General features: G+C 54.5%; 48 protein-coding genes (1 of these 48 running past the window's edge). 16 read left to right on the top strand and 32 right to left on the bottom strand.

Annotation, left to right across the window (positions count from 1 at the left end; translation table 11 throughout):
- The first annotated feature begins 793 nt into the window (after nucleotides 1-793).
- The gene (locus BM022_RS11030) at nucleotides 794-2632 is read left to right on the top strand and encodes an ABCB family ABC transporter ATP-binding protein/permease (protein ID WP_091139292.1); all 1839 of its coding nucleotides are present in this window, start codon (nucleotides 794-796) and stop codon (nucleotides 2630-2632) included.
- Here the strand turns inward: BM022_RS11030 and BM022_RS11035 are convergent.
- A complete protein-coding gene (locus tag BM022_RS11035; RefSeq protein ID WP_091139293.1) occupies nucleotides 2590-6747 on the bottom strand; it encodes a chemotaxis protein CheB in 4158 nt (1385 codons plus the stop codon). The two genes, BM022_RS11030 and BM022_RS11035, sit on opposite strands and share 43 nt — an antisense overlap.
- A gap of 237 nt (nucleotides 6748-6984) precedes the next feature.
- Here BM022_RS11035 and asd point away from each other — a divergent pair, with 237 nt between their 5' ends.
- Complete coding sequence (gene asd / locus BM022_RS11040; protein WP_256209130.1) at nucleotides 6985-7863, top strand: archaetidylserine decarboxylase; 879 nt, start codon at nucleotides 6985-6987, stop codon at nucleotides 7861-7863.
- Between the two features lie 115 nt (nucleotides 7864-7978).
- Here asd and galU (BM022_RS11045) read toward each other — a convergent pair whose 3' ends face one another.
- The 7 genes from galU (BM022_RS11045) to BM022_RS11080 all read right to left on the bottom strand — a co-directional run bounded on the left by galU (BM022_RS11045) (nucleotide 7979) and on the right by BM022_RS11080 (nucleotide 15273).
- On the bottom strand, nucleotides 7979-9013 hold the full coding sequence (gene galU, locus BM022_RS11045; protein WP_091139297.1) for a UTP--glucose-1-phosphate uridylyltransferase GalU: 1035 nt from the start codon (nucleotides 9011-9013) through the stop codon (nucleotides 7979-7981).
- A 102-nt stretch (nucleotides 9014-9115) separates the two neighbouring features.
- Complete coding sequence (locus BM022_RS11050) at nucleotides 9116-10666, bottom strand: cytochrome B6 (RefSeq protein WP_091139299.1); 1551 nt, start codon at nucleotides 10664-10666, stop codon at nucleotides 9116-9118.
- A gap of 392 nt (nucleotides 10667-11058) precedes the next feature.
- The gene (locus BM022_RS11060) at nucleotides 11059-11466 is read right to left on the bottom strand and encodes a DUF4870 family protein (protein WP_091139302.1); all 408 of its coding nucleotides are present in this window, start codon (nucleotides 11464-11466) and stop codon (nucleotides 11059-11061) included.
- A 159-nt stretch (nucleotides 11467-11625) separates the two neighbouring features.
- Nucleotides 11626-12429 (bottom strand): MlaA family lipoprotein, encoded by an 804-nt coding sequence (locus BM022_RS11065; RefSeq protein WP_256209131.1) that lies wholly within the window; start codon nucleotides 12427-12429, stop codon nucleotides 11626-11628.
- 161 nt (nucleotides 12430-12590) lie between these two features.
- Nucleotides 12591-13757, bottom strand: coding sequence for a cysteine desulfurase family protein (locus BM022_RS11070; protein ID WP_371264328.1), 1167 nt, complete (start codon nucleotides 13755-13757; stop codon nucleotides 12591-12593).
- Between the two features lie 82 nt (nucleotides 13758-13839).
- Nucleotides 13840-14310 carry a Fe-S cluster assembly transcriptional regulator IscR gene (gene iscR, locus BM022_RS11075; RefSeq protein WP_091139303.1) on the bottom strand — a complete coding sequence of 157 codons (471 nt, stop codon included), beginning with the start codon at nucleotides 14308-14310 and terminating at the stop codon, nucleotides 13840-13842.
- A 231-nt stretch (nucleotides 14311-14541) separates the two neighbouring features.
- The gene (locus BM022_RS11080; RefSeq protein WP_091139305.1) at nucleotides 14542-15273 is read right to left on the bottom strand and encodes an RNA methyltransferase; all 732 of its coding nucleotides are present in this window, start codon (nucleotides 15271-15273) and stop codon (nucleotides 14542-14544) included.
- 38 nt (nucleotides 15274-15311) lie between these two features.
- Between BM022_RS11080 and BM022_RS11085 the strand changes: the two genes are divergently transcribed.
- The 3 genes from BM022_RS11085 (at nucleotide 15312) to mutS (ending at nucleotide 22103) form a co-directional block, all read left to right on the top strand.
- Nucleotides 15312-16136 carry an inositol monophosphatase family protein gene (locus BM022_RS11085; RefSeq protein WP_091139307.1) on the top strand — a complete coding sequence of 275 codons (825 nt, stop codon included), beginning with the start codon at nucleotides 15312-15314 and terminating at the stop codon, nucleotides 16134-16136.
- A 151-nt stretch (nucleotides 16137-16287) separates the two neighbouring features.
- Entirely contained in the window at nucleotides 16288-18999 is a 2712-nt protein-coding gene (locus tag BM022_RS11090) for an MGH1-like glycoside hydrolase domain-containing protein (protein ID WP_091139309.1), read from the top strand.
- A gap of 464 nt (nucleotides 19000-19463) precedes the next feature.
- On the top strand, nucleotides 19464-22103 hold the full coding sequence (gene mutS / locus BM022_RS11095) for a DNA mismatch repair protein MutS (RefSeq protein ID WP_091139310.1): 2640 nt from the start codon (nucleotides 19464-19466) through the stop codon (nucleotides 22101-22103).
- A gap of 95 nt (nucleotides 22104-22198) precedes the next feature.
- Here the strand turns inward: mutS and BM022_RS11100 are convergent, their stop codons facing one another.
- The 6 genes from BM022_RS11100 to rseP form a co-directional block, all read right to left on the bottom strand.
- Entirely contained in the window at nucleotides 22199-22678 is a 480-nt protein-coding gene (locus BM022_RS11100; RefSeq protein ID WP_091139312.1) for an FKBP-type peptidyl-prolyl cis-trans isomerase, read from the bottom strand.
- Nucleotides 22679-23002: 324 nt separating this feature from the next.
- The gene (gene rnhB / locus BM022_RS11105; protein ID WP_091139313.1) at nucleotides 23003-23605 is read right to left on the bottom strand and encodes a ribonuclease HII; all 603 of its coding nucleotides are present in this window, start codon (nucleotides 23603-23605) and stop codon (nucleotides 23003-23005) included.
- Nucleotides 23606-23654: 49 nt separating this feature from the next.
- Nucleotides 23655-24098, bottom strand: a complete 444-nt coding sequence (gene fabZ / locus BM022_RS11110; RefSeq protein ID WP_091139315.1) for a 3-hydroxyacyl-ACP dehydratase FabZ — start codon at nucleotides 24096-24098, stop codon at nucleotides 23655-23657.
- A gap of 105 nt (nucleotides 24099-24203) precedes the next feature.
- Entirely contained in the window at nucleotides 24204-24731 is a 528-nt protein-coding gene (locus BM022_RS11115; protein ID WP_256209132.1) for an OmpH/Skp family outer membrane protein, read from the bottom strand.
- A gap of 22 nt (nucleotides 24732-24753) precedes the next feature.
- Nucleotides 24754-27036, bottom strand: coding sequence for an outer membrane protein assembly factor BamA (bamA, locus tag BM022_RS11120; protein WP_091139318.1), 2283 nt, complete (start codon nucleotides 27034-27036; stop codon nucleotides 24754-24756).
- A 2-nt stretch (nucleotides 27037-27038) separates the two neighbouring features.
- On the bottom strand, nucleotides 27039-28406 hold the full coding sequence (gene rseP / locus BM022_RS11125; protein WP_091139320.1) for an RIP metalloprotease RseP: 1368 nt from the start codon (nucleotides 28404-28406) through the stop codon (nucleotides 27039-27041).
- Between rseP and BM022_RS15560 the strand changes: the two genes are divergently transcribed.
- On the top strand, nucleotides 28406-28576 hold the full coding sequence (locus BM022_RS15560; protein WP_177191701.1) for a hypothetical protein: 171 nt from the start codon (nucleotides 28406-28408) through the stop codon (nucleotides 28574-28576). The genes rseP and BM022_RS15560 overlap by 1 nt on opposite strands.
- 45 nt (nucleotides 28577-28621) lie before the next feature.
- Here BM022_RS15560 and ispC read toward each other — a convergent pair whose 3' ends face one another.
- The 7 genes from ispC to rpsB form a co-directional block, all read right to left on the bottom strand.
- Entirely contained in the window at nucleotides 28622-29809 is a 1188-nt protein-coding gene (gene ispC / locus BM022_RS11130; protein WP_091139321.1) for a 1-deoxy-D-xylulose-5-phosphate reductoisomerase, read from the bottom strand.
- Nucleotides 29806-30627: a phosphatidate cytidylyltransferase gene (locus BM022_RS11135; protein ID WP_091139323.1), complete on the bottom strand. Its 822-nt coding sequence runs from the start codon at nucleotides 30625-30627 to the stop codon at nucleotides 29806-29808. The genes ispC and BM022_RS11135 overlap by 4 nt, the downstream gene beginning before the upstream one ends.
- A gap of 48 nt (nucleotides 30628-30675) precedes the next feature.
- Complete coding sequence (uppS, locus tag BM022_RS11140) at nucleotides 30676-31473, bottom strand: polyprenyl diphosphate synthase (protein WP_091139324.1); 798 nt, start codon at nucleotides 31471-31473, stop codon at nucleotides 30676-30678.
- A 123-nt stretch (nucleotides 31474-31596) separates the two neighbouring features.
- The gene (gene frr, locus BM022_RS11145) at nucleotides 31597-32154 is read right to left on the bottom strand and encodes a ribosome recycling factor (protein ID WP_091139326.1); all 558 of its coding nucleotides are present in this window, start codon (nucleotides 32152-32154) and stop codon (nucleotides 31597-31599) included.
- A 90-nt stretch (nucleotides 32155-32244) separates the two neighbouring features.
- Nucleotides 32245-32961 carry a UMP kinase gene (gene pyrH / locus BM022_RS11150; protein WP_091139404.1) on the bottom strand — a complete coding sequence of 239 codons (717 nt, stop codon included), beginning with the start codon at nucleotides 32959-32961 and terminating at the stop codon, nucleotides 32245-32247.
- 7 nt (nucleotides 32962-32968) lie between these two features.
- The gene (gene tsf, locus BM022_RS11155; RefSeq protein ID WP_091139328.1) at nucleotides 32969-33877 is read right to left on the bottom strand and encodes a translation elongation factor Ts; all 909 of its coding nucleotides are present in this window, start codon (nucleotides 33875-33877) and stop codon (nucleotides 32969-32971) included.
- 107 nt (nucleotides 33878-33984) lie between these two features.
- Nucleotides 33985-34719 (bottom strand): 30S ribosomal protein S2, encoded by a 735-nt coding sequence (rpsB, locus tag BM022_RS11160; RefSeq protein ID WP_091139329.1) that lies wholly within the window; start codon nucleotides 34717-34719, stop codon nucleotides 33985-33987.
- Between the two features lie 425 nt (nucleotides 34720-35144).
- On the opposite strand from rpsB, the gene BM022_RS11165 reads away from it, so the two are divergent.
- The 5 genes from BM022_RS11165 (at nucleotide 35145) to BM022_RS11185 (ending at nucleotide 37554) form a co-directional block, all read left to right on the top strand.
- A complete protein-coding gene (locus BM022_RS11165; protein ID WP_091139331.1) occupies nucleotides 35145-35558 on the top strand; it encodes an ElaB/YgaM/YqjD family protein in 414 nt (137 codons plus the stop codon).
- A 40-nt stretch (nucleotides 35559-35598) separates the two neighbouring features.
- On the top strand, nucleotides 35599-35967 hold the full coding sequence (locus tag BM022_RS11170) for a phage holin family protein (RefSeq protein WP_091139333.1): 369 nt from the start codon (nucleotides 35599-35601) through the stop codon (nucleotides 35965-35967).
- Nucleotides 35964-36314, top strand: a complete 351-nt coding sequence (locus BM022_RS11175) for a hypothetical protein (protein WP_091139335.1) — start codon at nucleotides 35964-35966, stop codon at nucleotides 36312-36314. Before BM022_RS11170 ends, BM022_RS11175 begins: the two co-directional genes overlap by 4 nt.
- A 182-nt stretch (nucleotides 36315-36496) precedes the next feature.
- Nucleotides 36497-36799 (top strand): EF-hand domain-containing protein, encoded by a 303-nt coding sequence (locus tag BM022_RS11180; protein WP_091139336.1) that lies wholly within the window; start codon nucleotides 36497-36499, stop codon nucleotides 36797-36799.
- An 86-nt stretch (nucleotides 36800-36885) separates the two neighbouring features.
- Complete coding sequence (locus BM022_RS11185; RefSeq protein WP_371264329.1) at nucleotides 36886-37554, top strand: shikimate kinase; 669 nt, start codon at nucleotides 36886-36888, stop codon at nucleotides 37552-37554.
- Between the two features lie 153 nt (nucleotides 37555-37707).
- On the opposite strand, the gene def is transcribed toward BM022_RS11185, so the two are convergent.
- The 7 genes from def to smc all read right to left on the bottom strand — a co-directional run bounded on the left by def (nucleotide 37708) and on the right by smc (nucleotide 47525).
- Nucleotides 37708-38241, bottom strand: a complete 534-nt coding sequence (def, locus tag BM022_RS11190) for a peptide deformylase (RefSeq protein ID WP_091139337.1) — start codon at nucleotides 38239-38241, stop codon at nucleotides 37708-37710.
- Nucleotides 38231-38977, bottom strand: a complete 747-nt coding sequence (locus tag BM022_RS11195; protein ID WP_091139407.1) for an S-methyl-5'-thioinosine phosphorylase — start codon at nucleotides 38975-38977, stop codon at nucleotides 38231-38233. The genes def and BM022_RS11195 overlap by 11 nt, the downstream gene beginning before the upstream one ends.
- A gap of 143 nt (nucleotides 38978-39120) precedes the next feature.
- Nucleotides 39121-39669 (bottom strand): hypoxanthine-guanine phosphoribosyltransferase, encoded by a 549-nt coding sequence (locus tag BM022_RS11200; RefSeq protein ID WP_091139339.1) that lies wholly within the window; start codon nucleotides 39667-39669, stop codon nucleotides 39121-39123.
- 11 nt (nucleotides 39670-39680) lie between these two features.
- Nucleotides 39681-40577 carry a UTP--glucose-1-phosphate uridylyltransferase GalU gene (galU, locus tag BM022_RS11205; RefSeq protein ID WP_091139341.1) on the bottom strand — a complete coding sequence of 299 codons (897 nt, stop codon included), beginning with the start codon at nucleotides 40575-40577 and terminating at the stop codon, nucleotides 39681-39683.
- 27 nt (nucleotides 40578-40604) lie between these two features.
- Nucleotides 40605-42689, bottom strand: a complete 2085-nt coding sequence (ligA, locus tag BM022_RS11210; protein ID WP_091139342.1) for an NAD-dependent DNA ligase LigA — start codon at nucleotides 42687-42689, stop codon at nucleotides 40605-40607.
- Entirely contained in the window at nucleotides 42686-43942 is a 1257-nt protein-coding gene (locus tag BM022_RS11215; RefSeq protein WP_256209134.1) for a cell division protein ZipA, read from the bottom strand. Before BM022_RS11215 ends, ligA begins: the two co-directional genes overlap by 4 nt.
- Before the next feature lie 22 nt (nucleotides 43943-43964).
- Entirely contained in the window at nucleotides 43965-47525 is a 3561-nt protein-coding gene (gene smc / locus BM022_RS11220; protein ID WP_091139344.1) for a chromosome segregation protein SMC, read from the bottom strand.
- Nucleotides 47526-47660: 135 nt separating this feature from the next.
- Here smc and queF point away from each other — a divergent pair, with 135 nt between their 5' ends.
- Together queF and BM022_RS11230 are read left to right on the top strand one after the other, a co-directional pair.
- Entirely contained in the window at nucleotides 47661-48080 is a 420-nt protein-coding gene (gene queF / locus BM022_RS11225; RefSeq protein ID WP_091139345.1) for a preQ(1) synthase, read from the top strand.
- A 218-nt stretch (nucleotides 48081-48298) separates the two neighbouring features.
- Nucleotides 48299-49762, top strand: coding sequence for a transglycosylase SLT domain-containing protein (locus tag BM022_RS11230; protein ID WP_091139347.1), 1464 nt, complete (start codon nucleotides 48299-48301; stop codon nucleotides 49760-49762).
- A gap of 56 nt (nucleotides 49763-49818) precedes the next feature.
- On the opposite strand, the gene BM022_RS16465 is transcribed toward BM022_RS11230, so the two are convergent.
- The 4 genes from BM022_RS16465 to BM022_RS11250 form a co-directional block, all read right to left on the bottom strand.
- A complete protein-coding gene (locus BM022_RS16465) occupies nucleotides 49819-49911 on the bottom strand; it encodes a hypothetical protein (RefSeq protein ID WP_177191702.1) in 93 nt (30 codons plus the stop codon).
- Nucleotides 49899-50795, bottom strand: coding sequence for a hypothetical protein (locus BM022_RS15565; protein ID WP_177191703.1), 897 nt, complete (start codon nucleotides 50793-50795; stop codon nucleotides 49899-49901). Before BM022_RS15565 ends, BM022_RS16465 begins: the two co-directional genes overlap by 13 nt.
- A gap of 650 nt (nucleotides 50796-51445) precedes the next feature.
- On the bottom strand, nucleotides 51446-52351 hold the full coding sequence (locus BM022_RS11245; RefSeq protein ID WP_091139352.1) for a pirin family protein: 906 nt from the start codon (nucleotides 52349-52351) through the stop codon (nucleotides 51446-51448).
- A gap of 21 nt (nucleotides 52352-52372) precedes the next feature.
- Nucleotides 52373-52714: a DMT family transporter gene (locus BM022_RS11250; RefSeq protein WP_091139353.1), complete on the bottom strand. Its 342-nt coding sequence runs from the start codon at nucleotides 52712-52714 to the stop codon at nucleotides 52373-52375.
- 187 nt (nucleotides 52715-52901) lie between these two features.
- On the opposite strand from BM022_RS11250, the gene BM022_RS11255 reads away from it, so the two are divergent.
- From BM022_RS11255 to mfd, 3 genes are all read left to right on the top strand, one after another.
- Complete coding sequence (locus BM022_RS11255; RefSeq protein ID WP_256209139.1) at nucleotides 52902-54056, top strand: DUF1207 domain-containing protein; 1155 nt, start codon at nucleotides 52902-52904, stop codon at nucleotides 54054-54056.
- A gap of 221 nt (nucleotides 54057-54277) precedes the next feature.
- Nucleotides 54278-56050, top strand: coding sequence for a single-stranded-DNA-specific exonuclease RecJ (recJ, locus tag BM022_RS11260; protein ID WP_091139356.1), 1773 nt, complete (start codon nucleotides 54278-54280; stop codon nucleotides 56048-56050).
- Between the two features lie 153 nt (nucleotides 56051-56203).
- On the top strand, nucleotides 56204-57671 hold the start of the coding sequence (gene mfd, locus BM022_RS11265; protein ID WP_091139358.1) for a transcription-repair coupling factor. Its footprint extends 1979 nt past the window's final position; only the first 1468 of its 3447 coding nucleotides appear in the window; the start codon lies at nucleotides 56204-56206; its stop codon lies beyond the right edge, outside the window.

The raw sequence follows: 57671 nt of genomic DNA on the forward strand, positions 1-57671 counted from the left end.
GTCGATGTCTTGCTTGCCAAACGCAATCTCTTCGAGGCCGAGTACTCTCTAACCGCTACCCACCGCCTCCATCTGGTATCCGTCGTGCAGCTCTATAAGGCCCTCGGTGGAGGTTGGGGAACAGAGTGAGCGGCGCTGTTGCAGGAAATGAAGCCAGCCACGCGGTCAGGCGGCGGCGAGCGGAAATTTAATTACTTTCGTCAGCCCCCGTCAAATCTGCTTTTGTTCGCTCCAACGCTCGAAAGCACGAAGAACTCTGTCTGCAGGCGTGGCATCGTAGCTGCGCGTCAGGCAGATAATAGACCGCCGCTTACTCCACTGGCTGGTCGCGCGAGTTTCTCACCTGAGATTGGAATCGGCGCCATGCGATATGATCCAGCAATTCCGCTGGCTATCGAGAAACACGAATTCCTCCGCGTCGAGTATTGCGAGCTACTCGAGGTAGTATACGGTGGCGCGAATTGGAACAATAATTGCCAGTCTAGCAGGGGACCAGCAATGTGATGTCAGGATTGTGGGTGGCGGCAGGCAACGGAGGCTCAATCCCTACTTCATTGTCACGATAGCAAGCGATTTCCGTTTTTCTCTCTCGGGTGGTGACCCCTGCGCGAGGACGTGCTGGACCGCTTGTTCCCGAAATGAGCATATGGTGGGAGGGTCTCCTTCTCCTCAGGTAGCTCTTTGGCATCTTGGGACAGATGAAGACGACTACTCAATCCCGTTATCGGGCGATGATAAACCAACGATAGACTTTTTTACCCTCTTTACCATGCGCCACCGATCTTTTTAGCGAATGCGTCCCACCCGTTTGGAACAGCCGTCGGCAAATCGCAAAGACTGGAAAACCATCCGCTCCTTGCTGCCATACCTTTGGGAGTTCAAAGGCAGGGTAGTGCTCGCGTTGGCGCTGCTCGTCATGGCCAAGCTCGCCAACGTTGCAGTGCCACTGGTTCTCAAGGAAATCATCGACGCGCTCGACCAGTCGCGCGCCCTTCTGACGCTGCCGATTCTACTGCTGCTAACCTACGGCGCGTTGCGCCTGTGCAGTACGCTGTTCGGCGAACTGCGCGATGCGGTATTTGCCAAAGTGACGCAACGCGCTATCCGCCGGGTGGCGATCCAGGTATTTAGCCATTTGCATGCGCTGTCTCTACGCTTCCACTTGCAACGCCAGACCGGAGGGGTTTCGCGCGATATCGAGCGTGGTACCCGCGGAATCTCCTTCCTGCTTAATTTCATGCTGTTCAATATTTTGCCCACTCTGTTGGAAATCAGTCTGGTGGCAATCATTTTAACCACACGATACGACATCTGGTTTGCGGTGATCGTCTTCGTTACATTGGCGGCCTATATCGCCCTTACGCTGATCGTCACCGAGTGGCGCATGATTTTCCGGCGCACGATGAACGACATGGACTCGAAAGCCAATACTCAGGCCATTGACAGCTTATTGAATTACGAGACGGTCAAATATTTTGGCAACGAAGCATGGGAAGCGCAACGATATGATGTTCACATGCAGAAATGGGAAGCCGCGGCGGTACGCAATCAGACCTCCCTCGCAGCACTTAACTCCGGGCAAAGCGCCATTATTGCACTAGGAGCAACGTTATTACTCTGGCTGGCGGCCGATGGGGTGATCGAGGGCAGCATGTCACTGGGCGACCTGGTGCTCGTCAATGCGTTCATGCTCCAGCTATACATGCCTTTGCATTTTCTGGGCTTCGTTTACCGTGAAATAAAGCATTCCCTCGCTGATATGGAAAAAATGTTCAGCTTGCTTGCGGAGAAGGAAGAAATAAAAGACAAACCAGGCGCAGGCGACCTTGTCCTGCAGGACCCCGCGGTACGTTTTGAAGATGTGAATTTCAGCTACGAACTCAATCGCCAGATTTTATTTGACGTCAGCTTTGACATTCCGGCGAGCCGCAATATAGCAGTGGTAGGGCATAGCGGATCGGGCAAATCGACATTGGCGCGGCTTCTTTTCCGCTTCTATGATGTTACCGGCGGCGGTATCCTGATAAGCGGACAGAACATTAGTGATGTAACTCAGAGAAGTCTGCGCGCAGCAATAGGCATCGTTCCCCAGGATTCGGTCTTGTTTAATGACAGCATTTATTACAATATCGCCTACGGACGTCCTGATGCCCCGAGGGAAGAAGTTCTTGAAGCAGCAATGTCCGCGCACATACACGATTTTATCGAAAGCCTGCCGGATAAATACGAAACAATGGTGGGCGAGCGTGGGCTGAAACTTTCGGGTGGCGAAAAGCAACGTGTCGCTATCGCGCGCGCGATCCTGAAAAAACCGGCGATCCTGATCTTCGACGAAGCCACGTCGGCACTTGATTCGAAATCGGAAAAACTGATCCAGGCGGAACTGAAGCGTATCGCGTCCGATCGCACTACCCTGACAATTGCGCATAGGTTATCCACCATCGTCGATGCAGATCAGATTCTGGTCATGGACAAAGGCCGTATTATCGAACGAGGCACGCATAGAGAACTCCTGGCTGCAAACGGAACCTACGCCCATATGTGGGAATTGCAACAGCAGGAAGAACAGACGCAGCTGAAGTTATTGGATCATTCGCTGACGCCCCCCCTCCCGCTGCGACCGCCAGCCTGAATTTCAGGTCGCGATCCCTCGCCGGTTCTCATCGCCTGGATTATCTTGTGAATGTCTTCGGCATTGACCGGCTTGATCAGGTGATAAGCAAAGCCAGCCTTCCTCGTCTTCTCGATATCATCAGGCTGCCCGTAGCCGCTGTAGGCTATCAGTATCGTGTCTTTCGTCTCCGCCATCTGCCGAAAGCAGCTGGCCAGCATTATACCGTCCGGTTCCGGCGTGCTTAGATCAAGCAACGCAGCCTGCGGAAGAAACGACGCGGCTTCCGTAACTGCGGAGGCCGAGTCGTAGGCTGTTCGCACTTCGTATCCGTATGAAGCCATCAGCATTGCCGTCGAATCTGCACTATCGACATTATCATCGACAATCAGGATACGCCCCGCGCGAGGGACCGGCTCGCATTGAATGATTTGGGGCTTTTCGGCAGGGGTATCGGAGATGGGAAACCGCAGGGTGAATAGACTTCCGTGGCCCGCACCCTCACTGAAAGCTTCGATTGAACCGCCATGCAACGACACCAGCTGAGACACCAGCGCCAAACCGATACCAAGGCCGGCGCTCGACTTTCGCACCGCGCGCTCCTCCTGTGCAAAAAGGTCGAAGATCCGCGGCAGCATGTCCCTAGGTATTCCGATCCCGTTATCCTTTACCTGTAGCACCAGCTCCTTATCCTCACGGTGGGCATCGAGCGAAATTTTGCCGCCCACGTCGGTAAATTTTGACGCGTTGGTAAGAAGATTCTCGACAATCTGAGTAAGGCGGACTGAGTCGCCATGAATAAGAAGCGGCTCATCGGCTATGGAAATCGTTAACTGGTGCTTGCGTTCATCGAGAAGCGGCTTCGTCGAATCCATGGCATGCCGCACAACCTCTGCCATATCGACGGTTGCTTTCCGCAGAATCAGCGTCCCGCGGGTAAGCCGCGCAATGTCCAGGAGGTCGTCTACCAGATGGGTAATGTGATTCACCTGACGCGTAATGGTTTCTCTCGCCCAAGTTACACGGGGATCGTCGGAGTTAACCAGTTGCAGGACCTGGGCGGCATTGCGGATGGGGGACAGCGGGTTCCGGAGCTCATGCCCGAGGGTGGCCAGAAATTCATCCTTGCGTCGATCGGCGTTACGAAGCTTTTCCTCCGCGTCCTTGTGGTATTGAATATCAACGCTGGAGCCTACAAAGCCGACGAGCCGCTCGCCCTCGAATCGCGGCACACCGACAAAACGCATCCAGCAATAACTGCCATCACCCTTGCGCAGCCTCAATTCGTGATCGTAGCCTCGGCCACCTGCTTCCGCAGAGGCGCAGGTTGCCAGGTAATCTGGAAGATCCTCGACATGAACAAGTTCCTGCCATTTTGAGTCGAGCAGGTTTTCCGCGGCCCGCCCTGTATCATGGACAAAGCGCTGGTTGACGAATTCCAGCTTTGCTCCGAGTCCACTAATCCAGATAAACACTGGCGAGGTATCGGCAAGCGTACGGAACCGCTTTTCGCTTGCCCGGATCTCTTGTTCCGCTCGCTTGAGCATGTCTATCGGAGCGAAGGTAACCACCACCCCGCCGATATCGCCTTCGTCCGTAAAATAGGGCAGGATTCGGCGCAGGTAAAAATGTCCGTCAGAAGTATGAACTTCGAGTTCGCTCGCCACCCTGGACGCCTGCACCTCCCGCGCCGCTGAAAGGAGGTCGTTAGGCACTAAAGACGAAGCAAAATCCCCTATCGGACGCCCGATGTCCGAAGGAATGAGATTGAACAGGTGCCGGGACGCAGGCGTGAAACGCTTGATTACCAAGTCATTATTAAGAAACAGAATGGGGAATTCGCTGCTTGCCAGCAAATTCGCCAGGTCTTCATTTGCTATCTGCAGCTGTCCAACGGCCCGCGCGAGGTCGGAATTGACCGTGTTAAGCTCTTCATTAACGGATTGCAGTTCTTCTTTCGATGTCTCCAGTTCCTCGTTGGCAGACTGAAGCTCCTCGTTCATCGACAAGGCTTCTTCGTGTGCAATGCGAAGCTCGACATTATTCTTCTCAAGGGCTTCTATGGTCGCTTCAAGGTCCAGCCGTGTCAAACGCAGGTCGTCCTCAAGCTGGCGCCTGGCCCACGACTCAGTATCACTAACTGCCGGGTTCGGCCCCACATTGACATTTTCATACTCGAACGTGATTAGCAGAAGGCCCTCGCTCTCTTCACCAGCCTTAATAGCTCTAATCCTTAACTGCCGATCTACCCCCTGAGGTCCTGCTCCCGGTGGAAGCACGATGTCACCCGCATTGCCTTCTTTGCGAGCGGAGTGAATAACCGCGCGCAGAGCAATGCGCATCTCCTCCGATACCATGGACAGCAAATCCCGCGTTGCCGCTCCTTCCGGCTGCCATAGAAATTCACGCGTGGGGCCATAGAAGTACAATACGTGCGCTTCCCGATCGATCAGTACCGCAGTTGCAGAGCGCTGCTTCAGCAGGAGCTCACGTACCAATTCCGAATGGGGCACGCGGCGCATCTGATCCGCCGCCGCAAGCTCCAACCCAAGCCGCGTTGGGGGTGCTTCAGCAATCAGCGGCAGCCGGAGCGGTACCTTATGCTTCATGGGTAAAGCGCGATAGATGCGGTGTTGCCTGTCGAACGGCGTAAAAAGCTCATGACACTCGCCCACTGCTTCGGATTTTCCGAGAAAAAGATATCCCTCAGTGTTGAGTGCGAAATGAAACATGCGCAGAAGCTTATCCTGTACTTCGGGTTTAAGATAAATCAGCAAATTGCGGCAGCTGATAAGGTGGACATGAGAAAATGGGGGGTCGGCAATAAGGTTGTGCTGCGAAAACATGATCTGTTCCCGAAGCTGTTTCTGCACCACAAATCGCCCCGTCTGGCTTCGGATGAAATATCGAGCCAGCAAGTTCGGCTTTAAAACCGTAGTAATGCTTTCTGGATAGCTACCTGAGCGCGCCACCTCGAGCGAGGCAGGGTCGAGATCGGAGGCGATAATATTCAGTTTAATGTTCAGCCCCCGCTTGCTTATGAATTCGAGCAAGGCAATGCCCATGCTATAAGCTTCTTCACCGGTAGCGCAACCCGCGACCCACACCCGCAGCGGCTGACCCGAATTGAGGTTTTCTACTATCCTCGGTAAAACCTCGCGCTCAAGCGGCTCCCACGCAGCGGGCTCCCGAAAAAATTCTGTTACTTTGATCAGGAAATCTGCCCCCAGCGCGAGGATCTCGGGTGGGTTTTCCTTAAGGTAGGCTGCATAGCTGTCGAGCGTCTGAAAGCCAAGCAATGCCATTCGCCGCTTTGTGCGCCGCATGATCATGCCTTCCTTGTACCCGCGGAAATCTCCTCCTCCTCTAGTGCCCAGAAGAGAGACAATTTCCTTCAGAACCTCGGCTTCTCCCGCTCGCCGTTCGACAGGGTGCAATCCCGGCCACATCCCTGACCGGCTAATATATCCTGCTAGCGCCTCCCCCATCTTCTCGATGGGCAATACATAATCGACCAGCCCGGTATCGATCGCACTCTCCGGCATCCCTGGATGCTGGGCGGTTTCAGGCGCTTGCGCGATGACCATCCCCCCCACGGCCTTGATGGCCTTAAGGCCCACTGTGCCGTCATGATCAGCTCCGGTCAGCACGATGCAAATAGCCTTTTCCTGCTGCTCTTCCGCAAGAGATATGAAGAGGCAGTCGATCGCCCGCGGCAGCGGACGAGGCGCGGGCATCGGCTCCAGGCGTAGAATGCCCCCTTTCAATAGCAGATAGCGGTTGGGCGGAATAATGTATACCGTATCGGGCTCCACTGCAGTATCGTTGACTACCTGCAAAACCTTCATCGACGTGCTTTTCGCCAGAATATCCGCCAATTTGCTTTCATAATCTGGCGCCAGATGCACAACTACCACATAGGCTGCGCCCATCGATGCGGGCAGAGAGCGAAATAAAACCTGCAACGCTTCCACCCCTCCCGCAGAAGCCCCAACGCCAACAATGGGAAATGATGGCTGTGCATTGGCGCTGGAATTTTCATCCAGCATCGACGCATCGGGCAACTCGCTGACTGTAAAAGGATTAGAAGCTTCCGTCTGAGTCGGGACGGATTTTTTTTCATCAGAAGGTGTCATATTTCAACGAGCGTCGATAAAGAACTGAGAAGACGAAAATGCTACCAGCACGGAAGCGTCAACAAGAAGAGCATGCAGACGCCACCGGGGATATATTAAAGAGAGGTATTAATGAGGCGCAGAAGTAAATAGTGTCACAAGGCCTAAGTTCAAAACGTCTTCGACGCCGACTGGTGAACGTCAAGACGTGGGCAAGTCAAGATACTATAATGCCGGATATTTTATTGGGTGTCTAAAGTGTCAACTCCATCTTTCTCTGTGTTTCCTCAATACCTGATGCCAAAGCGGGCCATGACCGCCTTGGCGGGGCAAATCGCCAATGCTGATGCCGGGCGTCTTACGACTTTCATTATCCGCAGGTTCGTCAAGCGCTACGGCGTGAACATGGAGGAAGCGGTCAACCCGGACATACAGAGTTACCGGACCTTTAACGATTTTTTTACCCGCGCGCTGCTTGCGGAAACACGACCAATCGCTAACACGGATTACATCTGCCCGGCAGACGGGATAGTAAGCCAGTTGGGCGTGATCTCGGGCGATGAAATATTTCAAGCCAAAGGGCACAATTATTCCGCCAGCGCACTGGTAGGCGGCGATAAGGTGCTCGCAGCAAATTTTTCTGAAGGGAATTTTGCGACGGTATATCTGAGCCCCAAGGACTATCATCGAGTCCACATGCCTTGCAAAGGCCGGCTGCTGCGCATGGTGCATGTTCCAGGCTCGCTGTTCTCGGTAAACCCTCTCACCGTTCGCGGCGTCCCCGGTCTCTTTGCACGCAATGAGCGCGTGATTTGCGTATTTGAATCGGATGAGGGACTGTTTGTTATGGTCCTGGTTGGCGCAACGATCGTAGGCAGTATTTCAACTGTATGGCATGGCGTCGTAAATCCGCCTCGTTCAGGCGAGGTACGGCACTGGCAATACGGCGCTGGTTCGCAGGATGTGGTGCTTGAGAAAGGCCAAGAAATGGGCCGGTTCCAACTCGGGTCAACCGTGATAATGTTGTTTCCAAAAAACAAACTGGTCTTTAATGCGCTCTGGAAACCCGGCCGGACTGTGCGCTTCGGAGAGACGATGGGATCAAAAGTTGGAAGCAAAAGCCAGCATACTATTTAGCACACCAATTGGCAACCGCACGAACTCGCACATCCCAGCGCTTGGCTATTGAACGCTTGGGGTCTCCTCTTCTGGATACCCATGCTTTGCCAAGCAACTGGTTATGGAACGTCCTTCACGCGGTTTTCAGGATGGCCGGCTTTACTTCCACCCCCTCAACGAAATCGGAATTACAAGATCCCTCTTCCACCAACTGTCGCCCGATTCGTAGCAATATGTCGCGAAATTCGGCGCCCACTTCTGGATGCTTCAAGCCGAATGCTACTGTCGCCTCCAAAAACCCCACCTTGCTTCCACAATCGTAATGCTTGCCTTGATAACGATAAGTCATTACCTGTTCAAGTTTAAGAAGACGAGAAATCCCGTCAGTAAGTTGAATTTCCCCTCCAATTCCAGGATCCAGGCTCGCAATGCAATCGAAGATCGCGGGGGAAAGGATATATCGACCGACAATCGCCAAGGTCGAGGGGGCCGCTTCAGGCGCTGGTTTCTCCACCAAACTGCGGATTTTCATGCTGCGGCCCGTGGTGTCCTCGCCATGAGCATCGACTATTCCGTAGCGCCGGGTCTCCTCGCGAGACACCGTGCGTACCGCCACCAGGCTGGCGGAAAGTTGCTCATACTGGGAAATCATCTGAGCTAGTACAGGAGGCTGCCCGTCGATCAGATCATCCGGAAGCAACACCGCGAAGGGTTCATTGCCGACCAAATGCCGTGCACACTGAATGGCATGACCCAGCCCTCTAGGCTCTTCCTGACGAACAAAACTGAAACGAAGGCCATTGTGAGTCAATTGCCGCAGCGTTTTCAATGACGCATGCTTCCCTTGCGAGGCCAGCTCTGCTTCCAGCTCGACCGCCCGGTGAAGGTGGTCCTCGATGCTTCGCTTGCTGCGATGAGTGACAAAAATAATCTCTTCAATGCCAGCGGCCGCCGCTTCGTCGACTGCGTATTGGATCAGCGGCCGGTCGACGATCGGCAGCATTTCCTTGGCTATCGCTTTCGTGGCGGGGAGAAAGCGCGTGCCCAGCCCGGCGACAGGGAAGACCGCCTTTCGCACCACCTTTGTTGATCTGCGGCTGGATGATGCAGTGTTGAGCGAAAGTACATCTTTTCGGTTTGCGACTACAGGTGCGGCGGAAATGCTCATAAGTAATCTCTCCTGAGTTGTCGTACAACAGATAGTCTCCTCATGCGAGTATCTTCCGTGGTGATACCCTTTATGCCCCTTATCCCGAAAAACGAGTGCTCGCTAGAGTTGTCGCATATAGGCAACAAGATCCGATTTCTCTTCGTTTGTCAGCTTGAGCTGTAGCACCAGGTTAAAGAATTCGACGGTATCTTCGAGCGTGAGGAGGCGGCCGTCATGGAGGTATGGCGGACTATCCTTTATTCCCCGCAACGTAAAAGTTTTCATCGGGCCATCTCCAGGCTCGTTAAGGAACTGCTCGAGCTTGAGGTCGTGCATTTGATGATCAAGAAACGAAGGTGGCTGGTGGCAGCTCGAACACTGCCCTTTTCCGAAGAAAACATTCTCGCCACGCAGCTCTTTTTTCGTGGCCTTAGTTGGGTCGAGCCGTCCTCGGCTATCCAGTTTTGGTGCTGGCGGAAAATCCAGCATGTTCTGGAATTGCGCCATGTGGCTCACGTGAATCCGGTCAATTACCGGAAAGCCTTTTTTCATGGCGTGGATCGGATCACCGTTGAAATAGGCCGTCCGGAATTCAAATTCGGTGAAATCTTCCACAGAACGCAAGCTGCGTTTTGAACCGTGGATTTGCTGGTTGAACAAGCCGCGCAAGCTGGTCGTGTCGAGGCGGAAACGCCGTTCCTGCGGCCTGATATCGGGGCTGAGGTGAAACTGCCCGGTGGTGTGGCCATTTACGTGGCAATCAAAGCACGTCACCCCAAGGCTGGCTTGCGCGCTTTTACGGTCATCGGTCGGGTTGAATTCTTCCTGTGGCAGCGGCGTGAGTAGAATCTGAAGTCCGTTAAGCTGGACCGGAGTCAGAATATCTTTGAACAGGCGGTAGAAATTGTTGATCGATACCACCTCTCCCCGCGACACATCCCCCAATTCGGGGCGATTTTGAAGAAAGATGGCAGGAGGAAATTCCGGCAGAAACGCATCCGGGAGGTCGAATTCAACATCAAACCGCTCCAGTCGAGGGAACATCCGTGTTTGCATCTGAGGAAAGACCTGCCCGCCCGTAGCCTGCTTCGGGTGCGGCAATGCAGGATAGGGAAACACGTTTTTGCTGCGAATTTCCTCAGGAGACATAGCGGCGAGCCGCTCCCAGCTCAGTCCCGCCGGCAACCGTGCCGTGGGGCCAACCGCGAGCGGTTTGCCCCGGGTCATCTTCGCCTCCTTGTCCAGACGGGGAGTCAGGTCATAGCGACGGTTGAGCAATTCCTGCTGCGTCCTCATCACCTTGGGTCGGTCCGCGACGTCGGCCTTCATGGTTTCCTCGAAGGTCTGCATCGGCCGCTTCGCGTTTAGGGGGTCGCGAAAGAAATCGAACCCCAGCACCTTTCCCTTATCGGGCTGATTATTGAAAGCCGGGGAAGCCGGCAGCGCATTCTGGGCGTCGAACACGGGGGAACGGTCGTGTTCATTTTTTTTCTGCTCCGGACGGGTGGTCGGTACCTCCCGAACTGTTTGAGCATTCTGAACGGCATCCCCCGAAGGCGCACCTGCAGCGGGAACGTTCTCGTTCTGACTACTTTGGCTTAAGGCGCTGTTCATTACGGTGCCGAAGCCGGCCAGCCCCACACTCAGTATCAGGACATTGATTTTTTTCATGACTTATCTCCGTATCTGGTCTTGAACGCTGCCCCAGTGTGAATTACGCCAGACTGCTTGAGCTTGCACTCCTTGACTCGGGCCTGAGGCTGGAAGCGGACAAAATCGCGCTTTTGCCAATAATTGCATGCGAGAGCAGGCAGGTCTGTTCGCAAGCGCACACTATGATTCGCCAGCCCGTGTATATTGACGTGCCGGGGAAGATGAATCAGGGTTATCTTTCATAGGAAGCAGTGGCTCCGAATTACAGAAGCGCGACGGCCACCCTGAAAATGAGGGAAGAAAAGGGGACGAACCCGAAGGAAGGAAAATGACGTACGGCTAAAAGTATCGTGAGTCGTACTCGATTCCGGCGTACGGCGGGTACTATCAGGTAAGGAAGGAGGCAGGGACTAGGCCGGCATGGATTTACCGTCGGAGAGAGCCATCCAACCCCGGACGATGCGGTATGTTACCCAGATTCCCGCGCCCACTACCAGAATATATCCGATCGGAATACCGATCACCGTAGCGAAAAGCATTGCGGCCGTCACCAGCCAAAGCAGGGTGTACCAGAAGGTCCTTATCTGCCAGCCGAAATGCGAGTCGAGGTAGGTGCCGCGCACCTCATCGCGCTTTACGTAGTTGATGATGACAGCAATGATCGATGGCCATCCGGTAAGAAACGCCGTAACGATGAGCGCCGGCCCCAGTATCCCCATCAGGATGCTGAACGCATGCAACAGATAAATGAAATGTGTTAGACGAACGACACGGGGTGGGGGGACGGTGGACACAACTCGTGAGTCGGGTGCGGTCATTTTCGTACTCGCCAATTCGTGTCATTTGCAATAGAACCGGTTTAGTCGTTGTCCAGATCATTATCCGATTCCACAAATCGCCGGTATAAGCCTAAACCAACTTAGTACAATAAACAAAGCAGGTTTTCGCTTGTATCCTAATTTTTTGCCATCGCGACACTACCGGAGAGAAATCACCTCCTCTGCCGGATCTTCATAAACTTCCGGCGGTGGGTTGCCGTCGTAGATTAAATGCTTGCGCTGTTGCAGGTAGGCGTCGCGCACAAACAGGTATGGTTCCAACGCGGCTTCATCCCGAATGCGCATGGGCCCTGACAGCCGGGCGCGCTTTTCAATCACGCCGAGCACTGTAATGGGTACGGTAACGGGCGCGCCTACAACAAACCAGCCGATCCAGAACATCGGATGGACAACTGCAGCGAAGGGAATTCCTGACACGTCCCGATCAGTGCTAGGCCCAAGCAAAGGGATGAACAAATAGTTTTTTGCGTCCATCCCCCATACCCCGAGCGTTTGACCGAAATCCTCGTCGTGCGCAGGCAAACCCATGCGTGTAGCCACGTCGAAGAGTCCGGCTATGCCAACGGAAGAATTGACCGCAAAACGTAACGTATCCTCCGCTCCTTGACGCATTTTGCCCTGCAAAAACGCGTTGAGAAACACATTCGGATAGAGGAGGTTGTCATAAAAATGACCTATCGAGCGGCGCATGCGATCGGGCACAAACTGGATATAGTAATCCGATATCGGCTCCAATATCTTCCGGTCGACCACATCAGTAAACACGTAGAACTTGCGGTTGACGTTCTCGTAAGGGTCACGCGTCTCGAACGAATTGGCGTCCTTGCCGTTGGCGCCCGTAGTGGCGCAACCAGAAAACAGCATTACGCTGAATAGCAGCACGACAGTTGTAAGATATTTATGTTTCACGATAGATAAGAAGAAGTGGGCACGCCGGAGCACGTCCGCTCCCTGTGGAAAGCGGATATGCGGAAAATACCCTGATATTACTTTGAGACTATTTGAAGAGTAAAGAGATAATCACGCCTGAGCAGCAAATCACCTCTCGCCGCTTGTCGTATCGGCGCTACCGGTTGCCGTTGGTGGGGCCTATCGCGGGTTCATCAGCCGCTTACCGCGGTCATGTTCACTCGCCTCAATTCCTGAGCCACACTGCTTACAGCGCGAATAAAGTTTTCCACCTGCACGGAAGAATTGCTGTTGCCCAGACTTACGCGAACCGCACAACGCGCGAGGTCCGCGTCCACCCCCATGGCTTCAAGGACGTGACTGCGGCCGGGATTTACGCTCGAGCATGCGGCACCACTTGCCACCGCGAACCCAGCCCTGTCGAGACGAACGACCAGCGTGTCGCCTTCAATTCCGGGTAAGGCAAAATAACACGTGTTGGGTAATCGGGAGGCGCCCCATCCGAAGATTACGGCGCCCATCTCCAGCAAGCCCTGCTCCAGGCGCGCATGCATTTCAGTAATACGGCCGGCCATTTCGGACGTTCGTTTTTTTGCTAACTCGCAGGCGACGCCGAAACCGACAATGGCGGGAACGTTTTCCGTACCCGAACGCATGCCCTGTTCATGTCCGCCTCCATGGATGAGTGGCTTTAGCAGGAGCCGTTTATCTATGATCAGCGCTGCGGCACCCTTGGGGCCATAAACCTTGTGGGCGGAGATTGTAAGCGCGTGCACCTTGAGGGATGAAAAATCCACCGGAATTTTCCCAAACGCCTGCACTGCGTCAGTATGCATCCACGCGCCTCGCATGCGGAATTTTTCTGCAATTGCGGCCACATCCTGTATGACGCCAGTCTCGTTGTTCGCGAGCATGACAGATACCAGACCGGGCTGCTCTTCCAACAACGCTTGGTCAACGTCGCCTGTCTCCACACGTCCCAGGCTGTCAACGTCCAACCTGCGTAAGTTCCAGCCTCCATCGCGACCGCGGGCCAACTCCTGAGCCGTTCGGATTATGCATGGATGCTCGATCGAGCTTACCACGACGCGTGTTGGTTTAAGGTACCCAGCCGCGCCACGGATAAACAAATTGTTCGCCTCTGAACCGCCACTGGTAAAAATCACTTGTGACGGCTGAACCCCAACCGCGTCTGCGACTTGTTCCCGCGCAAAATCCACGGCACGGCGGGCTGCCATTCCGGGGGCATGGCGGCTGGAGGGATTGCCGAAATCACGCTGAAAATATGGCAGCATTGCCTCCAGCACGGCATCGTCCACCCCGGTTGTCGCGTTATGGTCGAAATATGTGTAAGTCATCATCCCGTGCTGCTAACGGCGAACGCGTCCGCCGCTTGGATTTTTTGCGAACGAACCTTCGCTTGGAGTTTCATGCCGGCAGTAATCAAGCCAGAGCCGTTTCGCCCGGCTCTTTGCATGCTCTCATATCCTGCAATACCGCAATATCCTTCACCTTCGGGTTCGAAACCAGCTGCTCCAGCGTTACCAGCGCAAGATAATCTCTTATTCTGGCATTGAGATTCGCCCACAGGTCATGGGTCATGCAGCGCTGGTCATTAAGACAGTTTTCTTTGCCGCCGCACTGAGTCGCATCGATCGGCTCATCCACGGCGAGAATGATATCGACCACTGACACTTCGCTCATCGGCTTCGTCAGGCAATAGCCCCCACCCGGTCCACGCACGCTGCCCACCAGCTTGTTGCGCCTCAGTTTGCCGAATAATTGTTCCAGATAAGATAGTGAAATTTTCTGCCTTTCGCTAATACCCGCCAACGTAACAGGCCCATCGGCGCTATGCAAGGCAAGATCAATCATGGCAGTTACCGCAAAACGTCCCTTCGTCGTCAATCGCATTTTTTGCTCCAATAAGTATTCATACCGTGCTCTCCTGAAATATGGCTGGAAAATACCGGATTAGTTGGTTAATACCCGACAACGCTAGTCAAGTATATAAAGCCCCTCTATTACGGTCAACTATATTTTTGTTCAAGAAATTGATGTGAACCTGGCCGTCGATCAACTTTGTGCACGTTCCCGGCATCACGCGTGCCCGACGCGTTCGCACTGGGCCGCACGACAGGCTCGTTAAGGCTGCATACGCTTTTCACATGCGCCGAGTATCCCGCGCAAAATGTTCACTTCTTCTTTTTCCAGCCGGGCGCGGGCAAGTAGGCGCCGTATCCTCTGCATCAAACGCTTGGGCTCGTGAGGATCAAGAAAGCCGGTAACAATTGCGACCTGTTCAAGGTGGCGGCAGAGCAGTTCGATCTCCTCGAACTCCGCCGCTGGGGCAACCGATGGAGAAAGGGAGCCAGGCTGGGGCAGCGCCATGCGCAATTCATAAGTCATCACCTGCACTGCGCTGGCGAGGTTGAGGGAGGAGTAGTCCGGATTGGCCGGGATATGCATGACGATTTGGCACTTACTGACTTCGGATGTGGTGAGGCCGGACATTTCCGTGCCAAAAACCACCGCCACCTGACCTTGCCGCGTACGATCGATCAATTCCAATGCCCCGCGGCGGGCATCGAAAACCTCAGGAGACAAGTCGCGGGGACGAGCGGTAACGGCCGCGGCAAGAATGGTGCCGCTCAAAGCCTCGTCCAGGTTTGAGCAAACTTTCGCCTTGTTCAGTATGTCCCACGCGCCGGCGGCGCGCCTTTCCGCCTCCTTGTCGGGGAAAGTCTTGGGATTCACCAGGTAGAGCGAATCGAGGCCCATCGTCTTCATCGCCCGCGCCACGGCCCCGATATTTCCCGGATGGCTGGGATGGCTTAGTACCACGCGGACTTTATCAAGCGGATAGGAGGGATTCATATTAAAATTCGCATTCCTTTAATATTTGAAGTCAGCCTATGCATCCCATGCTCACCATTGCGGTAAAAGCCGCACGACGCGCCGGTGGTATTATCAACCGTGCTGCGCAGAATCTCGATTTGCTGCATGTATCGCGCAAAGCGCACAGCGATTTTGTCAGTGAAGTGGACGGCGCGGCGGAAGAAGCCATCATCGGAACGCTGCGGGATGCCTATCCCGATCACGCCATTTTAGCAGAAGAGAGCGGTGCTCAAGGCGACGCGGGCAAATCCGAGTACCGGTGGATTATCGACCCGCTTGATGGCACGACAAATTTTCTTCATGGCTTTCCGCACTATTCGGTATCAATCGGGTTAATGCATAAAAACCTCTTGACCCAAGCGGTGGTTTACAACCCTTCCGCCAACGAATTGTTTACCGCAAGCCGCGGAGGTGGCGCATATTTGAACGACCACCGTCTGCGAGTGAGTAAGCGTGACAAGCTCGGCGACTGCCTGATCGGTACCGGATTTCCATTTCGCGAGTTCACGCATGCGGAAGCCTACCTGTCCATTTTCAAGGACATCATGCCCAAGGTGGCGGGCATCCGGCGACCCGGTTCTGCCGCATTGGACTTGGCCTATGTTGCGGCGGGACGTTACGACGGTTTCTGGGAATTCGGGTTGTCACCCTGGGATATGGCGGCCGGTTGCCTGCTCATTACCGAGGCCGGCGGGCTGGTGGGCGATATGGAAGGCAACGATACTTACATGCACAACGGCAACGTGTTGGCTGGCAATCCGAGGATCTTCGGCCAGTTGCTGCAAATCATCGCCCCACATTTGACCGAGGCGTTGAAGGCAACCAGCGAACGCAATCAATAGCGTCTTGCGCAACCCAAAGCTGGGCGCGACAGTTTGTGCCATCAGTCCCCTTTCAGTCGTGCTTGGTAATGACGATTCACGAACCACAGCAGCGGCCGGGCGCCTCAAGCGTGCCCAGGTCTAGCGCTTCCCAAAGAGGAGGAACGACGTAATGACCACTCAGCCGGATGCGGAACGGCAAAGGCTGAAGAATCAGCAGCATCGTGCCGAGAACTGGCGTCTGTGGGGACCTTACCTCGCCGAGCGCGCCTGGGGAACCGTTCGGGAAGACTATAGTCCGGACGGCAACGCCTGGGGACACTTCGACCATGATCAGGCGCGCTCCCGCGTCTATCGCTGGAATGAAGACGGTCTTGGCGGTATTTCGGATGAGGCGCAACGGCTTTGTTTCGGTCTCGCTCTCTGGAACGGCCGAGATGTCATCCTGAAGGAACGGGCGTTCGGCTTGACCAACAACCAGGGAAACCACGGGGAGGACGTGAAAGAATGCTACTTCTACCTGGACGCCACCCCCTCGCATGCATGGCTGCATTATCTTTATAAATATCCTCAATGCGCATTCCCTTATAAACGGCTAGTGGAAGAAAACGCCGGCCGTTCCCGCCATGAACCGCCGTTCAGCCTAATCGACAGCGGGTCATTTGCCGAGGGGCGCTACTGGGACGTCGAGGTTTTTTACGCCAAGGCATCCCCCGAGGAACTGCATATCGAAATCGTGGCTACAAACCGGGGGCCCGATGAAGCCGTCCTGTGGGTGGTGCCCCAACTATGGTTTCGAAATGACTGGTCATGGCGGGATATGGATGCGCAGAAGCCCCTCTTGTATGCCATGGCACCCCCGGATGGCGCCGCGGCCTGGGCGGTTTCTGCGGAACACCCGCTACTGGGTACGTATCATCTTTATGGGGGGCAGCAGGCGGACCTGCTCTACACAGAAAACGAGACCAACAACGACAGGCTGTGGGGGCTCCCTAATGTCGGGCGTTACGTCAAGGATGCGTTTCACAGCTATCTCATTGATGGAGAGGCGACGGCGGTAAATCCGCAGCAACGGGGAACCAAATTCGGCGCGGTACACAAGCTCACTGTTCCGCCGGGGCAAACATCTGCTATCGCATTAGTTTTGTCAGCCCGACCCAAGCCTGAGCCATTCAATTCTCACGCACAAATTTTGACCCAACGGCTCGCCGAAGCAAATGCTTTCTTTACATCACTGCTGCCGGAAGCCACGGCTCACGATCACCGCATTCTCCGCCAGGCGCTGGCTGGGATGATTTGGAACAAGCAGTTCTATCACTATGACGTATCCACGTGGCTGAAAGGCGATCAGGCGATACCCCCGGCGTCGAGGCAAACCGGGCGCAACCACGACTGGCGCCATCTCAGCGCCAATGACGTCATTTCCATGCCCGACGCCTGGGAGTACCCATGGTTCGCCGCCTGGGATCTCGCGTTCCATTGCACCGTGATGGCACTGATCGACGTGGATTTTTCCAAGGATCAGGTAGAGCTGCTGCTGCGCGAAAATTTTCTGCATCCGGGCGGGCAAATACCAGCGGGCGAATGGGGCTTCAGCGATGTGAATCCGCCTTTGCATGCCATGAGCGCTCTCAAGGTGTTCCGTGCGGAGCGAGTGCAACGCGGCCAGGGCGATATCGCTTTTCTCAAGCGTGTTTTGCACAAACTGTTGCTGAACCATACCTGGTGGATCAATCGCAAGGACGCCACGGGCATGAACGTATTTGAGGGGGGGTTTCTCGGGCTTGACAATATCTCTGTATACAACCGTTCCCAGCCATTGCCAACGGGCTATACGCTGAAACAAGCGGATGCGACTGGCTGGATGGCGATGTTCGCGCTGCAGATCACTGTAATGGCGCTTGAAATTGCGGTTGAAGACCCCGCTTATGAAAGCATTGCTGTCCAGTCCTACAGCCAGTTTCTGGCAATCGCAAATACGCTTGCCGGCCACACCGGCGCGGGCGTATCCATCTGGGACGAGGCTGATGGATTCTTCAAGGATATTGTTATGGATCTGGAAGGCAGCGCACATCGCATCGATGTTTTTTCCTGGGTGGGCGTCATTCCCCTGTTCGCAAGTGAAGTGGTAGATGCGCGGCTGCTCGCCGGGCGGGACCGTTTTAACGCGCTGCTCTGGAAACATAAGGGCGGCATGTTCGACGGCAGCGTGATCTGCGCCTGTCCCGTAACCACGAACGAACGGGGGGAACATTTATTGTCCGTTGTCACCCCCGCCATGCTGGTGAGGATCTTGGCCCGTGTTTTCGATGAAGATGAATTCTTTTCCCCATTTGGCGTGCGCAGCGTGTCGAAGCGCCATGCCGAGGGGCAAGACCTGGGGCATATTCCTGGCATTGGCAATGCCATCATCCACTACGTGCCCGGCGAATCCGATTCACCGCTGTTCGGTGGAAATTCCAACTGGCGCGGCCCAGTCTGGATGCCAACCAACTATCTGCTGGTTCAGGCAATCGAAAAAATGTATCGTTACCTGGGCGATGCTTTCACCTTTCCCGCTCCCTGCTTAAATGGCTACGAGATTAATCTCAAATACGCCGCGAATATGCTAGCCGAGCGCTTAGTCGACATTTTTCGCCGGGACGAATCCGACGTCATCCCGAATTTCCCCTTGAACAGTCCGCACCAGACGGACCCGCACTGGTGCGACCTCCTGCTTTTCCATGAGTATTTCCACGGTGAAACCGGCCAGGGACTGGGCGCTGCCCACCAGACCGGCTGGACTGGTTTGGTAGCGAATCTGGTGATGCGCCGCTATCGAACGGAGATTCCGGAATTTTGGAGGCAGCAGGCGAACAATATTGCATGGGAATCTAGTCCCTAGGCTTTTTATTTGCGCCGCAACCCTGCTTGCTTGCCATTACATCTAGTATTACTCACACGCTTCCCCACCATTCAAGAAATCGGGCGGACTAGCCGATAATATCGAGCCGGATTACTTGTACTCCACTATCTCCGAAGGATATCCAGATGCTAAAAATTCTTATAAGCGTAGAATCTCAGAGGCACCGGTACTGGGGTACCTCGTGTGAATTAGCTGGTAACCTCTCGCCCAGAGAAGCTACGTTAAAAAATCAGTTTCTTTCTCCGCATTGCCTAGCTATATATGTGGCAGCGGGGAGCTACGCCGACTGTTACGGAGCGACTGCGGCAATGCTCCGCTGGGGCTAGGGAACGCAAACATACGCAGTAAATCATCGCGTTTAAAAAGCAAATCCGTTAGATTTACATCGACGACCGCTCTTGCAAAAATACAACGAAGACAATGGCTTAAAAAGCCACACGCCCATGATGCAGCAATACCTGCGCATCAAGGCGCAGCATCCCGAGATGTTGATGTTTTATCGCATGGGGGATTTCTACGAACTGTTTTTCGATGATGCGGAAAAAGCCGCTCGGCTGCTTGACATTACCCTTACCCGGCGCGGCACGTCCGGCGGAGAACCGATCAAGATGGCGGGCGTGCCTTACCACTCCGCCGACCAATATCTTGCCAAACTGGTCAGGCTCGGAGAATCAGTAGTAATCTGTGAGCAGACCGGCGACCCTGCGACCGCCAAGGGTCCCGTTGAGCGCCAAGTCACGCGCATCGTCACGCCCGGCACGCTGACAGATGCGGCATTGCTGGAAGAGAAACGCGAAAGCGTTATCGTTGCGTTGCAAGTGCACAAGGCAACGCTCGGACTGGCCTGGCTCAATCTGGCGGGCGGTAAATTCTGCGTGATGGAGACAACGCCCGACAAACTGGCGGGCGAGCTTGAACGGCTAAAGCCTGCGGAAGTCCTTATCCCCGACTCGCCCGAAAGCCTTGACGGGTTAGACTGTGACAGCGTGTTCAGGAAAACCTGCCTTAAGCGCCTGCCTTTTTGGCAATTCGATGTCGAGGCCGCTGCCAGAATTCTTTCCCGGCAATTCGGCACGCATGATCTTTCGGGTTTTGGTTGCGAGGGCTTGCATGCCTCGCTGGGAGCCGCAGGCGCGTTGCTGGAATACGCGCGCCTTACGCAGGGTACCAGCATCGCCCATGTCGCGACGCTGGGTATTGAGCGGGACAGCGCGTACCTACGTCTGGATGCGGCGACGCGCCGTAATCTCGAAATTTCCGAAACGATACTCGGCGATGCTGCACCCACGTTGCTATCGCTGCTCGATACGTGCTCGACCAATATGGGAAGCCGACTGCTCCGTCACTGGCTGCATCATCCCCTCCGCGACCGTGCATTGATTCGGAACCGGCTCGACGGCGTATCGTGGCTGATGGGTGAAGGTGGATCAGGACCGTACCTTGCGGTGCGCGCTTGCCTTAAACGGGTGGGCGACATCGAGCGCATTACCGCACGCATCGCGTTGAAATCGGCTCGGCCTCGAGACTTGTCTGGATTACGCGATAGCCTTAAACAGTTGCCGCAGGCGCTCGCGCTCATAGCCGAGATAAGGAGCGCCAACAGCGAACCCATTAACACGCCCATTGCCGTGCTGGCGAAAAAAATGGTCCCGGATGAAACGCTGACCGCACTACTGGAAAAAGCGTTGCGGGACGAGCCTGCGGTTATGCTGCGCGAAGGCGGCGTGATTGCCGATGGCTACGATGCAGAGCTGGATGAACTGCGCGCGATACAAAACAACTGCGGTGAATTTCTGCTTCGACTTGAAGAACAGGAAAAGACGCGTACCGGGATACCCAGCCTCAAGGTGGAATATAACCGATTGCACGGTTTTTATATCGAGGTGACGCATGCCCACAGCGATAAAGTCCCATCCGACTATCGTCGAAGGCAGACGCTGAAGAACGCAGAACGTTATATCACACCCGAACTAAAGGCTTTCGAAGACAAGGCATTGTCCGCGCAGGGTCATGCCCTGGAACGGGAAAAATTCCTATATGCTGAATTGCTGGATACGCTTGCGCCCTATATTGTCCATTTGCAAGGGGCGGCGCAGAGCGTTGCAGAACTGGATGTTCTTGCGACATTTGCCGAACGGGCGCTTGCGCTGGATTACACCTTGCCGTTGTTTACTGATGAAACAGCCATTGAAATTGAGGCGGGCCGTCATCCGGTAGTAGAAAGGCAGGTAGAGAACTTCATTGCAAACGATTTACGCCTAGGCGCAGGCCGCGGCGATCAAACACGGCAGATGCTCGTCATCACCGGCCCCAATATGGGTGGAAAATCGACCTATATGCGGCAAGCCGCGTTGATCGCATTGCTCGCCCATTGCGGTAGCTTTGTGCCTGCCGCCAGCGCGCGCTTCGGCCCTCTCGATCAAATTTTTACGCGGATCGGCGCCTCCGATGACCTGGCCGGTGGACGCTCCACTTTCATGCTGGAAATGAACGAGGCTGCCAACATTTTGCATAATGCCAGTTCACAAAGCCTGGTATTGATGGATGAAGTGGGAAGAGGCACGTCCACCTTTGACGGCCTTGCGCTTGCTTTGGCAATTGCCCAGTATCTGCTGGAGAAGAATGGTAGCTACACGCTATTCGCAACCCACTATTTCGAGCTGACTCAGCTCGCCGAGGAGTTCCCGCAAGTGGCAAACGTCCATTTGCGCGCCGTGGAACACAAGCATCGTATCGTGTTCCTGCATGCCATCAATGACGGCCCTGCGAGCCAAAGCTATGGTCTACAGGTTGCCGCGCTGGCCGGCGTGCCGGCACCCGTAATCAAAACGGCGAGGCAATACCTTGCAAAACTTGAGAAGGACGCAATAGGAAGGTATCCGCAACGAGACTTGTTTTCGGATGCGGCGCCAGCCAGATGTGAAACTGGAGAAACCGCTGAAGCTTGGCAGAGGGGAGAAATTCTGGCACAGCATCCGGTCTTTACAATGTTGCGCGCGGTCCTACCGGACGAGTTGAGTCCGAAGCAAGCGCTGGACACGCTTTACGCCCTGAAAGACGCCGCAGAGAAGAAATCGCCCTAGCGCGGAGCAGCTTATTCTCTTGATGAGTCGGCAAGAATCCGGTCGAGTATCGGGACGGGGGACGGGAACCCGGTCCGGAAGGTTTTAAAAGCTTTTTAATGCTCGTGACCATGCGCCCCGTGAGCGTGCCCGTGCGCCAATTCTTCCGCGGTCGCGGCGCGGACTTCCGTAACCGTACAGTCGAAACGCAGGGTGATTCCAGCGAGCGGGTGATTACCGTCCACTACCACCTTGTCCTCCGCGATATCCGTCACGGTATAGATCAACGCGTCATCGGAACCTTCTTCGCCACCTTCAAACTGCATCCCGACCTCCACATTGTCGGGAAAAAGGCTACGAGGCTCCACCCGAACCAACTCGCTATCGTACTCACCGAACGTGTTCTCCGGCTCCATTAGAACCGAGCAGCTATCGCCTACTTCTTTGCTGTGCAACTTTTCCTCTACCATAGGAAAAATGCCGTCATAGCCCCCATGCAAATAACTGATGGGGGCGTCGGGTTTTTCCATTACCTGACCGGTCAAATCAGATAATTCATAAGTTAACGACACCACGGTATCTTTTTCGATGCGCATATATTTGATTTAACCTTAATCAGTTACAGCGATATAAATAGAGCCGCAAAGACTCCCCTCCCGCTCAGGAAGATTGCAGACCCACCGGTTCAACCTCAAACCAATCTCTGCGTATTGGGGCGTTTGTTAGTGATTATGATCCAATATTAGTTCCTTTCCACTTTTTTGCCCGTCCCAGCAGCTCCATGGGGCTGCAGAGGCATGATTTTCCCGTCCCAGCAGTTCCGGGAGATTTCGCCAAGGCGTATTCGTCCGCACCTTCCATAACACGAACTGCTGAAGGAAATCGGGAAGCTCGCGCAGGAGCCCAGGAAGCCCAGGAAGCTACGGCTCACCCGAGCCCCCGAAGTTCGCCATCGATTCCCTGACCGGTGCAAAACTACGGCGATGCACCTCGGAGATCCCATGAATCCGTATTGCGGTAATGTGCTGCTCAGTGGAATACCCTTTATGTCGGTCAAATCCGTAATGCGGGAAGCGCTTGTGCAGTGCCAGCATCTCGGCATCACGCGCGGTTTTAGCCAGGATGGAAGCAGCGGAGATTTCGGGTATCAGGCTATCCCCCCTGACAATTGCGGTTACAGGACACTTCAGGCGAGGACGGTGATTTCCATCCACCAGCACCCTCGCGGGAACGAACGACAAGTTCTCTACGGCACGTTTCATGGCGAGCAAGCTGGCCTGAAGAATATTTATCCGGTCTATCTCCCCGACTGATGCAAATCCGATAGCCCAGGCAATGGAATTTGCCCTGATCGCGAGCGTCAGCCTGTTGCGCTGATCTTCACGCAACGTTTTGGAGTCGGCCAACCCATCGATTTGGCGGGCCGGATCAAGTATCACGCAGGCAGCGAATACCGGTCCGGCTAGTGGTCCCCTACCAGACTCATCCACGCCGCCAACCCAGTTGCATTCGTCCGACAGCATTCCTAGCGATCCTGCTTTTGCTTACCTGAAAACATGCTCGTCGTAGCTCTCACTCGGCGGTTTTGGTCCGCATCGTGCACATCAACTCGGCCTCGGTGACAACGCGGCCATCCACTTCCGCCTGAACGGCGTATTTCCAAATACCGATTCTCTCACGCAGAATGGTGGCCTTGAGGATCAGTTGATCACCGGGCTGCACGGGTTTTTTGAAGCGCGCGCCGTCAATTCCGACAAAGTAATAGAGTGAATCGTCATCGGTCGTCAAGTTGGCGGTCCTGAGTGTCAGGATCGCGGCCGCTTGCGCGAGGGCTTCAATGATCAATACGCCCGGCATGACCGGGTAATGCGGGAAATGGCCCGAAAAGAACGGCTCGTTCATGCTGACGTTCTTGAGAGCCGATATGTTTTTTCCGGGTTCGCAGCATAAAACCCTGTCGACCAGCAGGAAAGGATAGCGATGAGGGAGATACTTCAGTATTTCATGGATGTTCATGGAGTCCACGTTTAGCTTCCTGTTTCAGTGTCTTAAATAGCTCAAAAAGCCGGAGTTGCCGCCCCCGCTGAAATCCCTCGCCAAAGGCACATAACCCCCTGGCAGCTACTTGTCAGCCAAAGCTTTGATAACCTTTTCAGTGATGTCGATGCGCGGGCTTCGGTAAACAAGATCGCGCAGGGGCAGTATCAAGTCGTATTTCTCTGTCTCCGCGATTACTTGAATCACTTTCGTGGCGGTTAACTGGAGCGCGGCGACTTCGTCGTTCTGGCGCAGGCTCAGATCTTCGCGCATCTGTCGTTGAGCCCGCTGATATTCCCGGTTGAGGGTGGCAAGGTCCCGCTCCTTGTTGCGGCGCTCGCCCTCCGGCATGCTATTGCCTTCTTTTTCCAGCACGTCCTGCAGCGCCTTGGCCTGCGCAGTCATTTTCTTGAGTTCCTGGTCGCGCGGCAAAAACTCTTTCTCGATTTTCCTCAAGGCCCTTACCGCAGGTGCTGACTCGGCGAGAACTCTTTCAGTATCGACAACGCCTATCCTGATCTCATCCGCAAGCGAAGCAGCAGATCCCCAGGTGGACACAAAAATGATGCACACGGCCATTAATATCCGTCCCGAATGTATCTTGTGCTTCAATTTAATCTCCACATTTGGTCGCTTAGAATTGCTGCCCGAATTGAAACTGGAAGCGCTGCAAATTATCCCCCGGCTTGTCATTCAACGGCTGTGCGACGCTGATTTTAAGGGGCCCCATGGGGGAGATCCAGGTGACGGCAATGCCAGCGGAATAACGCAGGCCCTCCTGCTCCGGCTTTACGCCCCCCGGCCCCCACACGGTACCCCCGTCCATGAAGGCGCTCAGTCGCACTGTTCGATCATTCCTCATTCCCGGCATTGGAAACAGTACTTCGACGCTGCCAACCAGGCGCCTATTTCCGCCGAGGGCTCTGTTGTTCGCATCCCGCGGCCCCAACGAGCTGATATTGTAGCCGCGAACGGAAGTATTGCCTCCGGCAAAGAAGTTCTTGAAGAAGGGGAGTTCGTGTCCACGGTAGCCATCGCCGTACCCCGCTTCTCCATTCAGCATCAGCGTAAAGGTGTCGGTAAGAGGATAATACCATCGAAGGTCGTAACTCACTTTGTAATAAGTCAGATCGCCCGCGGGCATGCCCACCTCGGCAAATGCGCGCTGGGTGGTGCCCGACGTGGTCCAGATAGCGCTGTCGCGCCCGTCGCGCCGCCAGCTCGCAGTTACCGGAACGTTTATGGTACTGCTGCCGAACTCGTTCACGAAGTCAATATTCCGTTGCGGACTGTTGGGCCCGAGCTCGATCTTGGTGTTCTCGATCCCAAGGCCAGTCTGGATACTGTCATTCTCATTCAGCGGGATGCCGAAGCGCAAACCCACGCCCATTGTATCGGTATTAAAAACGTTCACAGCTGTCAACGAACTCGTATTAAGTACCCGCTTGTAAATATCGAAGCCGGCAGTGATTCCGTCCTTGGTAAAGTAAGGGTCGGTATAAGACAAGGAGTAGGTTTTATTGACCCTTCCAGTGTTGACCATGAGATTGACGAATTTGCCGGTGCCAAATATGTTGTCCTGAGCAACAGAGCCGCTCAATATCAACCCTTCCATATTTGAATAACCCGCCCCGAACATCACCGCGCCGGTGGGTTTTTCCTTAACCTCAACATTTACGTCAATCTGATCGGTGGTGCCCGGGACCGCCGGCGTTTCAAGATTGACGGCATTGAAAAAATTCAACCTGTCTACGCGCACCTTGGAGCGGTTGATCTTGGTTGTTGAATACCAGCCGCCTTCGAATTGGCGCATTTCCCGGCGTATGACTTCATCGCGGGTACGGTTATTGCCGGTTATGTTGATACGCCTGACGTAAACACGGCGCCCCGGGTCTATAAAAAAAGTAAACGCAACCTGACGTTTTTCCTTGTCAAGTTGCGGGGAGGCGTTGATATTCGCAAACGCGTAGCCGTCATCGCCCAGCCGGTCGGTAATGAGCTTGACTGATTCGGTCAGCTTTTCGCGCGCAAACACCTGGCCCGGTGCAATCTTGATGAGCTTGCGCAACTCCTCTTCCGGCACCAGCAATTCACCGGCTAGCTTGATCTCCGATACGGAATATTGTTCGCCTTCGGATATATTTACGGTGATGTAGATATCCTGCATGTCGGGCGTGATGGATACCTGGGTGGAGTCGATACTGAATTCCAGATAGCCACGATTGAGATAGTACGATCTCAACGACTCCAGATCAGCGCCGAGTTTCTGCTTTGAATACTGATCTTCCTTGGTGAACCAGGTGAGCAGACCGGGCGTCCGCAAAACGAACGCAGTGAGCAAGTCCTTTTCCTTGAACGCCTTATTCCCGACAATATTGATTTTACGTATCTTGGCGGTCTTGCCTTCATCCACATTGAAGTTGATCGCCACCCGATTACGTTCCATCGGCGTAGTGGTGGTTGTAATTTTCACCGCATATTTGCCGCGGCTGATGTACTGCTGCTTGAGCTCCTGCTCCGCCCTCTCCAGCATTGATCGGTCGAAAATACGCGATTCGGCCAGACCAGCCTGTTTCAGACCTTCCTTCAGCTTGTCTTTTTCGAATTCCTTGGCGCCGATGATGCTGATCTGCGCAATAGCGGGACGTTCCTCTATCACCACCACCAGGACGCCGTCCTCGGACTCCAGCCGCACATCCTTGAAAAACCCGGTGGCATAAAGCGCCTTGATGGCAGCGGCCGCTTTTTCATCATCGAGCGTGTCGCCCACCTTTACCGGCAGGTAACTGAATACGGTACCCGCCTCGGTGCGCTGTATCCCATCCACCCGTATGTCCTTGACGATGAATGGCTCGCGCGCCCACGAAGCCGAAGCGCAGACGAGGGACACGAGCGCGACGAGATAGCGAACTTTCATACTTAACTGGGGATAAGCCGGACGACGTCGTTATAGATGGCAAAAGCCATCAGGGCGAATAACAGCGCCATCCCCACCTGTTGACCAATCTCGGCGGTTTTTGCAGAAAGCGGACTGCCCTTTATAATTTCGATCACATAATACATTAAATGTCCACCATCCAGTACCGGTATGGGTAACAGGTTCAGCACGCCGAGGCTGATGCTGATAAGCGCCAGAAAGCCGAGATATGGTGCCACCCCCATCTGGGCCGATTTCCCTGCGTAGTCGGCAATGGTTATCGGTCCGCTGACATTCTTCCAGGATACTTGTCCTGCCAGCATTTTCCCCAGCATCTGCAAGGTAAATACCGACGTTTCCCACGTTTTGCTGATTGCCCTAACCATGGCTGTGCCCGGCGCATAGCTGATCTCAACCATCAGTTTTTCGAATTCAGCTTGATCGATCTTCGGGCCGATGCCCAACTTGCCCACTTTCTCGCTACCTTCCGTGGCCGTATCCGGAATAGCCTCGATACTTACGGTCTCACTGTTCCTCTGGATTCTCAACCTTAGAAGCGTGCCCGGATTGGCACGGATCTCCTGTACCAGCTCTTCCCATAATGCAATCTGCTTACTATTGACTTCCAGAATCCTATCCCCCGCGCGAAGGCCGGCCCGGCTGCCGGCGCTTTCGGGCGTCACCTGGGCAATGATGGGTTCCATATCCGGTTGATAAATGGTCAGGCCAATCTTTTTTAGAAAATCGCCATCAAGGTCATCAGGCTGGATACCTGTGACGTCCACCTGCCGCACATCGACGTGACCCAGTGGGTTGACAGTTTCCAACGTTACGGAAGACGATTGGTCGACCACATGCGACAAAAGCAGCCATCGGGCATCCTGCCAGGTGGTGACGGGGTCCCCCCCTATCTTAGTGATTGTCTCTCCGCGCTCGAAACCGGCAAACGCGGCGGGCGTCGCGGGTGGTACCGTACCGATAACGGGCTTTATGGCCGCCACGCCCAGCATGAACAGCAACCAGTAAAGCAAGATTGCCAACAAGAAATTGGCTGCCGGTCCGGCCGCGACAATGGCGAACCGGTGCGCTACGGGCTTGCGATTGAATGACTGCGGCAATTCCTGTGGCGCCACGCTGCCTTCGCGCTCGTCGAGCATCTTGACATACCCCCCAAGGGGAAAGGCAGCGATCACCCACTCCGTTTGATCTTTTCCCCACCGCTTTGACAGCAACGGCTGCCCAAACCCGATGGAAAAACGCAGCACCTTTACGCCGCACCAGCGTGCCATCAGGTAATGCCCAAATTCGTGAAATACGATCAGGAGACCGAGGGTAACGACAAAAGCGAGGGCAGTGGAAAAGAAAGTCATTGCAACGTCAGTTGGGAGTGGCGCCCTGGGAACACCTGAATCGTCGGAAAAGTCGATATGCGATCGTACGCAAAGCAGGAGGATGGCAGCAGGACGAAAAGGGTGGACGCCATTCCCAATTCCCCGCGCGGCGCATGCCCGGGGAAGTCGTCACCCGCAAGGAATGGTAAGACAAGCTAGTTCCAACCATAACGGCAACCAGGAATTCGAGTTCGTTACGCCAAGCACGCCAACCACTCATGAGCAGCTTCCCGTGCCAGACGATCAGCTGTCAGCACATCATCCAGCGTAGCCATATCTGCATGGTCGACCGCATGCATTACCTCCTCTATCATTGCCGGGATCGCAGTAAATGGCATCCTGCGATCGAGAAAGGACTCTACGGCAACTTCATTGGCAGCATTGAGCACAGCCGGAGCGCTTCCGCCCGTCTCCAGGGCTTGATAGGCAAGTCGCAAGCAAGGAAACCGTTTTAAGTCGGGCTCTTCGAAATCCAGCCGAGCCACCTTGAACATATCCAGTGGCGCTACTCCGGTTTCGATGCGTTCCGGAAAACCCAGCGCGTGCGCAATCGGCGTGCGCATATCCGGATTGCCCAGCTGTGCCAATACTGAACCATCCACATATTCAACCATGGAATGAATGATGCTTTGTGGATGAATCACAACCTGGATCTGTTCGGGGTCGGCTTCAAATAGCCAGCGGGCTTCGATAACCTCCAGACCCTTGTTCATCATCGTTGCAGAGTCTACCGAAATCTTCCGCCCCATCACCCAGTTGGGATGAGCGCAAGCTTCTCCCGGCGTTACCTGTTCAAGCAGGCTCAGCGGCGTTTGGCGGAAGGGCCCCCCCGATGCCGTCAACAAAATGCGACGCACCCCGACCGCTTTCAGGTCTCCGGCGAAACCGTGAGGTAGTGACTGGAAGATGGCATTATGCTCGCTGTCGATCGGCAGCAAGGTCGCGTTGTTTTCTTTGACAACATCCGTGAAGATGCGGCCGGCCATTACCATCGTTTCCTTGTTTGCAAGCAGGACCTGCTTGCCGTTGCGGGCTGCGGCAAAAGTGGGGCGGATACCCGCAGCTCCGACGATCGCCGCCATCACCACGTCGACATCCGGCAAGGATGCGACTTTCTCCAGCGATTCGACCCCGCAAAGAACCTCAGTCGCGACATCCGCTCGCAGAATTTCGGACCGTAGCCATTCCGCGCTGGGCTCGTCCAGCAATACCGCATACCGCGGCTGAAACCGGAGGCATTGCTCCAGCATTTTTGCGGCGCCTTTATTCGCGGTGAGCGCAACCACACGGAACCGGTCGGGATGACGTGCGACCACGTCTAGAGTGTTTTCACCGATACTGCCGGTAGATCCAAGGATGGTGAGATTACGGACAGATCTCATAATTCGGACTGTAAAATTAGAAGGGATAAAATGGCGAGGGGCAGTGTCGATGTAAGCGCATCAATCCGGTCAAGTATACCACCGTGGCCCGGCAAAATATTCCCGCTGTCCTTTACGTCGGCCTGGCGTTTCATCAAGGACTCAAACAGGTCGCCGATAATTCCCATGGCAGTTAGCAGAAGCAACAGGGGCACAAGCATCCCGGCGAGCGCATCATTCCTCGAGCTGGTGCTCCATATCAGGGCATAAACCAGAACCGCGGCGAGCGCCCCAGCGACACCTTCCCAGGTCTTGCCCGGGCTGATCGAGGGCGCCAGCTTGTGCTTTCCCCAGGCGCGCCCCGAAAAATACGCGGCGGTATCCGATATCCAGATGGTGCACATGAAGCCGAGGAGAAGAAGCGGATCGATAGCGCGCAACTGGTATAAGGCAAGTCCCGTAGGCAATAGCACCAGCCAGCCCATCAACGCGAGGCCCACCCGGTTCCTGACCCTATGCTTTGTCTTCAGGAATAATGGAACATACAAAATCCAAAACGCCACCGAGGCGAGATAAACCGGTTCTAGCGCTGTCGTATAGGGATTGGCCAAAACCGCGTCGCCCAATACGAACAGCAGTTCTCCAGCCAGAAATATGGTGAATAAAAGGTAAAAGATGGAGTAATTCAGGGAAAATCGCGCCAGCCTGCTCCATTCCCATACACCCGCCGCGGTCAAGGCAAGCAAGAGCACCATCCAGAAAACCGCTGATAGGTAGAACAGTGCTGCCAGAAACAGACACAACACAATGACGGCGGTGAGAATCCTGGCCCTGAGCATGACTATAAATATAAAGGAAGAAACAGGGCAGGTTGAGCAGTGGCGAAGTTAAGCCGTTCTCTTGACGGCGCCTTCTCTGTTGTGCGTGGCCTGTGCCAGCTGCTCGCTGGTGCGTCCGAAGCGACGCTCGCGCTGCTGGTAGGACTGAATGGCAAGCTCCAGTGCATTAGCATCAAAATCCGGCCACAGCGTCTCAGTAAAATAGAGCTCTGTGTAAGCCAGCTGCCACAAGAGAAAATTGCTGATGCGGTGCTCGCCGCCGGTACGAATGAATAAATCAGGTTCGGGCGCGTAGTTCAACGCAAAATGCTGCATTACGTCTTTCTCATCGAAACAGGTTGCAAGGTCTGGACGTTGTTCCAGCATCTTCCGTACGGCCTGCATGATGTCCCATCGCCCGCCATAGTTGGCTGCAACGGTAAGGGTGAAGCGGTCATTTGCGGCGGTGAGCGCCTCACCGTTACGGATGAATTCGACTATTTTCGGCTCAAACTTCGATAAATCGCCGATGACTTTAAAGCGGATGCCATTCTCGTGCAGCTTGCTGACTTCCTGTTCCAGCACATTTATGAAGAGCTGCATCAGGAAGGCGACTTCGTCTGGCGGCCTGCGCCAATTTTCGCTGCTGAACGCGAATAATGTGAGGTACTCTACGCCGCGCTCCATACAGGCCTTTATGGCCGTGCGAACGGTCTCCACTCCGCGTTTATGCCCTGCCATTCTTGGCATGTAGCGATTTTTTGCCCAGCGCCCGTTGCCATCCATAATAATGGCAATGTGACGGGGAATGATGCCGGACTCAGGTATTTCTCGGGTTGAGCTGGTGAAACTGGTGATAGCGGGCATGAGAGGATACGATTGAGTTAAGGATGGTTCAGGAACTCTCAGAGGATTCAATCATTCATGAGCATCCGCGCTTCGCAGATCATCTGGCTTTCCCTCCGCATTGTAGGGTATTTTGAGCCTAGGTCATATTGCCATCAATTCGGCTTCCTTAATTTGCAGGGTTTTGTCTATCTCCGAGATGTACCGGTCGGTTAGTTTCTGGATTTCGTCCTGACCACGGCGTTCCTCGTCCTCCGCGATTTTCTTCTCCTTCAACAGGTCTTTCAGATGGGCATTTGCGTCACGGCGTATATTCCGCATCGCCACCCTCGCGTTTTCGGCCTCATGCTTGACAACCTTGGTGAGGTCACGACGACGCTCCTCAGTGAGCGGTGGCATCGGCACCCGAATCAATTCTCCCACGGTAACAGGATTCAACCCCAGGTCCGAATTCCGGATAGCTTTTTCAACCGAACTCAACATCTTCTTTTCCCATGGCGCAACGGTGATAGTGCGCGCGTCGGCCAGATTGATATTGGCGACCTGATGGATGGGCGTGGGCGTGCCATAATAATCAAGCGTGATATGGTCCAGAAGTCCGGTATGAGCCCGTCCCGTTCTCACCTTGCCTAAGTCCAGCTTCAACGCCTCGAGACTCTTCTGCATTTTCTGTTCAGCGGCTTTCTTAATGTCGGCGATCATGATTTTAGGTTACAGAGATAGCGTAAAAGATACACTGAAAGTCCATGGACTCCTGATAAATCGGGTTCAACCGTGATAAATGAAACCCTTTCAAACCTCTACGAGGGTTCCCTCATCGTCGCCCATTACGACCCGCCTTAACGCTCCTGCCTTGAAAATACTGAATACCTTGAGCGGTAGCTTCTGATCGCGGCATAATGTAAGCGCCGTCGCATCCATGACCTTGAGATTCTGTGCGATAGCGTCGTCAAATGACAATTTCTGATAACGTACGGCGTCGGGATTCTTTTTCGGATCATCCGTATAGACGCCATCGACCTTGGTGGCCTTAAGCACAATGTCCACGTTCATTTCCATCCCTCGCAACGCGGCAGCCGTGTCGGTAGTGAAAAATGGGTTGCCGGTGCCTGCGGCAAAGATCACTACCTTACCCGCTTCCAGGTAGCGGATCGCCTTACCACGGATGTAAGGTTCAACAATTTGATCAATACGCAACGCCGATTGTACCCGGCTGACGAGGCCGCCCCGGCGCATCGCGTCCTGTAGCGCAAGTGCATTCATTACGGTAGCGAGCATCCCCATATAATCAGCGCTGGCGCGATCCATCCCATCCGCGGCGGAAACCATGCCTCGAAAAATATTTCCACCTCCGATTACGACCGCTACTTCTACACCCATGCCGTTGATGTCGGCAATCTCGGAGACAATCCGCTCGATCACGTGACGGTTGATACCATAACTGTCGTCGCCCATCAGGGCCTCCCCGGAGAGCTTCAGCAGAATACGCTTATAAGAGGGAGTCGTCATGGACATTTTAATTTGGTTGGGATGCTTTCTCTTCTTTCGCCTGGTTCACCTGAGCCATCACCTCGGCTGCGAAATCGCCGCTTTTCCTTTCGATGCCCTCCCCCACAACAAACAAGGTAAAGTTGTTCACTTTCGCAGACTTCGACGCGAGCAACTTCTCCACAGTCTGATCAGGATTCTTGACGAAGGGCTGACCAAGCAGCGTTACCTCAGCCAGGTATTTAGCGATACGACCGTCCACCATTCTGGCGACGATATCCGCAGGCTTGCCACTCTCTTCCGCCTGGGCGGTGTAAATCAGCCGTTCACGCGCCAGCAGCTCAGACGACACCTGATCGCCGGAGACGCAAATCGGTTTGCTCGCTGCGATATGCATGGCCAGATCCTTACCGAGCGTCTCGTCGCCTCCGGTGTAATCGACCATCACCCCGATTTTTGCCCCGTGCAGATACGAAGCAAGATTTCCCTGTGTTTGCTGGCGTACAAAACGCCTCACACTGATGTTTTCACCCAGCTTCATAACCAATGCTTGCCGGAATTCATCGACGTTTTCGCCGCCCGGCAACGCTGCGCTCGCCAGTGCCTCCATATCCGCCAGGCTTTCCTTTGTCAACAATTTTGCAAGATCACGAGCGAAATTAATAAAATCTTCGTTTCTGGCAACAAAGTCAGTCTCACAGTTCACTTCGACCAATGCGCCGCTCTTGCCATCAGGCACGATGTGCGCCGCGATCATGCCCTCCGCCGCTATACGACCCGCCGCCTTGCTCGCCTTGGCGCCACTTTTGATCCGTAGCAGGTCCTCCGCCGCCTTCATGTCCCCGCCGGTCTCACTCAATGCTTTTTTGCATTCCATCATGCCCAAGCCGGTGAGGTCGCGTAACTCCTTCACCATCTGTGCGGTGATCTCAGCCATAGTCACTCCAGATTCAATTTATTAAAATAGGGCAGGTTTCGTTGCTCGCACTTTTGAAAAAAGGGAGCGGGAGCGCATCCTGCCGCGAGCCATCGGGATATAGTTTTTTAGTCTGCGGCCTCTTCCACTTCCTCAACGTCGTTTTTCACGATTTCCTGCACCATCTGATTACGCCCTTCCAAAATGGCATCGGCCACGCCGCGCACATAGAGCCGTATCGCCTGGCTGGAATCATCATTGCCGGGAATGACATAATCCACCCCATCAGGACTATGATTGGTGTCCACCACGCCGACGATGGGAATGCCGAGTTTGCGTGCCTCTGTAATGGCCCCTTTCTGATATCCCACATCAATCACGAACATGGCATCGGGCAGGCCCTTCATATCCTTGATGCCCCCCAGGCTACGATTGAGTTTCTCCAGCTCACGCTGAATATCGAGTGCTTCTTTTTTCGATAGCTTATCCAGCGTCCCGTCCTGCGCCATCGTTTCCATATCGTGCAGGCGTTTCACCGATTGTTTTATCGTTTTGAAATTGGTGAGCATCCCTCCTAACCAACGCTGGTCAACATAAGGAGAGCCGCACCGGGCCGCCTCCTCGCGTACGATATCGCGGGCCTGACGCTTGGTCCCGACGAACAGGATAATGCCTCTGTTGGCTGACAACTGGCGGACATAGTTCATGGCCTCCTGATACATCGCCAAGGTCTTTTCCAAATTGATGATGTGGATTTTGTTGCGATGGCCAAAAATATACTGAGCCATCTTTGGGTTCCAGAAACGGGTCTGATGTCCAAAATGAACGCCCGCCTCCAGCATCTGCCGCATAGTCACTGACATGATTTCTCCTATAGGGTTGAGCCTCCATCCGCCATTGCCGCTCTGTTGAGAGCACCCTTTAAAAGACGGATGTGCGAAATTACACCAGCATTCAAGCTGGCAAGCTAAATCTGGTTCGCGGAAACCTGACGGAAATAAGCGTCTTCGCGAACCAGGTTAGCGCAAAATTATACCATTTCTGCCGCCCCTCGCTCAATCAAGCTGTATACATACGTGTTTGAACAGCTACATGCGCCGCAGAACGCCAACAAATCGTTGTAGGGTTGCCGATGCGGCAGTGTAGGATGTGTCAGAAAAGTGCCGGCGGATCATTATGTGTGTCAACGAACATACCTGTAACGACAATTAAGGGAAACTAACAGCTCTTATGCGGCCTTAAATATAGATTTCGCATATTTTCCCCAAACAACGAAAAGGAGCTCACCATGGAACGGGATACTTCCACAAATTCAGCCGATGATGCACAAGCCGCAGCGGAAAACGTAGCGCATCGCGTAGGCTCGGCAGCTCAGCGCGTCGGCAATGCCGCGAAAACCGCGGGCAAACAAGTGGGGGCAGTCGCCAGTGACGAACTGGAGAATCTCAGAGCCGACCTGGACGATCTCATTTCGCGACTCCCCAGTTTATCGGATATCGATTTAGAAAAAGCAAAGGATAATCTGATGCAAAAAATTGCCGAAACCAAGGAAACCGCTCGGGACGTTGCCCACGACGCGCGGGAACAATTGGATCACGGTATCGAATGTTCCCGCGATTACGTCAAGGAACGTCCGCTCCAATCCGTGGGCTATGCCGCCGCAATTGGGTTCCTGGTAGGCTTGCTGACGTCACGCCGTTAAATCCACGCCCCAGGCCCCAGCATATCAGTGAGACATCGCCATGTTTGAGACCATCACAAAAGCCCGGCAGCTCGGAGCAATTGCCTTGGAACGCGTCGGCGAATACCTGGAGCTATTGAAGATATCGGCTGAGATTCAGGGGCAGAATTTGATGAGACGCGTCGTCGGTTACGCGGTGGCCGCACTCTTTGTTGTGTTAAGTTTTATTTTCCTGGGGCTGGCGGTCATCATTACCTGTTGGGACACGCCCTATCGCGTGCTCTCTGCATGGAGCGTCGCGGGTTTGTATTCTTTAGTCGCCTTCGTGGTTTATATCGGGACTCCAAGCCGGGCCGATTCAGTTTCAGCTTTCGATACCGTGCGTGACGAGTTGCAGCAGGATATTAAACTGATGAAGGAGATCGTATGAGCGACGCTCTCGAAGACGAAAGAAATGCGCTGTTGGAGCGAATGCATGCCAGCCGCAAAACTTATCGCTCCGAGTTGACTCATGCGAAAGAACAGGTGCAAGCCCCCATCGACGACGTATTTCCCCGCAGCGAGACGTTTAAATTTATCAAGCGCCATCCGTATTATGCTTCGCTAGGATTGTTTGCTGCATTGTCCATCATGCCGCGCATGCCACTGCGCAGGGCAGTAAAAAGCGGTGCGGTCCTGGCAGCAGGCATGCTCGGCAGCAGTGCGAAAACTTTAGTGATGCGCCAAGTACTGCCGTCAATGGTGCGCTCGTTGCGGTCGCGCAGCCGTGTACGATGAATTCGACCGACGCCTCAAACCCTGCCGTTGCGCAACCAGCAGATGGGGCAAAACAAGCTAGATATAATCCTCGCGGTTTTCCAAGGAGAACTATGATGGGTAAATATTTTCTTGCTTGACTTCTGGGTGTGCCTGCAGTTGTACTCATTTTCGTCTATCTCCTGCTGAATTAACCGATTTCGATGCCATACTCAACTTTAAAACATAAAATGATTCTGGTGCTGGCGGCCACAGTCGCAGGCGTTCTATCTGCGCCCGTTCAGGTCCATGCGGAAAAACCGCAGGCCAAGCAAGAGAAAATAACGCCGCCGCTGGAATTTTACGACACCGATGAGGATGGCTACGTAAGCGCAGAGGAAGCCGCCAGTCAGAAAATGCCCGCCAGAACTTTTGAAAGTCTCGATGTTGACCGGGATGGGCGGTTAAACAAGGATGAGTTTGGTGAAGCGCCACCCATGCGCTTGAAAGAAGAAATTTCCAGATAAACTGGTAGCTTGCCGCCAAGCTCTACAGCGGATCGGGATTCCACACTTGCGCTGTAAGCGCTGCCCCATACCGCAACAGTGGGACAATGCACGAGCATTCGCATACGCGACTGTGGCATTTCCGCTACAATGTGGGCATGAATCCGACAATCGCAACTGACGCGTTCGATAACGGCGTTGGCAGAAATGCCGAAAATAAGCCCGGCGATAACGGCAATATTTTTCTCGTCGGAATGATGGGGGCGGGGAAAACCACCATCGCCAAACTTGTTGGGGATCTACTCGAAAAAGCAGTTTACGACTGTGATCGCGAGATTCAGAAAAGGACCGGTGTCAGCATCCCGGTTATTTTTGAAATAGAGGGAGAAAGCGGTTTTCGCAAGCGCGAAACTGAAATGCTCACCGAACTGGTGAAAAGCCGGAACATCGTGCTGGCTACGGGGGGAGGTGCAGTGCTGAGCCGGGAAAACCGCGACATGCTCAGAGGCAATGGCACTGTGGTTTATTTGCGGGCGACTATCGATGATTTATGGCGGCGAACGCGGCAAGACAAAAACCGCCCGCTGCTGCAAACCCCCGATCCACGGATGAAGCTGGCTGAACTTTACGCGCAACGCGATCCGCTTTACCGCGAAACCGCCCATATAATTGTCGAGAGCGGCAAGCGAAGCGCGCGCAATCTCGCGCAACTCCTGGCGCAACAATTATCAGCATGCTCGGGTTTCGAGCACATGACTGAAAACAGAATCAAATAAAACGGATCGATCCGCCTGTGCGAATATCGAATACCTCTTTCCATACGCTGGACGTTCATCATTCCAAACGAAAGACGCAGAAATTGCAGTTCCTCAGCGGCATGTTGCGTACAACCGGGCTATTTCCAGTCCTCCCCCGGCTGGAAGAATCGATTATTCATCCATTGGCGGGTGGTCTGGGAACAAGACATCGGTAAAGCCAAACGAGCGGAAATCAGGAATACGCATGGGATAAAGAATGCCTTCCAGGTGGTCGCATTCGTGTTGTACCACGCGCGCATGAAATCCCTCCACGCTCCGTTCGATGGGTTTTCCGTACTGGTCCGAACCGCGGTAGCGTAGCCGTCTAAAGCGCGGAACCATGCCGCGCATGCCCGGAACACTGAGACAGCCCTCCCACCCCTGTTCCATATCGTCGCTCAGCAGTGTTATTACCGGATTCAGCAGCACGGTATAAGGAACCTCCTCGGCGCCAGGATAGCGTGGATTTCGCTTCACGCCAAAAATTACCACCTGGAGACCGACGCCAATCTGGGGGGCGGCAAGGCCCGCGCCGTCGAGCGCTTCCATGGTGTCATGCATATCCACAATGAGCGCCTCGAGCTCGGGAGTGCCGAATTCCTGCACCTTCCTAGCGACCTCAAGCAAGCGGGGGTCGCCCATTTTCAAGACAGGTTTAATCGGCATCGAACTCCACCACGCGTTCCAGTACCTCCCTGACCCGAATCATCGCCCCCTGCAGAACAGCATGCGCATCTTCCAGCCGGATGGCGTGAGCGCTCGTTGCACGGCCTGCAGCGTGGTTCGCTACCACGGCAATGGTGGCGTAACAAAGGCCCAGTTCCTTCGCCAAGGCGGCTTCAGGCATGCCAGTCATACCGACCATATCGACTCCATCCCGTTCCAGCCGGGCGATTTCAGCGGCGGTTTCCAACCGCGGCCCCTGGGTTGCGCCATAAACACCGCCATCAATCACCTGCTCCTGGGCACGCTTGGCCGCCTCTAGCAGGCGCTTGCGGCTCAATTGACAGTAAGGCTCTGTAAAGTCTATATGCGTTACGGGTTTGTCCACTCCCTCGTAAAAGGTGTATTTGCGTCCGTGAGTATAGTCGATAATCTGATCTGGAATTGCAAGCGTGCCGGGAGCCAGATCGGCGCGGATTCCGCCCACCGAAGCGACCGCTATGACGCGGGTAAGGTTTAAGGAGTACAACGCCCAAAGGTTGGCGCGATAATTTACCTCATGCGGCGGTATGGTGTGACCATAGCCGTGGCGGGCGAGGAACACAACGCGTTTGTCGCCAATGCTGCCAAAGGTAAGCGGACCCGATGGCTCGCCATAAGGGGTGGTCACTATACGCCGGTGCGATATTTCAAGGCAGCCAAGCTGGGTCATACCGGTACCGCCGATAATTGCGAGCATTTTTTTAGTTAAGGAACCTAGAATTTTTGACGGGCACAGGTGACGGAACGGGGCGGAAGCCGACCATCCAAAAACTTCTGCAGGTTGTGCAGCTCGCATCAGCACTATTCCTCGCTGCCAGATTCCGGAGTTGGTCCGCCAAATCACCCTCTCATGGCATATATGGCAGGCAGGTTCCGCCACGCGCCATGAATATCCATACCGAACCCAAACGCATAGCGATCCGGCAACCTGACACCGATAAAGTCTGCCCGAGCAGGTTTTGGGCGACCGATATCCTTATCGGCAAAAACAGCGCTGTAAAACGCCTTGGCGCCATGACTCATGACTTTTTCGCGGATTGCGGCAAGTGTCACCCCTTCATCGAGTATATCGTCCAGCACCAGCACCACCCTATTCTTCAGCTCTTCTTCATGCGGCGAGACTTTCCAGGTAATTTCCCCGCCCCGAATCTCGTTATTATAGCGGCTGACATGGAGATAATCGAAGTTGAGCGGAAACTCAAGCAACGGCAGGAGTTGTCCCGTGAACACTACTGCTCCACCCATCACGCTCAATATGAGCGGGTATTGGTCCGACAGAGCCGCAGTAATATCTTGGGCCATGCGCTTTACGATGCCCGAAACCACGTCAGCAGGAATTATCTGCTCGGCCGCCGACAAAATATGTTTTGCTTCTTCGGAAGACAGCATAAGGATGGGGATTAGCAGGAGCCCTCAGGCAGACAGAGGTTCTGATATCGCGCATCGAGATAATGCGCAAACTCCTTGCCGACCTCAGGATGTTCGAGCGCCAAAGCTAATGTCGCCTTCAGGTAACCTATCTTGCTCCCGCAGTCGTAACGCGTACCTGCAAACTCGTATGCCAGCGCCCGCTCCTCCTGCAATAGCGAAGCGATGCCATCTGTGAGTTGAAGCTCACCCCCTGCACCAGGCTGGATTTTTTCGAGGTGCGAAAAAATTTTGGGCGTCAGTACATAGCGGCCAACTACGCCAAGAGTGGATGGCGCGTCTTCGGGCGCAGGTTTTTCGACTATGCCGATGATGGGATGCAACCGCTTCATTCCCGGCCCGCATTTAACGATTCCGTAGCTGCCGGTTTCTTCCTGCCCCACATTTTGCACAGCCAAAATCGAACACCCATTTTGTTCATATCTATGGCACAGTTGCCCAATGATCGGCTCTTCACCAACCAGCAAGTCATCGGCCAGCAGGACTGCGAAAGGAACATTCCCCACCGCCGGACGTGCGCATAGAATGGCGTGGCCTAAACCTAATGGAGCGGACTGGCGGATATAAATGCAGGAAATATTTTTAGGTAAAATGTTTCGCAGCATTTCCAGGGTATCGCTTTTACCCTTCGCTTCCAGCTCGGCTTCCATTTCGAAGGCTTTATCGAAATGATCTTCAATGGCGCGCTTGTGACGTCCGGTTATGAAAATCAGTTCCGTTATGCCGGCAGCAATAGCTTCCTCAACCGCGTATTGGATCAGTGGCTTATCAACGACCGGCATCATTTCCTTTGGACTTGCCTTGGTAGCGGGCAAGAAACGGGTACCCATACCTGCAACAGGAAAAACAGCCTTGGTAATCTTGGGCATGAAAAAACCTCGCGAGAATGGAAAAATTTAGCTCAGGTCGGCCTGTGACTCTTGCAATAATTGTAGTAACCCCGCTTCGTCGAGGATGATTATTCCGAGTTCAATAGCCTTATCGAACTTGCTGCCCGGATCTGCTCCAGCCACGACAAAATCGGTTTTTTTTGAGACACTGCCCGTGACTTTTCCACCTTGGGCTTCAAGTTTCTCCTTTACCTCGTCACGTGCAAGGTTCGGCAGGCTGCCCGTCAAGACGAAGGTTTTACCCCTGACTTTACCGCTGCCGGCGCTCGTGCCCGGAACCGACTGTGCCTGCCGCATGGCCTCCCCTTCGTTCTCCTTCCAGCGGACACCGCTTGCGCGCAACTGCTCTATGATTTCGAGATTGTGTGACTCAGAAAAAAAATCGGCAATGCTCTGCGCCACGACCGGCCCTATGTCGGGCACGCGACCCAAGATTTCCACATCGGCACCTATCAATCGGTCCAGCGTGCCGAAATATGCCGCGAGATCCCTGGCAGTGGTTTCGCCGACGTTACGGATACCAAGAGCATATATGAAGCGCGCCAGCGTGGTATCTTTACTCTTTTCGATCGCGTCTATCACGTTGCCAGCCGATTTGTCCGCCATGCGCGCCAGCGCAGCCAGAGCAGATATACCAAGTTTGTAAAGGTCCGCCGGTGTCCTTATAGCGGCGTTATCTACCAACTGCTCCACCAGTTTGTCTCCCAAACCGTGAATGTTCATGGCGCGGCGTGATGCAAAATGCAAAATAGCCTGTTTCCGTTGGGCTGGGCAGTACAATCCGCCTGTGCAACGGGTCATCGCCTCCCCCTGCAAACGTACCGCCTTCGACCCACACACGGGGCAGTGGTCAGGCATCACAAACGCCTTGACAGAGGACGGCCGCTTATCTTTCTGTACAGCGACCACTTCGGGAATGACATCGCCCGCGCGCCTCACGATCACGCTGTCTCCAATCATGACATCCTTGCGCCTAATCTCATCCTCGTTGTGCAGCGTGGCGTTGGTTACCGTTACGCCGCCTACAAATACCGGCCTCAGCCGCGCCACGGGGGTTAACGCACCGGTTCTGCCCACTTGAACGTCGATCCCGAGCAATTCGGTGACCGCTTCCTGAGCCGGAAATTTATGCGCGAGCGCGAACCGCGGCGCTCGCGAAACAAACCCCAACTTGACCTGCTGGGCCAAGTCGTTGACCTTATACACGGTGCCATCAATGTCATACGGCAACTGTCCCCGCTTTGCCCATATCTCACGGTTATATTGCAGCATCGCTGCGAGGCCGACTACGGTCCTGCGTTCGAGCACGACCGGAAAACGCAACGACGCAAGGTAATCCAAAACCTGGTCGTGTTTATCGCGCGGCACGTTTGCCCCTTCGTATGCGCCTATGCCATAAGCAAAGAAGGCGAGTTTGCGCATAGCCGTTATGCCTGGATCAAGCTGGCGCAACGCCCCCGCAGCGGCATTGCGCGGATTGATGAACTCCTTCAGATTTCTTTCACGCTGCTGCCGGTTCAGTTTTTCAAAATCAGCCTTCAACATCAGCACTTCCCCGCGTACCTCGAGAAAGGAAGGCGTTTGGCCGGCCCGGTTTCCGACTCTCAATGCCAGCGGAATCGACCGGATGGTGCGCAAATTCAGGGTGACATCTTCCCCAACATAACCGTCGCCTCGCGTCGCTCCGGTCCTCAAAATACCATCTTCATAGCAGAGGCTCACGGCGAGACCATCAAATTTGGGTTCTACCGCGTATTCGACGCTACTGATCCCCAGGGTCTGCCGCACCCTTCGGTCAAAGGCCTCAACCTCGCCCTCATCAAAGGCATTGCCGAGGGAGAGCATTGGGGTACGATGAACAATTTGCGAAAACGCCTTGAGCGGGGGGGCGCCTACGCGGCGGGTGGGGGAATCGGGCGTGACAAGGTGCGGATAGCGCTGTTCAAGCTCTTCCAGTTCCCGAAACAGCTTATCGAACTCCGCATCGGGGATGGTCGGCGTGTCCTGAACATAATAGTTGTAATTATGCAATTCGATAATGTCGCGCAGTTCCTGTACACGACGCACCACCTGATCTGGGCGTTCGCTCACGCAAACAGCCTCAGCGCGAGCTTACCGCCGGCGGGAAGATTACGCGCCTGCATCAGGGACTGAATCGTACTCAGTTGCTGCTTGATTTTCCGGATACCGTTATCGGTCAAAGGAACACGATTATCGTCCACCATGAGGCCACCGAGCGCGTCGGCAACAGCCCCGGCAACATGAACCATTTCCCCAAAAATGATCGGGCCGTTTTCCACCCGTGACACGTCGAGAAGAAATGTTACGCCATGAGTCGTCAGCATGCGCATGCTGGAGTGAAGAAATGGCGCAGGCTCGGAATTCCCGAGCGAAAACACAGCAGTTCCCCTTTGATCATAATAGTGAAACATGCCTTCTGTTCCCAGCTTGAAGCCTGATGACTCAGCCAGAACCTGAATTTTGGCGCCAGTAAACACGCTATTGTCCACGCTGATGATATTGATGCCTATCATCACGTCCACTTCCGCACAAAATTCGTCCAGTGAGACCGCCCTTGCATGTGCCTCACGAATATCGGGGCAATTCACTTCGGCCTTCAGGCGCGTAGCCAGGTTCTTTGCCAGATCGCGAAATTCGGCGAGGCTCACTTCGCTCACGGGCCCGCCGCGGTCGGCAAGCTGGAGGCAGCCGCGCAAATTGACGTAACCGCGCGTACCGGGGGACTCTGTGGAAATTTCCTCCCACGAGGCGCCTGGATCCCGCTGCCCCAGCCAACGCACCGGCTTGCTGAAATCAAACTTTCGCTGCAGCACCTCCGCCAGACTCGAGTCCGGGATCACCGTTGCCGCATGGATGTCAACTACATAATCCACGCCCGGATCCTCTATCTCGTCATTGTCACCCCCCCCAACACCAACAGTCCCAGCAGCCTCAGCGCAACGGGCTGTTGCCACCACCCGCTCAGAGAACCCGGCCGTCTCCGGATCTCGCGTTATATTTTTCGGTCCGGGCTGCGGTTCTAGTCCGGGCTGCGGTTCTGGCGGGAAATCCGCCATGTGTTCAGCCGCTTCCACGGACAAGATGCCAGGATCCGCATTAAATTCAAGCGTGGGTTCATTACCGAGCTGCGGCTCAATCCTTTCCCCATCTCCGACTGAGGTACCGACTGACATGTCAGGACGTAGCAGTACGTCTTCGGGTTTTTGGCCGAACGCCTGTTCGGCGCTTCGACGGTAGCGCCGTTGCTGCATCCAGTTAAATAAGAGCACGGCCATGATCACGACTATACCAATCGCAATCAAGCTGATCTGCAATTCACTCATATTGTTTATCTCAACCATGCTTTCAGGTCGCCATGGCCGCGTCGCTCAACCGGACAGCCTCTTCGATCTCCACGGCCACCACTCGCGATACGCCCTTTTCCTGCATGGTAACGCCGATCAATTGGTGCGCCATTTCCATCGTAATTTTGTTGTGGCTGATAAAGATAAACTGGGTTTGGCGCGACATTTTGCGCACAAGATTGCAAAAACGTTCGGTATTGCTGTCGTCGAGAGGGGCATCCACCTCATCCAGCAGACAAAACGGGGCGGGGTTGAGTTGAAACAAAGAGAACACAAACGCCAATGCTGTTAATGCCTTCTCACCCCCGGAAAGCAGATGAATGGAACTGTTTTTCTTGCCTGGTGGCTGCGCGAAAATTTGTATGCCGGCATCCAGAATTTCCTCGCCCCTCACGATCAGTTTCGCTTGTCCGCCGCCGAACATGGTGGGAAACATTTCTTCCAGATGGACATTAACCTTGCCTACAGTTTCCAGCAGTCGTTGTCGCGTTTCTCGGTCTATCTGACGAATTGCACTTTGCAGGGTCTCGGACGCTTCCTGCAAATCCTGCGACTGCGAGTCCAGATAAGTCTTACGTAACCGGCACGACTCTAATTCATCAAGCGCCCCTGGATTCACCGCTCCCAAGGCTGCGATTTCCGAAGTCAGCCGGGTAATCTCGGCTTGCAAGGCCGAAGGCTTCGTTTTTCCGAGTATTTCTATGAGCTCCCGCTCATCAGTCCCGGAATCTTTTAAATGTTCTGCAAACTGATTCTCGGTGATTCGCGCTTCTTGTTCCTTAAGCCGGACTTGGCCGATAGCTTCCCGCAGCGGCGGTATTTTTTGCTCCGACGTCATGCGTGCCTGCTCAATTTCGCGCAATTCACCCGCAACCTCTTCAAGCGCATTGCGCGCCATCGCCAAGCGTTGCTCACGCTGATCACGCTGCTCGAGCCTTTCCTGCAGGAGGGAATTCAGTTGAGTCTCGTCAAAAGTTATTTGCTCGGCCTGCAATTTCTCCAGATGCGCCTTGAGCTCAACAATGTTATCGTCGATAAGCCTGATAGAGCTGACCACCTCCGCGATTTTGTGCTGACAGTTTTTTTCCTGAAACACCGCTTCCTGCAATTCCCTGCCGGCATTCTGTACAAGCTGCCGCTGTGCGTTCAGAAACTGTTCTGCGATCTGCCTCGCTCTTTTTTCCTCATGCACCTGGCGTTCTAAAACGGCAAACTCAGCTCGATATGCCGTCAGTTTTTTTTCAGCATCAACCTTGCGGGATACTTCTCCTCGGGCTTGGTGCTCGATTTCGGCAAGTTCGCTTTCTATTTGCTCGGACCGCTGGTTCGTCCGTTCCGCCAATTGTGCAAGCTTTAACGCCTGCATCTCTGCATTGTGATGCTGTTGCTGAAACTGCCCGGTCTCGGCGCGCAAGCGTGTTACAGATGTTTCAAGCTCGGCGTACCTTTCTTCTGCCTCCTGCAGCGTGGATATTCCAATTGATCGCTCCGCCCTAAGGCCATCCATTTCCATCTTGATCTCGCCAATCTCCCGTTGCCGAGCCAGCACGCCATGCAACTGCGAGTCGGGGGCATAATAGGTCAGGCTGTGGCGGGTAATAATGTTGCCTTCACGCGTTACCAGCATTTCGCCGGGAGAAAGCCCTGCGCGCTGGACAAGACCCACTTGCATGCTTTCCGCGACAAATATCCCTCTCAACCATTCGGCCAGTACCATTCGAAGTTCTGCCCGATCGTATTTCAGATATTGTTGCAGAGGAGTCAAAAGCGCTTCTCGTTCCGGCACCTCCCCGGCTTTTGCGGCTGATTCCCGTTGCTCCGCTTGCGCTCCCAGCCCATTTGACTCGAACAGCGCGCATTTCCCCGGCGGCGGGTCGCCCGCCCACTCATCCGATAATTCCAGTCGCTCCAGCTCCGCACTGTTCAGGCGCTCGCGCAGCACTGCTTCAAGCGCGTCTTCCCATCCCTTCTCGATCTGAATACCCTCCCACAAGCGAGGTAAGGCATCAAGACGATGCTTGCTCAGCCATGCGCTCAATCTCTCGCTGCCTTCGAGACGATGCTGTAAGCGCTGGAGAGCCGTAAGCCGAGCTTCAGCCTTGATAATCTGCTGCTCCAAAGCCTGGACCTCGCGACCTAGCTGATATTTCTCCTCGCTTGCACCTTCCAGCAAATTCTCGGTCTGAGCCAACGTCTCCCGTTTCTGTAAAAGGACCGCGGCGGCATCCTCGGCGCGCTGGTGCAGGCACGATAATTCGTCAGCGCCAGGCTGTGACAAGGCGTCGCGCTCGGTAACAAGCCGCAGGCGACGCGATTCGAGCTGGCCGAGGTTTTTTCCCGCATGGTCGCGATGACTTTCTTCCAGGCGCCCGGCCTGCTCAACCAGCAGCAGCCTGCGCTGCGTTTCAGTTAACTTTTCCTGGCACGTGCGAAAGGTCGCGTCAGTCTCCGGTAATTTTTCATTCTCCACCGCAGCCTTTTTCTTACCCGCCTCCCGAGCCAGCATCGCCTGGTCAAGCTCCTCGCGCCAGCGCCTTAAACTGTCGGCGGCATCTTCCGCTTGCCTTACCTTGTGCTCAAGCTGGTCCCCTATTATTGCTATTTGCTGCCCGATACGCTGGCGATTTTCACGCAGGTGCCGGATCTGCTGTTCTATATGCGCCACGTCCGCGTTGACCGCATAAAGCTCGCCTTGCGCCTCATGCACGCTGTCAGTGGTGGCATAATGCGAAGTGCGTTTTTCCTCCAGGCATTTTTCGATGCCGCGCAACGCGGCAGTTTCCGCTTCCAAGGCCGTTTGCAGTGACCGGTACTCCTTTTCGGCTAGCGTACGCCGCACCGCCGCTTCCTGCTTGCGGGCGCACCACAATAGATTTTGTGCCTTGCGCAACTCATTGGTCAGATCCTGAAAACGGGCGGCAACCCCCGCCTGTTGCTCCAGACGGACCAACTGCTTTCCCAGTTCGTGGCAAATATCGGTTAAACGCAGAAGGTTTTCCCGGGTATCGGCAAGACGCAACTCGGTCTCGCGGCGGCGCTCCCGGTATTTGGAAATCCCGGCGGCTTCTTCCAGATATACACGCAGTTCCTCCGGTTTCGCCTCGATAATGCGTGAAATCATTCCCTGCTCGATGATGGCGTAGCCGCGTCCGCCGATGCCCGTGCCAAGAAAGATATCTGCTACGTCCCGGCGGCGCACATGAATGTTGTTGATGTGGTAAGTCGACTCGCCATCCCGTCGCAAGACCCGTTTAATGCAAATTTCCGCATAGCTCGACCACTGCCCCGCGGCTTTGCCATACCTGTTGTCGAAAATCAACTCCACGCTCGCGCGCCCGATCGGTTTCCGATTCACAGAGCCGTTGAAAATCACATCTTGCATGGACTCGCCGCGCAATGCGGATGCCCTCGACTCTCCCAGAACCCAGCGCACCGCGTCGATAACGTTGGACTTACCGCAACCGTTTGGTCCTACGACGCCGACGAGATCGCCCGGAACCGGGATGTCAGTGGGATCGACAAACGACTTGAAACCGGCGAGTTTGATATGGGAGAGACGCAATTTGTCGTTTGCAAACAGTTATAATGTGCAACCCGGAAAAACGACCTCTTTAGTCACTTAGTCATTTCTGAAGGGACGTGCCGATGGACGTACCTGCGGGCAGACCATTCTAACCGATTTGACCGAGATAAGAGAATGCCAAGTAGCCCTACAAAAACCCTGGAAATGTTTCCAAACCCGACGCCCAAGCGGGATTACCAGATACACATGGAAATTCCCGAGTTTACCTGCCTATGCCCCAAGACGGGACAACCGGATTTTGCCACCCTGATTCTTGATTACATTCCCGACAAGAAATGCGTCGAGCTCAAGAGTCTCAAGCTCTACATTTGGTCATATCGCAATGAAGGAGCATTTCACGAGGCGGTGACCAACCGTATCGTCGACGACCTCGTTGCCGTTTTGAAACCCCGATACCTGCGCCTTGCGGCAAAGTTTAATGTGCGTGGGGGCATTTTCACCAATGTCGTGGTGGACCACCGAAAGGCGGGATGGGAACCACTGCCGGCGGTTGATCTGGCGAAGTTCGAGCACGCGTCGCCTACACGAGGATGAGAGCAGGTTTTTATTAAGGGATCGGTCCTGAGCCATATCCCGTCCTTCCCAATTCTCATGGCACGTCAGGAAAAGTGATATCTTAACCTGTACCTGATCCGTGCCCTAGATGCGCAACCTCACAGCATTTTGCGCTGTTCGGTTCAGCTTTTTGAACGAACTGGTTATCCTAACGCATCTGTCGGGTAACCTCGACATTAAGAAAAATTAGAATAGACATGTCGATTCCCCTACGCAGCACCCGCACGTCAATTAGCGCCCTGTTCCTCAGCTTGGCACTCATGTCGGGGGATATCGCCTTTTCGGCTGAACCCACCGAACCAGGACGCGCATCGCTACCGTATAACAGCGTGGAACTGCCCGAAACCAATCCCGTCGTCGAAAGCGATTTCGGCACGACCGATTCGGACATGGATAATAGCAACATGGACGCGCACACCCGACCGGCGGATCTATGGGAACGAATACGTCATGGTTTCGCCATGGCTGAACTGGACAGCACTGAGGTACGACACAACGAGGATTTCTACGCAAACCGCCCGCAATATCTGAAGCGCATTATTGAGCGGAGCAGGCGCTATCTCTTTCATATTGTCGAGGAAGTGGAGCGACGCGGCATGCCCGCCGAAATCGCGCTGCTGCCGATGATCGAGAGCGCCTTTAATCCGACAGCATATTCCAATCGCCGTGCGGCCGGAATATGGCAGTTGATCCCAGTGACTGGAACGACTTACGGATTGAAACAGAACTGGTGGTACGATGAACGCAGAGACATCATCGGCGCTACCCGTGCTGCGCTCGACTATTTACAAAATCTCTATGGCATGTTCGGCGATTGGGAATTGGCACTGGCCTCATACAACTGGGGCGAGGGTGCGGTGGGCCGCGCGCTGGTGAAGAACCGCAACAAGGGACTCCCAACCGATTTCCGTAACATGAAGCTTCCGCCTGAAACCCGGAACTATATTCCCAGGCTGATCGCGATAAAAAATATCATCTCGAACCCGGCAGCATTCGGTATCGAGCTTGAATCCCTGCCCAATCAGCCCTACTTCGAGCAGGTTTCAGCAAAACGTCCTATAGATGTACGGCTGGCGGCATGGTTGGCGGACATCTCGGTTGATGAGTTCAAGGCGCTGAATCCGGCGCATAATCGACCCGTCATCAACACTGACGGATTAGATGCCCTGTTGATCCCAGTAGATAAAGTTGAAATATTTGCCGAGAATCTGCGAAATCACGATCGGCCGTTCGTGTCCTGGCAAGTCTATCAGGCAAGAGACGGCGATAACGCCGCAGAGATCTCGAAACGGTATGGAATCAGCTTGCGAAAGCTGAGGGAAGTGAATGATCTGGGCAGAAGCGGCGAGATGATACCCGGTCAGACATTGCTGGTCCCTGGTAATGGAAGCGCCGGGACCGCCGATATTTCGACGATGGCGAGTAAACCTGCGACGCCAAGATTACTCGAGCGCCACTTTATACATCTGGTGCGTGGGGATGACAGTTTGCATGAAATCGCTAGGCGCTATGGTGTCACTGTAGAGCAGATCAAGGCATGGAATGGAAATCCGAAACACCTCGTCATAGGCAAAAAACTCATCCTCCACCTTCCTGCCTCCACCGGAACAACTCCATCTGCGCCAGCAAATCGCAGCACTTCCCAAAAGAAACGAGCGTAGCGAGCGGCCTGCCTGCCTGCCTGCTAACTATCAAATCCCGGATCCAGCGAGAGTCCCTAATTATCCGGTAATTCCGGAAAGCTTGCCAAACCCCGCTTCCGATAACGCACGACACACATTCCGACGAGTCCAAATGCTACCAGGGCCAATATGGCTGGTTCCGGAACGGTACCAACTTCGGTTGGAGGGATGGGGCCGTCGTTTTCCCCGCTTGGGCCGTCGCCACCGCTACTTGGACCCGTACCGCCATCTCCATCCCCCCCTTCGGGCCCAGCGCCAGGGCTGCCACTATTACCGGAGCCACCCCCGCCGGGACCGCCACCCCCACCGGGACTGCCGCCACCCCCCCCGGGTTATTGCCGCGATTGGGGTTTGTACCGTCAACGACAACACCGCCAATACCTCCGCCCGTCACGATCCCACCTCTGCCGAATCGGGTACCGGGCCCATTAAACCCAGTGCTGACGAAACCTGTATCCGCGCACAGGCTTTCGTGCCAACCGTGTTTGTTTGACTGCTCATTGTGCCATTGCACGCAAGCGTCGCGCGGGCCTCGTCGTACTCCAGCCGGTGCTTGTGCTGTAGCCGACCCAGTATCGTGGATTCTCTCAGAATGTTCTTCGGAAGGCTCCCACACGGCTGTTACGATACCCAACAACGCGAGGAAGTCGATGACCTCATTCTCGTCGTTGTCTAAAAGGGCGATTTGATCTGCGTCGCCAGCATCGTTCGGCAAAAAACCAAATGCGGGAAATCTCGTCAGATTTCCGTCGGGCCATGGCAAGCCAGAGGCCGAAGGGAACTCAAAAAGCAGAGCGAAGCCGTGTTGCGAATTCCCCAACGACAGAACCTTCTCATCGCCGGGTGGCCTTCCTAAATACGAACTGACGAGCAAAAGCGCGATCATCTCATCGGTTTTCGAGGCAACTCCAGAGATGGAGCTAATTCCCCTGTCATCGCCGCTCTCATCCTGGGCAAGCGTTATATCGTTGTAAGCCAGTGGAATCGCGTAAGCGCCCATGGAGATTAGCATTAATAAAAAAACGGCTCCGGACTTTAACAAGAATGGGGACATCTTCATGATGTGCTGGGCCTTGCGTATACCAATCCCAAGTGAACCAACGCTCGAGCTAGGTTCAGCCGTATTAACAGATTATTGCGCCTTCGCAGGTGAACGTTTCGACCATCCCTGGTGCTACCTGACGCATCACGTCCATGTACCCATCGTAGCAACTTTAGCAACCGGGACAATTGGACCTTGGTACATCCCCGGCCAATGGACGAGGGGACGCAAGGTGGGACTCACTGTTGAAGCTTGAGTATTTTTCGCATCGTCAACTGCAACAGCGATGCCCACCGAATCCTTGCAAACAGGATCCGTTGAGTGAGAGTCGCAACGTGAAGCTATGAGGGGGGTTATCTAATAGATGGGAGAAGAACACTTCGGACCAAAGTCCGCACGAAAGCGAAAGCAGTAACAAGGATAACGCCGAATTCAGCTTTGGATCTAAGGGAAATATACTGCCTATGCTTCAATCCGTAGATCCTTGCTCATCCGCAAACTTTGATAGGTCCTTGCTAGGCCCCTTCGGTGCCCCCTCGCAGCAGGTGGCATCAAGGAGCACTGAGCACTATCGTTGATCCTCCGCCGACAAGTACGAGCCGTGCTTGAGGTCTTATGGTCTATGCCCCGGTGCCTCGTGGTTGTCCCATTCGGCCGCTTTCAAAATCCAGGATTGCCTGTTTGATCTCTTCCGCCGTATTCATGACAAACGGACCGCTGCCGCTGATCGGCTCGTCAATTGGCTCGCCAGCAAGCAGCAGTATGGATGCTTCACTTGCGCTTTCTATATTGATGTGGTCGCCAGCGCGCTCAAACAAACCAACCTCTGCAGTATCAACCGTTTCTCCGCTGCTTACGCTTACTGAGCCCTTGCGCACTACCAATATCGCGGTGTAACCCTCGGGGATCGGCAGGGATAATTTGGTAGGCGTTGTGAATTGAATATCCCATAAATTGATGGGTGTAGACGTCTGCGCCGGTCCTCGAACCCCAAGACATTCTCCCGCAATGACCCGCACATGCCCGCTCGCGGCGGGAAGAGCCACGGTGGGAATTTGATGGTCAGTAATGAGTTGATAGCGCGGCGGCAACATTTTGGCCTTCGCAGGCAAGTTAACCCACAGCTGCATCATCTCGAGGACGCCGCCCTTTCGCGCGAAATCGTGACCGTGAAATTCTTCATGAATAATACCGGAGGCTGCGGTCATCCATTGCACATCTCCCGGACCAATTTTTCCGCCCCCACCAGAACTGTCACGATGTTCCACTTCGCCGCTGTAAACGATAGTTACCGTTTCAAAGCCGCGATGGGGATGGGGACCCACGCCCAGGGATTTCTGTGTCGGGGGAGATTCGGTTGGGCCAGCATAGTCAAGAAGCAGAAATGGGCTGATGGTCGGCCCCAAGCCTGGATAGGCGAAAAGCGTCCGCACAGGAAAGCCGTCCCCTACCCAGTGCTGATCTGCACCATGCAAAACACGCGCCAGCGTCTTGGACGCTCCTCCAGTCCGCAGATTCGGTAACATGATGTTCTCCCATATTTGCACCTAATGAAGCTGATTAATCGCCGACTTCGAAAACACATTCAACACAACCACCCCTGCAACGATCAGGGCCAGTCCAACGACAGCCGGACGATCGAGTGATTGCCCAAGAACGATCCAGGCAATCAACGTGATGAGCACGATGCCTACACCCGACCAAATGGCGTAGGCGACTCCCACAGGCATCGTTTGCAACGTGAGCGACAAGAAGAAGAACGCCGTGGCATAACCAGCGATGACGAGTAGCGAAGGCCAGAGTTGGGTAAAGCCAGCGCTTGACTTCAATGCCGACGTAGCCACGACCTCACTGATAATCGCAAGTGAAAGGAATAGCCATTGATTCATCTTGATTCCTGAATAAGAAAAATCAGTTTAATTATAGTAAGGAAAACGCTGACCCGGGCGTATACGGAACCCTCCAAACCGCAATATGTGCCCTACCGTACCGACCCCCCATCGTTTCCTTTCAATACTTGAGGTCGAGGCGATTTCAAGAGGGAAGCGTCTGTAATTTTGAAAAGGGGGGAACTTGGTGCGACTTCGTTTTATTCTCGCGATGATGTTGTCCGGTGTTTCCGTTGTCAGAGCTGCAATACCTGACGACTCCTATATCGCCGGATATGCTGCGGGTGTGCTCAAGCAGGGCTTCAGGATCTATCATCCGTCATTGAAGGTGCAGCACGGCATAATTATGATCCAGGCGGAAACGATACCCGCGGACGAGCGCGCCAAGGTGTTGCAAGCATTATCGGAGATACCTGGCGTTACGGCGGTAAGAGTAGAGCAAGGCGCCGCTCCGCAGCCTATCGCTGCTGCTCCACAGTCTATCGCCGTTGCCCCTGCGCAAGATGAAGCGCAAGCAAAGGCAATTACCGAAGAAGGCATACCGGCAGCGGGCGCGGTCCTTCTCCCGACCGGCATGCTCCCGGAAGACCATCTGTTCAAGCCCCTGCTCGCAGACCCGCGGTGGGCACATTTTTCCGCTGCCTACCGTAATTATGTCGGCAACAACATCGACGGGAATAATAATGGGGCGGTGAGTTTTGGTGAAACCATACCCTTCTACCGGGCAAATTTAGGCAGATACGCAGCGCAGTGGGAGGTGGGTTTGCAGGCCGCCGTCTTCAGCGACTTCAATCTTGGGGCGCCATCCTCGGACCTGATCAATACAGATTTTATTGCCTCCGCTTATGCCAGTGCTAGAACAGGCCAGGCGTCGGCTTTTGCCCGCGTCTATCACCAAAGCTCCCATCTCGGTGACGAGTTCCTGCTGCGAAGGCTGACCGACGTGGAGCGCATCAATCTAAGCTATGAAGGAGCCGATCTCAGGCTTTCCTATGAGCTTCCCTATGGGTTACGGGTGTATGGCGGAGGAGGCGGGATTTTTCACAAGGAGCCGTCCACACTCAAGCCGTGGATGATACAGTACGGTATGGAGTACAGAAGTCCGTGGCGGATCGTGTTCGCGTCAATACGCCCGGTTGCCGCGGTGGATATAAAAAACCATGAGCAAAACAACTGGAATGCCGACGTGTCAGCACGAGCCGGAATCCAGCTGGACCGGTTTCAATCTTTCGGCCGCAGGCTTCAGTTCCTTGTTGAGTATTTTCATGGCAACTCTCCCACCGGCCAATTTTTGCGGCAGCGCGTCGACTATCTGGGAATTGGGGCGCACTACCACTTTTAGAATGACCCATCTCAACACCATCGTGAAAAGCCGTAAGCGCATCGTACCTCAACGATAAACGGAGCTAATTGCGGTCCCCGCTGGTGGAAAGTGAAGTAAATATATTCCACTGATAAATTCCTAACAACCTGACGGGCCACTCCAACCTTCCAGCTTGGCCTTATTCCGCATTCGAGCGAGGCGTATACTAGGTGCCTATCCAGAATCGTCATTTCTAGCGCATGCCCAGCACCATCTCCCGCGACTTCTCCCCACGTGCTTTCGATACTCTCACTGGTTACGGCATCCATCCTGTGCTGGCGCGGGTCTATGCCGCTCGCGGCATCGAAGAACCCGGACAACTTGATGTGGACTGGTCTCGGTTGGCTCCCTTCGAGGGCCTGAAAAATGTTTGCCAGATGGCCAGATTTATCGCAGAAGCAATTGCTGCGCGCAAACGCCTGCTGATTATCGCGGACTATGATTCGGATGGGGCCACGGCGTGTGCCGTTGGTATACGCGCCCTGAGAAAGTTCGGCGCGAACGTGGACTATCTCGTTCCCAATCGTTTTGAGTATGGATATGGCCTCACGCCTGAGATCGTCCGGCTCGCCGCCGACGTCGCCGGCCCGGATATATTGATCACGGTGGATAACGGTATCGCCAGCGTGGAAGGGGTGGCCGAAGCCAGGCGGCTCGGTATGCGGGTGCTGGTGACCGACCATCATCTTCCAGGAGATGAACTACCCGACGCCTTGATTGTGAATCCTAACCAGCCGGGCTGCGGTTTTCCCAGTAAGCATCTTGCCGGCGTCGGCGTAATATTTTATCTCATGCTGGCCTTGCGAGCGGAATTGCGAGCCAAGGGAGCGTTTGCCTCCGGTAAGGAGCCTAATCTCGCCAGCCTGCTTGATCTCGTCGCGCTCGGCACGGTAGCGGATGTGGTGAAACTCGATAATAACAATCGCATTCTCGTGCATCATGGACTGCGGCGTATTCGCAATGGTCGCGGCTGCGCAGGAATTAATGCCCTGCTGCAGGTTGCACAGCGCGATTTCTTGTGTGCCTCCGCCCACGATCTGGGTTTTGCACTGGGGCCGAGATTGAATGCCGCGGGACGGCTGGAGAATATGTCGCTGGGCATCGACTGCCTCATCACGGACGACAAATCCCATGCTTTGCAGATAGCGCTTCAACTTGATTCACTCAACCGTAAACGGCGGGAAATTGAAGCAGACATGCATGCCAGTGCGCTCGCGCTGCTGGCGGATGCGCTGCCAGGTCAATACCCGGCGGACGAGCAAACTCAGTCGTCAACCATCCACGGCCTGAGTCTGTTCGATTCCGGCTGGCATCAAGGCGTGATCGGGATTTTGGCTTCACGCATAAAGGACAAATACCACCGCCCGGTAATCGCATTCGCGCCTGGCAATAATGATGAAATAAAAGGATCGGGCAGATCTATTCCAGGATTTCATCTACGGGATGCGCTGGATCTGGTCTCAAAACGCCACCCTGGCCTTTTGCTCAAGTTCGGCGGGCACGCGGCCGCAGCTGGGCTCACCTTACGTGCTTGCGACTTCGAAAAATTTCGTCAAGTCTTTGAGCAGACTGCGCAGGCGTTGCTCGCGCCTGCCGATCTTAAGCATGTGATTGAAACCGATGGCGACCTCGACGAATCGGAAATAAATCTCGAACTGGCCGTGCAGCTCACGCAACAAGTGTGGGGACAGGGTTTTGCCCAACCCGCGTTCCGTACCCGCTTCCGTGTAGAAGATCAGCGTGTGGTGGGACAAAAACACCTGAAACTCAAGCTGAGAAAATCTAATACCACTACTGATAATCGTCATGGCCTGTCAGAAAAACCGGCACGCCCGTACGATGCCATATTGTTTTCCTCAACGAGTACGTTACCAGAGGTAATTGATGCCGTTTACCGATTGCAGGTGAATGAGTTCAATGGCAACTCTACCCTGCAATTCATCGTGGACCATTGGTCGCCCGCCGATATATAAGCCGACATCAAGCGCCGAGTCTGCCGTTTACAGGAACGCAAAAAGTTTTTCTCCCCATGATTTGTGTGGGTATTGACATATAATGTCGATCTTTTTTAAAGTGCCGCCCCAAACTCGGGGGTTTGCCGCACATTTACGATCGTACCGCAAGCGATGTCTTTCAAGCTGACCGTCCCGCCCTCTGGCTCCACGATTCGATATGGCCATTTCGATGGTTCCGGCGATTCGCTCGCGCTCGCCCAGCTGGCAAAGCAAGCCAAACCCATCGTTATCATCACGTCCAGTGCGCTCGATGCACAGCGGCTGCTGGAAGAAATTCCCTTCTTCGCACCTGAACTGAGCACCCGCCTGCTGCCAGATTGGGAAACATTGCCCTATGACACCTTCTCTCCTCATCAAGATCTGATATCCGAGCGGCTCGCCACGCTTTATCAACTCATGAGCGGCGCGTGCGACATCCTCATTGTTCCCGTCACCACCGCGCTGTATCGCATGCCGCCACCAGAATATCTCGCGGCCCATACCTTTTTTCTCAAGCGCGGCGATACGCTCGATCTGGCCTCGCTCCGCCGGCAGATGACTTTGGCGGGTTACAGCCACGTCACCCAGGTGCTCTCGCCCGGCGAATACAGCGTTCGGGGCGGCCTGGTTGACCTGTTCCCCATGGGCAGCTCCCTGCCTTATCGTATCGACCTGCTGGATAACGACATCGAAACGATTCGCACATTTGACGTGGATACGCAGAGAAGCGTCTACCCAGTCAGCGAGATCCGCTTGTTGCCTGCGCGCGAGTTTCCCCTTGATGAGGAAGGCCGCACCCGTTTCCGTGGCAGCTTCCGTGAAAAATTCGAGGGCGACCCATCAAAAAGCCGTATTTATAAAGATATTAGCAAGGGTGGAACACCCGGCGGGATCGAATACTATCTGCCGCTATTTTTCGATCATACGGCGACCCTGTTCGACTATGTACCGCCAACCATGCTCCTGTGCCTGCACCGGGAGATATATCCCGCAGTCGAAAACTTCTGGAGCGACACTCAGGCGCGTTACCAGATGCTCCGCGGCGATAGTGACCGGCCGCTGCTGAAACCGAGCGAGCTATTCGTAACAACGGATGCGTTCTTTGGAGCGTTAAAGCCTTACTCGCGCGTCGAGCTCCAGCTGGGCTCCCAAAACCCGACAATAAGAGCCGAGACCGGGCCGCTCCCTCCTCTCCAGATCGACCGCCGCGCTGATCATCCGGCAGAAAAACTTTCTGCATTCATAACGGATTTCACCGCCGCCCCCAATGCACGTGTATTACTTCTGGCAGAAAGCGTTGGCAGGCGCGAACTGATCGCAGACCATCTCCGGCAATACCACCTGAGTCCCGATATCTGCGAGGGGTACGCGCAATTTCTGACAAGCGGGTCAACCTTCATGCTTGGGGTAGCGCCCTTGCATAATGGTTTCGTCTGCCCAGGTGAAGGGCTCGCCTTCATCACGGAGAGCGAGCTATACGCCCGACATCTGCATGGCCGACGCGAGCGCGATTCCCGTAAAGCGTCCGCTGTGAGCGATGCAATGCTGCGAGATCTCTCGGAGATCAATCCGGGTGATCCAGTCGTACATGAACAACATG

It is taken from the genome of Nitrosospira sp. Nsp14, assembly GCF_900113575.1.
Classification (GTDB): domain Bacteria; phylum Pseudomonadota; class Gammaproteobacteria; order Burkholderiales; family Nitrosomonadaceae; genus Nitrosospira.

Excerpts from the sequence above, each read along its gene's own strand:
- BM022_RS11030 (WP_091139292.1), top strand. The coding sequence starts at position 794 with ATGCGTCCCACCCGTTTGGAACAGCCGTCGGCAAATCGCAAAGACTGG.
- BM022_RS11035 (WP_091139293.1), bottom strand. The coding sequence starts at position 6,747 with ATGACACCTTCTGATGAAAAAAAATCCGTCCCGACTCAGACGGAAGCT.
- galU (WP_091139297.1), bottom strand. The coding sequence starts at position 9,013 with ATGAGCATTTCCGCCGCACCTGTAGTCGCAAACCGAAAAGATGTACTT.
- BM022_RS11050 (WP_091139299.1), bottom strand. The coding sequence starts at position 10,666 with ATGAAAAAAATCAATGTCCTGATACTGAGTGTGGGGCTGGCCGGCTTC.
- BM022_RS11060 (WP_091139302.1), bottom strand. The coding sequence starts at position 11,466 with ATGACCGCACCCGACTCACGAGTTGTGTCCACCGTCCCCCCACCCCGT.
- BM022_RS11070 (WP_371264328.1), bottom strand. The coding sequence starts at position 13,757 with ATGATGACTTACACATATTTCGACCATAACGCGACAACCGGGGTGGAC.
- iscR (WP_091139303.1), bottom strand. The coding sequence starts at position 14,310 with ATGCGATTGACGACGAAGGGACGTTTTGCGGTAACTGCCATGATTGAT.
- BM022_RS11080 (WP_091139305.1), bottom strand. The coding sequence starts at position 15,273 with ATGAATCCCTCCTATCCGCTTGATAAAGTCCGCGTGGTACTAAGCCAT.
- BM022_RS11085 (WP_091139307.1), top strand. The coding sequence starts at position 15,312 with ATGCATCCCATGCTCACCATTGCGGTAAAAGCCGCACGACGCGCCGGT.
- BM022_RS11090 (WP_091139309.1), top strand. The coding sequence starts at position 16,288 with ATGACCACTCAGCCGGATGCGGAACGGCAAAGGCTGAAGAATCAGCAG.
- mutS (WP_091139310.1), top strand. The coding sequence starts at position 19,464 with ATGATGCAGCAATACCTGCGCATCAAGGCGCAGCATCCCGAGATGTTG.
- BM022_RS11100 (WP_091139312.1), bottom strand. The coding sequence starts at position 22,678 with ATGCGCATCGAAAAAGATACCGTGGTGTCGTTAACTTATGAATTATCT.
- rnhB (WP_091139313.1), bottom strand. The coding sequence starts at position 23,605 with ATGCTGTCGGACGAATGCAACTGGGTTGGCGGCGTGGATGAGTCTGGT.
- fabZ (WP_091139315.1), bottom strand. The coding sequence starts at position 24,098 with ATGAACATCCATGAAATACTGAAGTATCTCCCTCATCGCTATCCTTTC.
- bamA (WP_091139318.1), bottom strand. The coding sequence starts at position 27,036 with ATGAAAGTTCGCTATCTCGTCGCGCTCGTGTCCCTCGTCTGCGCTTCG.
- rseP (WP_091139320.1), bottom strand. The coding sequence starts at position 28,406 with ATGACTTTCTTTTCCACTGCCCTCGCTTTTGTCGTTACCCTCGGTCTC.
- ispC (WP_091139321.1), bottom strand. The coding sequence starts at position 29,809 with ATGAGATCTGTCCGTAATCTCACCATCCTTGGATCTACCGGCAGTATC.
- BM022_RS11135 (WP_091139323.1), bottom strand. The coding sequence starts at position 30,627 with ATGCTCAGGGCCAGGATTCTCACCGCCGTCATTGTGTTGTGTCTGTTT.
- uppS (WP_091139324.1), bottom strand. The coding sequence starts at position 31,473 with ATGCCCGCTATCACCAGTTTCACCAGCTCAACCCGAGAAATACCTGAG.
- frr (WP_091139326.1), bottom strand. The coding sequence starts at position 32,154 with ATGATCGCCGACATTAAGAAAGCCGCTGAACAGAAAATGCAGAAGAGT.
- pyrH (WP_091139404.1), bottom strand. The coding sequence starts at position 32,961 with ATGACGACTCCCTCTTATAAGCGTATTCTGCTGAAGCTCTCCGGGGAG.
- tsf (WP_091139328.1), bottom strand. The coding sequence starts at position 33,877 with ATGGCTGAGATCACCGCACAGATGGTGAAGGAGTTACGCGACCTCACC.
- rpsB (WP_091139329.1), bottom strand. The coding sequence starts at position 34,719 with ATGTCAGTGACTATGCGGCAGATGCTGGAGGCGGGCGTTCATTTTGGA.
- BM022_RS11165 (WP_091139331.1), top strand. The coding sequence starts at position 35,145 with ATGGAACGGGATACTTCCACAAATTCAGCCGATGATGCACAAGCCGCA.
- BM022_RS11170 (WP_091139333.1), top strand. The coding sequence starts at position 35,599 with ATGTTTGAGACCATCACAAAAGCCCGGCAGCTCGGAGCAATTGCCTTG.
- BM022_RS11175 (WP_091139335.1), top strand. The coding sequence starts at position 35,964 with ATGAGCGACGCTCTCGAAGACGAAAGAAATGCGCTGTTGGAGCGAATG.
- BM022_RS11180 (WP_091139336.1), top strand. The coding sequence starts at position 36,497 with ATGCCATACTCAACTTTAAAACATAAAATGATTCTGGTGCTGGCGGCC.
- BM022_RS11185 (WP_371264329.1), top strand. The coding sequence starts at position 36,886 with ATGCACGAGCATTCGCATACGCGACTGTGGCATTTCCGCTACAATGTG.
- def (WP_091139337.1), bottom strand. The coding sequence starts at position 38,241 with ATGCCGATTAAACCTGTCTTGAAAATGGGCGACCCCCGCTTGCTTGAG.
- BM022_RS11195 (WP_091139407.1), bottom strand. The coding sequence starts at position 38,977 with ATGCTCGCAATTATCGGCGGTACCGGTATGACCCAGCTTGGCTGCCTT.
- BM022_RS11200 (WP_091139339.1), bottom strand. The coding sequence starts at position 39,669 with ATGCTGTCTTCCGAAGAAGCAAAACATATTTTGTCGGCGGCCGAGCAG.
- galU (WP_091139341.1), bottom strand. The coding sequence starts at position 40,577 with ATGCCCAAGATTACCAAGGCTGTTTTTCCTGTTGCAGGTATGGGTACC.
- BM022_RS11215 (WP_256209134.1), bottom strand. The coding sequence starts at position 43,942 with ATGAGTGAATTGCAGATCAGCTTGATTGCGATTGGTATAGTCGTGATC.
- queF (WP_091139345.1), top strand. The coding sequence starts at position 47,661 with ATGCCAAGTAGCCCTACAAAAACCCTGGAAATGTTTCCAAACCCGACG.
- BM022_RS11230 (WP_091139347.1), top strand. The coding sequence starts at position 48,299 with ATGTCGATTCCCCTACGCAGCACCCGCACGTCAATTAGCGCCCTGTTC.
- BM022_RS15565 (WP_177191703.1), bottom strand. The coding sequence starts at position 50,795 with ATGCTAATCTCCATGGGCGCTTACGCGATTCCACTGGCTTACAACGAT.
- BM022_RS11245 (WP_091139352.1), bottom strand. The coding sequence starts at position 52,351 with ATGTTACCGAATCTGCGGACTGGAGGAGCGTCCAAGACGCTGGCGCGT.
- BM022_RS11250 (WP_091139353.1), bottom strand. The coding sequence starts at position 52,714 with ATGAATCAATGGCTATTCCTTTCACTTGCGATTATCAGTGAGGTCGTG.
- recJ (WP_091139356.1), top strand. The coding sequence starts at position 54,278 with ATGCCCAGCACCATCTCCCGCGACTTCTCCCCACGTGCTTTCGATACT.